This window comes from uncultured Agrobacterium sp. (assembly GCF_913777885.1).
Lineage (GTDB): Bacteria > Pseudomonadota > Alphaproteobacteria > Rhizobiales > Rhizobiaceae > Agrobacterium.
Genome location: NZ_CAJYTV010000011.1, coordinates 1 through 57,056, shown reverse-complemented (window position 1 = coordinate 57,056; position 57,056 = coordinate 1). Strand labels below are relative to the sequence as shown.

At 56.8% G+C, this 57,056-nt stretch carries 55 protein-coding genes and 2 pseudogenes (1 of these 57 running past the window's edge); 33 read left to right on the top strand and 24 right to left on the bottom strand.

Going from position 1 to position 57,056, the window contains the following annotated elements:
• From radA to rarD, 10 genes and pseudogenes are all read left to right on the top strand, one after another.
• A protein-coding gene (gene radA, locus QZ869_RS08775) for a DNA repair protein RadA (RefSeq protein WP_296019439.1) crosses the window boundary here: on the top strand, window positions 1-547 show its final stretch. 860 nt of this gene lie to the left of the window's left edge; the window shows 547 of its 1,407 coding nt (coding positions 861-1,407); its start codon lies off the left edge, out of view; its stop codon occupies window positions 545-547.
• Window positions 548-636: 89 nt separating this feature from the next.
• Window positions 637-1,224, top strand: coding sequence for a CvpA family protein (locus tag QZ869_RS08770; protein WP_296019442.1), 588 nt, complete (start codon window positions 637-639; stop codon window positions 1,222-1,224).
• 138 nt (window positions 1,225-1,362) lie between these two features.
• Entirely contained in the window at window positions 1,363-2,856 is a 1,494-nt protein-coding gene (gene purF / locus QZ869_RS08765) for an amidophosphoribosyltransferase (protein ID WP_296019446.1), read from the top strand.
• A 128-nt stretch (window positions 2,857-2,984) separates the two neighbouring features.
• A complete protein-coding gene (locus tag QZ869_RS08760; protein ID WP_296078362.1) occupies window positions 2,985-3,725 on the top strand; it encodes an SDR family NAD(P)-dependent oxidoreductase in 741 nt (246 codons plus the stop codon).
• A 210-nt stretch (window positions 3,726-3,935) separates the two neighbouring features.
• Window positions 3,936-5,321, top strand: coding sequence for a cysteine--tRNA ligase (gene cysS, locus QZ869_RS08755; RefSeq protein WP_296104062.1), 1,386 nt, complete (start codon window positions 3,936-3,938; stop codon window positions 5,319-5,321).
• Between the two features lie 164 nt (window positions 5,322-5,485).
• A pseudogene (locus tag QZ869_RS21765) lies at window positions 5,486-5,761 on the top strand (hypothetical protein); the annotation flags it as partial.
• Window positions 5,667-6,083, top strand: coding sequence for a GFA family protein (locus QZ869_RS08750; RefSeq protein ID WP_367115328.1), 417 nt, complete (start codon window positions 5,667-5,669; stop codon window positions 6,081-6,083). The pseudogene QZ869_RS21765 and the gene QZ869_RS08750, both read left to right, overlap by 95 nt.
• A complete protein-coding gene (locus tag QZ869_RS08745; RefSeq protein ID WP_296019459.1) occupies window positions 6,080-6,547 on the top strand; it encodes a GFA family protein in 468 nt (155 codons plus the stop codon). The genes QZ869_RS08750 and QZ869_RS08745 overlap by 4 nt, the downstream gene beginning before the upstream one ends.
• 18 nt (window positions 6,548-6,565) lie before the next feature.
• Entirely contained in the window at window positions 6,566-7,522 is a 957-nt protein-coding gene (gene pip / locus QZ869_RS08740; RefSeq protein ID WP_296104056.1) for a prolyl aminopeptidase, read from the top strand.
• Window positions 7,523-7,768: 246 nt separating this feature from the next.
• A complete protein-coding gene (gene rarD, locus QZ869_RS08735) occupies window positions 7,769-8,683 on the top strand; it encodes an EamA family transporter RarD (RefSeq protein WP_296104054.1) in 915 nt (304 codons plus the stop codon).
• A gap of 74 nt (window positions 8,684-8,757) precedes the next feature.
• Here rarD and QZ869_RS08730 read toward each other — a convergent pair whose 3' ends face one another.
• Window positions 8,758-9,378, bottom strand: a complete 621-nt coding sequence (locus tag QZ869_RS08730; RefSeq protein WP_296104052.1) for a TIGR00730 family Rossman fold protein — start codon at window positions 9,376-9,378, stop codon at window positions 8,758-8,760.
• A 155-nt stretch (window positions 9,379-9,533) separates the two neighbouring features.
• Between QZ869_RS08730 and QZ869_RS08725 the strand changes: the two genes are divergently transcribed.
• From QZ869_RS08725 to QZ869_RS08705, 5 genes are all read left to right on the top strand, one after another.
• Window positions 9,534-11,570, top strand: coding sequence for a LysM peptidoglycan-binding domain-containing protein (locus QZ869_RS08725; RefSeq protein WP_296104049.1), 2,037 nt, complete (start codon window positions 9,534-9,536; stop codon window positions 11,568-11,570).
• 118 nt (window positions 11,571-11,688) lie between these two features.
• A complete protein-coding gene (locus QZ869_RS08720) occupies window positions 11,689-13,578 on the top strand; it encodes an ABC transporter ATP-binding protein/permease (RefSeq protein WP_296019469.1) in 1,890 nt (629 codons plus the stop codon).
• 247 nt (window positions 13,579-13,825) lie between these two features.
• Window positions 13,826-14,524: a phosphatidylserine decarboxylase gene (locus tag QZ869_RS08715; protein ID WP_296104044.1), complete on the top strand. Its 699-nt coding sequence runs from the start codon at window positions 13,826-13,828 to the stop codon at window positions 14,522-14,524.
• A gap of 24 nt (window positions 14,525-14,548) precedes the next feature.
• Entirely contained in the window at window positions 14,549-15,409 is an 861-nt protein-coding gene (gene pssA / locus QZ869_RS08710; RefSeq protein ID WP_296081396.1) for a CDP-diacylglycerol--serine O-phosphatidyltransferase, read from the top strand.
• Between the two features lie 203 nt (window positions 15,410-15,612).
• Entirely contained in the window at window positions 15,613-15,747 is a 135-nt protein-coding gene (locus QZ869_RS08705) for a hypothetical protein (protein ID WP_296019477.1), read from the top strand.
• Between the two features lie 114 nt (window positions 15,748-15,861).
• On the opposite strand, the gene QZ869_RS08700 is transcribed toward QZ869_RS08705, so the two are convergent.
• Both QZ869_RS08700 and QZ869_RS08695 read right to left on the bottom strand, forming a co-directional pair.
• A complete protein-coding gene (locus QZ869_RS08700; protein ID WP_296100912.1) occupies window positions 15,862-16,617 on the bottom strand; it encodes an SOS response-associated peptidase in 756 nt (251 codons plus the stop codon).
• Window positions 16,618-16,621: 4 nt separating this feature from the next.
• Complete coding sequence (locus QZ869_RS08695; RefSeq protein WP_296019481.1) at window positions 16,622-16,945, bottom strand: YnfA family protein; 324 nt, start codon at window positions 16,943-16,945, stop codon at window positions 16,622-16,624.
• A 148-nt stretch (window positions 16,946-17,093) separates the two neighbouring features.
• Between QZ869_RS08695 and QZ869_RS08690 the strand changes: the two are divergent.
• The 9 genes and pseudogenes from QZ869_RS08690 to QZ869_RS08650 all read left to right on the top strand — a co-directional run.
• Window positions 17,094-17,621, top strand: a pseudogene (locus QZ869_RS08690) (glutathione S-transferase family protein); the annotation flags it as partial.
• A gap of 185 nt (window positions 17,622-17,806) precedes the next feature.
• A complete protein-coding gene (locus QZ869_RS08685) occupies window positions 17,807-18,229 on the top strand; it encodes an NUDIX domain-containing protein (protein ID WP_296100911.1) in 423 nt (140 codons plus the stop codon).
• Between the two features lie 91 nt (window positions 18,230-18,320).
• On the top strand, window positions 18,321-18,713 hold the full coding sequence (locus tag QZ869_RS08680; protein WP_296019590.1) for a TIGR02301 family protein: 393 nt from the start codon (window positions 18,321-18,323) through the stop codon (window positions 18,711-18,713).
• A 105-nt stretch (window positions 18,714-18,818) separates the two neighbouring features.
• Window positions 18,819-19,076 carry a hypothetical protein gene (locus QZ869_RS08675; protein ID WP_062425653.1) on the top strand — a complete coding sequence of 86 codons (258 nt, stop codon included), beginning with the start codon at window positions 18,819-18,821 and terminating at the stop codon, window positions 19,074-19,076.
• A 14-nt stretch (window positions 19,077-19,090) separates the two neighbouring features.
• Entirely contained in the window at window positions 19,091-19,840 is a 750-nt protein-coding gene (locus QZ869_RS08670) for a hypothetical protein (protein ID WP_296104040.1), read from the top strand.
• Between the two features lie 294 nt (window positions 19,841-20,134).
• Window positions 20,135-20,983, top strand: coding sequence for a folate-binding protein YgfZ (locus tag QZ869_RS08665; protein WP_296104036.1), 849 nt, complete (start codon window positions 20,135-20,137; stop codon window positions 20,981-20,983).
• Between the two features lie 3 nt (window positions 20,984-20,986).
• Entirely contained in the window at window positions 20,987-21,598 is a 612-nt protein-coding gene (locus QZ869_RS08660) for an HD family hydrolase (RefSeq protein ID WP_296104033.1), read from the top strand.
• Window positions 21,595-22,125 (top strand): tyrosine phosphatase family protein, encoded by a 531-nt coding sequence (locus QZ869_RS08655; protein WP_296104031.1) that lies wholly within the window; start codon window positions 21,595-21,597, stop codon window positions 22,123-22,125. Before QZ869_RS08660 ends, QZ869_RS08655 begins: the two co-directional genes overlap by 4 nt.
• Before the next feature lie 65 nt (window positions 22,126-22,190).
• On the top strand, window positions 22,191-23,015 hold the full coding sequence (locus tag QZ869_RS08650; RefSeq protein WP_296019495.1) for a mechanosensitive ion channel family protein: 825 nt from the start codon (window positions 22,191-22,193) through the stop codon (window positions 23,013-23,015).
• 47 nt (window positions 23,016-23,062) lie between these two features.
• Here QZ869_RS08650 and QZ869_RS08645 read toward each other — a convergent pair whose 3' ends face one another.
• The 3 genes from QZ869_RS08645 to QZ869_RS08635 all read right to left on the bottom strand — a co-directional run bounded on the left by QZ869_RS08645 (window position 23,063) and on the right by QZ869_RS08635 (window position 25,852).
• Window positions 23,063-23,881, bottom strand: a complete 819-nt coding sequence (locus tag QZ869_RS08645; RefSeq protein ID WP_296100905.1) for an ABC transporter permease — start codon at window positions 23,879-23,881, stop codon at window positions 23,063-23,065.
• The gene (locus QZ869_RS08640; RefSeq protein ID WP_296039968.1) at window positions 23,878-24,666 is read right to left on the bottom strand and encodes an ABC transporter ATP-binding protein; all 789 of its coding nucleotides are present in this window, start codon (window positions 24,664-24,666) and stop codon (window positions 23,878-23,880) included. Before QZ869_RS08640 ends, QZ869_RS08645 begins: the two co-directional genes overlap by 4 nt.
• Window positions 24,667-24,811: 145 nt before the next feature.
• Entirely contained in the window at window positions 24,812-25,852 is a 1,041-nt protein-coding gene (locus tag QZ869_RS08635) for an ABC transporter substrate-binding protein (RefSeq protein ID WP_296104028.1), read from the bottom strand.
• Between the two features lie 283 nt (window positions 25,853-26,135).
• Between QZ869_RS08635 and QZ869_RS08630 the strand changes: the two genes are divergently transcribed.
• The 5 genes from QZ869_RS08630 to QZ869_RS08610 all read left to right on the top strand — a co-directional run bounded on the left by QZ869_RS08630 (window position 26,136) and on the right by QZ869_RS08610 (window position 33,557).
• Window positions 26,136-27,701: a VOC family protein gene (locus QZ869_RS08630; protein ID WP_296104623.1), complete on the top strand. Its 1,566-nt coding sequence runs from the start codon at window positions 26,136-26,138 to the stop codon at window positions 27,699-27,701.
• Between the two features lie 171 nt (window positions 27,702-27,872).
• Window positions 27,873-30,659: a DUF2339 domain-containing protein gene (locus tag QZ869_RS08625; protein ID WP_296104025.1), complete on the top strand. Its 2,787-nt coding sequence runs from the start codon at window positions 27,873-27,875 to the stop codon at window positions 30,657-30,659.
• A gap of 57 nt (window positions 30,660-30,716) precedes the next feature.
• On the top strand, window positions 30,717-31,358 hold the full coding sequence (locus QZ869_RS08620) for an HD domain-containing protein (protein WP_296039962.1): 642 nt from the start codon (window positions 30,717-30,719) through the stop codon (window positions 31,356-31,358).
• Window positions 31,359-31,369: 11 nt separating this feature from the next.
• Window positions 31,370-32,215 (top strand): MOSC domain-containing protein, encoded by an 846-nt coding sequence (locus QZ869_RS08615; protein ID WP_296104022.1) that lies wholly within the window; start codon window positions 31,370-31,372, stop codon window positions 32,213-32,215.
• Window positions 32,216-32,330: 115 nt separating this feature from the next.
• Complete coding sequence (locus QZ869_RS08610; RefSeq protein ID WP_296104019.1) at window positions 32,331-33,557, top strand: MFS transporter; 1,227 nt, start codon at window positions 32,331-32,333, stop codon at window positions 33,555-33,557.
• A gap of 454 nt (window positions 33,558-34,011) precedes the next feature.
• Here QZ869_RS08610 and recO read toward each other — a convergent pair whose 3' ends face one another.
• Together recO and QZ869_RS08600 are read right to left on the bottom strand one after the other, a co-directional pair.
• The gene (recO, locus tag QZ869_RS08605; protein WP_296104017.1) at window positions 34,012-34,782 is read right to left on the bottom strand and encodes a DNA repair protein RecO; all 771 of its coding nucleotides are present in this window, start codon (window positions 34,780-34,782) and stop codon (window positions 34,012-34,014) included.
• Window positions 34,783-34,872: 90 nt separating this feature from the next.
• Window positions 34,873-35,226, bottom strand: coding sequence for a response regulator (locus tag QZ869_RS08600; RefSeq protein WP_296104014.1), 354 nt, complete (start codon window positions 35,224-35,226; stop codon window positions 34,873-34,875).
• Between the two features lie 172 nt (window positions 35,227-35,398).
• On the opposite strand from QZ869_RS08600, the gene QZ869_RS21760 reads away from it, so the two are divergent.
• Window positions 35,399-35,578, top strand: a complete 180-nt coding sequence (locus tag QZ869_RS21760; protein ID WP_367115324.1) for a hypothetical protein — start codon at window positions 35,399-35,401, stop codon at window positions 35,576-35,578.
• A gap of 605 nt (window positions 35,579-36,183) precedes the next feature.
• Here QZ869_RS21760 and QZ869_RS08590 read toward each other — a convergent pair.
• The 9 genes from QZ869_RS08590 to rpoZ all read right to left on the bottom strand — a co-directional run bounded on the left by QZ869_RS08590 (window position 36,184) and on the right by rpoZ (window position 44,004).
• Window positions 36,184-36,936 (bottom strand): Crp/Fnr family transcriptional regulator, encoded by a 753-nt coding sequence (locus tag QZ869_RS08590; RefSeq protein ID WP_296019524.1) that lies wholly within the window; start codon window positions 36,934-36,936, stop codon window positions 36,184-36,186.
• A 194-nt stretch (window positions 36,937-37,130) separates the two neighbouring features.
• Window positions 37,131-38,090 carry a GTPase Era gene (gene era, locus QZ869_RS08585; protein WP_296019526.1) on the bottom strand — a complete coding sequence of 320 codons (960 nt, stop codon included), beginning with the start codon at window positions 38,088-38,090 and terminating at the stop codon, window positions 37,131-37,133.
• A 10-nt stretch (window positions 38,091-38,100) separates the two neighbouring features.
• A complete protein-coding gene (gene rnc / locus QZ869_RS08580; RefSeq protein WP_296019529.1) occupies window positions 38,101-38,820 on the bottom strand; it encodes a ribonuclease III in 720 nt (239 codons plus the stop codon).
• Entirely contained in the window at window positions 38,817-39,563 is a 747-nt protein-coding gene (gene lepB / locus QZ869_RS08575; RefSeq protein WP_296019531.1) for a signal peptidase I, read from the bottom strand. Before lepB ends, rnc begins: the two co-directional genes overlap by 4 nt.
• Window positions 39,564-39,694: 131 nt before the next feature.
• On the bottom strand, window positions 39,695-40,099 hold the full coding sequence (gene acpS / locus QZ869_RS08570; protein ID WP_296019534.1) for a holo-ACP synthase: 405 nt from the start codon (window positions 40,097-40,099) through the stop codon (window positions 39,695-39,697).
• Window positions 40,096-40,674, bottom strand: coding sequence for a DUF2062 domain-containing protein (locus tag QZ869_RS08565; RefSeq protein ID WP_296019536.1), 579 nt, complete (start codon window positions 40,672-40,674; stop codon window positions 40,096-40,098). Before QZ869_RS08565 ends, acpS begins: the two co-directional genes overlap by 4 nt.
• Window positions 40,675-40,793: 119 nt before the next feature.
• Complete coding sequence (locus tag QZ869_RS08560) at window positions 40,794-40,940, bottom strand: DUF3563 domain-containing protein (RefSeq protein WP_296019594.1); 147 nt, start codon at window positions 40,938-40,940, stop codon at window positions 40,794-40,796.
• A gap of 190 nt (window positions 40,941-41,130) precedes the next feature.
• Window positions 41,131-43,365: a bifunctional (p)ppGpp synthetase/guanosine-3',5'-bis(diphosphate) 3'-pyrophosphohydrolase gene (locus tag QZ869_RS08555; RefSeq protein WP_296104011.1), complete on the bottom strand. Its 2,235-nt coding sequence runs from the start codon at window positions 43,363-43,365 to the stop codon at window positions 41,131-41,133.
• Between the two features lie 246 nt (window positions 43,366-43,611).
• The gene (rpoZ, locus tag QZ869_RS08550; protein WP_296019543.1) at window positions 43,612-44,004 is read right to left on the bottom strand and encodes a DNA-directed RNA polymerase subunit omega; all 393 of its coding nucleotides are present in this window, start codon (window positions 44,002-44,004) and stop codon (window positions 43,612-43,614) included.
• A gap of 279 nt (window positions 44,005-44,283) precedes the next feature.
• On the opposite strand from rpoZ, the gene QZ869_RS08545 reads away from it, so the two are divergent.
• Together QZ869_RS08545 and QZ869_RS08540 are read left to right on the top strand one after the other, a co-directional pair.
• Window positions 44,284-44,856 (top strand): NYN domain-containing protein, encoded by a 573-nt coding sequence (locus tag QZ869_RS08545; protein ID WP_296019545.1) that lies wholly within the window; start codon window positions 44,284-44,286, stop codon window positions 44,854-44,856.
• Window positions 44,857-45,024: 168 nt separating this feature from the next.
• Window positions 45,025-46,518 carry a methyl-accepting chemotaxis protein gene (locus QZ869_RS08540; RefSeq protein ID WP_296100889.1) on the top strand — a complete coding sequence of 498 codons (1,494 nt, stop codon included), beginning with the start codon at window positions 45,025-45,027 and terminating at the stop codon, window positions 46,516-46,518.
• 130 nt (window positions 46,519-46,648) lie between these two features.
• On the opposite strand, the gene QZ869_RS08535 is transcribed toward QZ869_RS08540, so the two are convergent.
• From QZ869_RS08535 to dapA, 5 genes are all read right to left on the bottom strand, one after another.
• Window positions 46,649-47,344 (bottom strand): FkbM family methyltransferase, encoded by a 696-nt coding sequence (locus QZ869_RS08535; RefSeq protein ID WP_296104008.1) that lies wholly within the window; start codon window positions 47,342-47,344, stop codon window positions 46,649-46,651.
• Between the two features lie 173 nt (window positions 47,345-47,517).
• A complete protein-coding gene (locus tag QZ869_RS08530) occupies window positions 47,518-49,452 on the bottom strand; it encodes an EAL domain-containing protein (protein ID WP_296104006.1) in 1,935 nt (644 codons plus the stop codon).
• A 9-nt stretch (window positions 49,453-49,461) separates the two neighbouring features.
• Complete coding sequence (locus tag QZ869_RS08525; RefSeq protein ID WP_296039937.1) at window positions 49,462-49,965, bottom strand: oxidoreductase; 504 nt, start codon at window positions 49,963-49,965, stop codon at window positions 49,462-49,464.
• Between the two features lie 560 nt (window positions 49,966-50,525).
• Window positions 50,526-51,005, bottom strand: coding sequence for an SsrA-binding protein SmpB (gene smpB, locus QZ869_RS08520; RefSeq protein WP_296019557.1), 480 nt, complete (start codon window positions 51,003-51,005; stop codon window positions 50,526-50,528).
• A 140-nt stretch (window positions 51,006-51,145) separates the two neighbouring features.
• Window positions 51,146-52,030 carry a 4-hydroxy-tetrahydrodipicolinate synthase gene (dapA, locus tag QZ869_RS08515; protein WP_296100882.1) on the bottom strand — a complete coding sequence of 295 codons (885 nt, stop codon included), beginning with the start codon at window positions 52,028-52,030 and terminating at the stop codon, window positions 51,146-51,148.
• Between the two features lie 384 nt (window positions 52,031-52,414).
• On the opposite strand from dapA, the gene QZ869_RS08510 reads away from it, so the two are divergent.
• Window positions 52,415-54,490 (top strand): lytic transglycosylase domain-containing protein, encoded by a 2,076-nt coding sequence (locus QZ869_RS08510; RefSeq protein ID WP_296104003.1) that lies wholly within the window; start codon window positions 52,415-52,417, stop codon window positions 54,488-54,490.
• Window positions 54,491-54,640: 150 nt separating this feature from the next.
• Here QZ869_RS08510 and QZ869_RS08505 read toward each other — a convergent pair whose 3' ends face one another.
• Together QZ869_RS08505 and QZ869_RS08500 are read right to left on the bottom strand one after the other, a co-directional pair.
• The gene (locus QZ869_RS08505) at window positions 54,641-55,708 is read right to left on the bottom strand and encodes a porin (protein ID WP_296104002.1); all 1,068 of its coding nucleotides are present in this window, start codon (window positions 55,706-55,708) and stop codon (window positions 54,641-54,643) included.
• A gap of 288 nt (window positions 55,709-55,996) precedes the next feature.
• Window positions 55,997-57,056 (bottom strand): porin (locus QZ869_RS08500; RefSeq protein WP_296103999.1); only part of this gene is annotated, 1,060 nt, incomplete at its 5' end.

The following is a 57,056-nucleotide window of genomic DNA, read 5'->3' as shown; positions in this document are numbered from 1 at the left end:
CAATGAAAAATCTCCGGGTGCTGCGGTTTTCGCCGGCATGGAAGGCACGCGTCCTGTGCTGGTCGAGGTTCAGGCGCTGGTGGCGGCTACTTCACTCGGCACGCCGAGACGTGCGGTCGTCGGCTGGGACTCGTCGCGCCTTGCCATGATTCTTGCCGTGCTCGAAGCCCACTGCGGCGTAAAGCTCGGTCAGCACGACGTCTACCTCAACATTGCCGGTGGCTATCGTATCTCCGAACCGGCAGCGGACATGGCGATTGCTTCTGCACTGGTTTCCTCGCTTGCCGGTCTTGCCCTGCCTGCCGATTGCGTCTATTTCGGCGAAATCAGCCTTTCGGGCGCAGTGCGGCCGGTGTCCCAGACAGCGCAGCGGTTGAAGGAAGCCGAGAAGCTTGGCTTTTCTGCTGCATTTCTCCCCTCCGCATCGGCAGAATTGCCGAAAGGCTCAAAGGGGCGCTGGACGGAGATCGAAAGCCTGCCTGATCTCGTGGCGCGCATTGCCGGTTCAGGCAACCGCTTCAGACAGGCTGAGGAAGAAGAATATTGATCCTTTCGCTGCTTACCCGGCTAGTGTAAGAGGATCGCAAACTGGCACAGCGGTTCTCTTCCGGGAGCCGCGACCTCCGGAGTTGGTAAATGCCCATAACGATTTTCGACGGTATCGTTCTTGCCGTTGTGCTTTTCTCCGCCGTTCTCGCCATGGTGCGCGGGTTCTCGCGTGAAATTCTCTCCATCGCAAGTTGGGTCGGCTCCGTTGCGGCTGCTTACTACATCTACCCGCTGCTACTTCCCTACGCGCGCAACTATACCGATGACGAGAAGATCGCTATTGCCGGTTCTGCCGGTCTGGTTTTCCTCATCGCGCTCATCATCATTTCCTTCATCACCTCGCGCATTGCCGATTTCATCATCGACAGCCGCATCGGCGCGCTGGACCGCACACTGGGCTTTCTGTTCGGTGCGGCGCGCGGCCTTCTTCTTCTCGTCGTTGCCGTTGCCTTCTGGAATTGGCTGGTCGATGTGAAAACGCAGCCCGAATGGGTGACGCAGGCCAAGTCCAAGCCGTTCCTGGACGGTCTGGTCGGCAAGTTGGAAGCGGTTCTGCCGGATGATATCGAGCCGCAAATCCGGGCTCGCATCCTTGGCAAGAAGACCGAGACGACGCCTGAGCAGGCGCCAGCAGAAGATGCACCAGCCACAACGGCGCCGGTGCCCGCGAATTGATCGGATAGCGCGCCTTGCAATAGATGCAAGGCGCGCTATTTGTGCTAGATACTTCGACATAGGCAGCAGACAGGCCAAACCGGCAGAGCAATTCTCCGGGGCGGTTTTTGTTTTTGGCACTGAGCAAAGGCAAGCCAGATGAATGAGCCGCTTTCGCATTCCACCTTCAATGACATTATCGATGGCGATACGCTGCATGAAGAATGCGGTGTGTTCGGCATCCTCGGTCACGCGGATGCGGCGGCCCTGACGGCGCTTGGCCTGCATGCTCTCCAGCATCGCGGGCAGGAAGCTGCCGGTATCGTTTCGTTCGATGGCAAGCGCTTCCATCAGGAACGGCATATGGGTCTGGTGGGCGACCATTATACCAACCCCATGACGCTGGCTCGCCTGCCGGGCTCGATCTCCATCGGTCATACGCGCTATTCGACCACAGGCGAAGTTGCGATGCGCAACGTGCAGCCGCTGTTTGCCGAACTGGAAGAAGGCGGCATCGCCATTGCCCACAACGGCAACTTTACCAACGGCCTGACGCTTCGCCGCCAGATCATCGCCACCGGCGCAATCTGCCAGTCCACCTCCGATACCGAAGTGGTGCTGCACCTCATTGCGCGCTCGCGCCACTCTTCCACGGCTGACCGTTTCATCGATGCGATCCGCCAGATGGAAGGCGGCTACTCGATGCTCGCCATGACCCGTACGAAGCTGATTGCAGCGCGCGACCCCACGGGTATTCGTCCCCTTGTCATGGGCGATCTCGACGGCAAGCCGATCTTCTGTTCCGAGACCTGTGCGCTTGACATTATCGGCGCGAAATTCGTACGCGACGTGGAAAACGGCGAAGTCATCATCTGCGAGATCCAGCCGGATGGTTCGATCAGCATCGATGCCCGCAAGCCTAACAAGCCGCAGCCGGAACGTCTCTGCCTGTTCGAATATGTCTATTTCGCTCGCCCGGACTCCGTCGTTGGCGGCCGCAACGTCTATACGACGCGCAAGAATATGGGCATGAACCTTGCCAAGGAAGCTCCGCTCGAGGCCGATGTCGTCGTGCCGGTGCCGGATGGCGGCACGCCTGCCGCACTCGGTTTTGCCCAGGAAAGCGGTATTCCCTTCGAATACGGCATCATCCGCAACCATTATGTCGGGCGCACCTTCATCGAGCCGACTCAGCAGATCCGCGCGTTCGGCGTGAAGCTGAAGCATTCGGCCAACCGGGCGATGATCGAAGGCAAGCGTGTCGTTCTAGTGGATGATTCCATCGTTCGCGGTACGACCTCGGTAAAAATCGTACAGATGATCCGCGAGGCTGGCGCCAAGGAAGTTCACATACGCGTAGCGAGCCCAATGATTTTCCACCCGGACTTCTACGGCATCGACACGCCGGAGGCCGACAAGCTGCTCGCCAATCAATACGCAGATGTCGACGCCATGGCGAAATATATCGGCGCAGATTCGCTGGCCTTCCTGTCGATCAACGGGCTTTACCGCGCCGTAGGCGGGGAGGATCGTAACCCTGCACGTCCGCAATTCACCGATCATTATTTCACCGGTGAATATCCGACCCGCCTCCTCGACAAGAATGGCGAGTCCATGGGCAGCAAGATTTCCATGCTGGCCAGCAACGGCTGACCTTCTTCAAGCCCGCATCGAACGTGCGGGCTTCTCTTTGCGACCCACTCAGACCTTGAAGCCGCTTGCAGGACATGTCCTGCCTCGTTTAGAGATTGCGGACGATCGAAAGATATTCAGGGGGGACCATGACCATCGACCTTAAAGGCCGGATCGCACTTGTGACCGGAGCCTCACGCGGCATCGGCTATTTCACAGCGGTCGAATTGGCAAAAGCTGGCGCCCATGTGATTGCCTGTGCGCGCACCGTCGGTGGGCTTGAAGATCTGGATGATGCCATCAAGGCAGTTGGTGGAACGGCAACGCTGGTCCCTTTCGATCTCGCCGACATGAAAGCCATCGATGCGCTGGGCGCATCGATCCATGAACGTTGGGGAAAGCTCGATATTCTCGTCGCCAATGCGGGTGTACTTGGCGTCATCTCTCCGGTGGGGCACATCGAGGCGAAGGTGTTCGAAAAGGTGATGAACATCAACGTCACCGCAACGTGGCGCCTGATCCGTTCGGTCGAACCGCTTCTGTTGAAGTCGGATGCCGGACGCGCATTGATTCTATCTTCCGGCGCTGCACATTCCTGCCGTCCGTTCTGGGGCGTCTATTCCACCTCCAAGGCAGCGGTCGAGGCACTGGCACGCACCTGGGCTGCCGAAACCGAACGGACCCATCTGCGCGTCAACAGCATCAATCCCGGCGCAACGCGTACGGCAATGCGGGCTCAAGCGATGCCCGGCGAAGATCCGGACACCCTGCCCCACCCTTCCGAAGTGGCACAAGCCATCATTCCGCTTGCCTCGCCGGATCTGACAGAGACCGGCAAGATCTATGTGGTCCGCGACAGGAAGTTCGTGAGCTATCGCACGCCGGAGTGACTGAGCCGTCGGCCATGAATATCGAAGCGAAGCCCTTGACCGACAACGGGCATCGTTTCATAAAGCAAGTTATGAAAATAACGATCTGCCGCTGCTGCTGAGTTGAATTTTGCTGGTTTAACACCCGGCCAGATCGTTTTCGTCTCCTGAAAGGTCAACGTAGACAAACGCTCCGGTGGGGTCAATCTCCGATACCCGAAGGAAATACGCATGTCCTTGCGCTTGAAGCTCTACAACACGCTGACCCGCGAAAAATCGGAATTTCAGCCGATCGATGCGAACAATGTCCGCATGTATGTCTGCGGCCCGACGGTCTATGACTACGCTCATATCGGCAACGCCCGCCCGGTCATTGTCTTCGACGTGCTATATCGCCTGCTGCGCCATGCCTATGGCGAGAATGGCGTGACTTATGCCCGCAACATCACCGATGTGGACGACAAGATCAACGCGCGTGCGCTTCGCGACTATCCGAACCTGCCGCTGAACGACGCGATCCACGCCGTCACGGAAAAGACCGCCAACCAGTTTCATCAGGATGTCGCAGCGCTTGGTTGCCTTGAGCCGACTGTAGAGCCCCGTGCAACCGACAATATCGCGCAGATGGTAGAGATCATCGAGAAGCTCATTGCTCGTGGTCACGCTTATGTGGCGGCAGGCGAAGTGCTTTTCGATACCAAATCCATGAGCGATTACGGCCAACTGTCAAAACGACCGCTGGATGAGCAGCAGGCCGGCGCACGCATCGCGGTCGATGCGCACAAGAAAAACCCGGGAGACTTCGTGCTGTGGAAGCTTTCAAGCCACAATGAACCGGGCTGGGAGAGCCCTTGGGGGCGTGGCCGTCCGGGTTGGCATATCGAGTGCTCGGCTATGTCCGGTCGTTATCTCGGCGAAGTTTTCGATATTCACGGCGGCGGTCTCGATCTGATCTTTCCGCATCACGAAAACGAAATCGCCCAATCCCGCTGCGCGCACGGTACGCATGTCATGGCCAATGTCTGGATGCATAACGGCTTCGTGCAGGTCGAAGGCCGCAAGATGTCCAAGTCCGACGGCAACTTCGTGACGATCTACGACCTGCTCCACACCGAATCCTTCGGGGGGCGTAAATGGCCGGGAGACGTGTTGCGGCTGGCAATGCTGATGACCCACTACCGAGAGCCGATCGACTTTTCGGTGAAGCGTCTGGAAGAGGCAGAACGGCTACTGGCGAAGTGGCCTGCCGCGGACGCGGGTGATGCCAAGGTTGATCAGAGCGTGCTCGATGCACTGGCCGACGATCTCAACACCGTTGCAGCCGTGCAGGCACTACATGCGCTGGCTCAGGCTGCGAATGCCGATCCAGAAAAGCTTCCGGTGTTTGCGTCAAGTGCAGCACTTCTCGGCGTGCTGCCGCAGAGAGCGGAAGTGGATGCCGCGATTGCGGCAGCGGTGGATTCGCTCGTTGCCATGCGCTTGGAGATGCTGAAGGCGAAGAATTTTGCCGAGGCGGATCGGATCCGGGATGAATTGTCGGCCAAGGGTATTCAGTTGAAGGACGGCAAGGATAAGGAGACGGGCGAGAGGGTGACGATCTGGGAGTTAAAGCGGTAGGCAGGACCTACCGCCGTCCTTCTGGCTCACGGACCCGACGATTTGCTTTAGGATACAACTGCCCATTTTCGGTCACATCGTCGATTTCGTCTGAAATCAGCATAAGCCCTTCATCGAGATAGACGAATTCGACAAGCAACCGACGTTCGACAAACGGCAATCGTCAAAGGACTGGAACCCTCCAGCAAATTGGCTGGACAGTCATTCGCTTCTGGATTGACGATGTGCTCCTTCGTTTGCACGACATCTGTCTCTACATCCTAAACTCGATCCCAAGGAGCAACCATGACCATCCACACCGGCGGATGCCAATGCGGCGCAATACGGTTTCGCGTAGAGGGCGACTTGAAGGACAGCTCGATCTGCCACTGCCGCATGTGCCAGAAGGCTTTTGGGGCTTATTATGCGCCTCTGGTTTCCGTGCGAGGCGCCACGTTTGAATGGACCCGTGGCGAACCTAAGCGGTTTCGGTCTTCCAACCACGTGAAGCGTGGGTTTTGTGGTGACTGTGGTACTCCACTCACCTATGAGGCACCAGATGGTATGGCGATCGCGTCGGGCGCCTTTGACGATCCCTCCGTCCTGCCGCCGGTGATCCAGTGGGGCATCGAAAACAAGATCGTCTTTGTCGATCATCTTCACTCCCTGCCGAAAGAAGAAACCGAGGCCGATCAGACGTCGGCAAGTTACATTGCCGACCTTGTTTCCTATCAGCATCTGGACCACGATACGTCCGAATGGCCACAAGAGAGGCATAGATGAGCGAGTCGGGATATTCAGGTGGGTGCCAGTGCGGCGCGGTGCGCTTTCATGCAGGCAAGCTCGGACGCCCGTCAATTTGCCATTGTCGCATGTGCCAGAAGCAGTTCGGCAATTTCTTCGGTGCGCTTGTCACGGCAGATCAAGCGCATCTGACATGGACACGCGGACAACCGACGCTGTTCCGCTCATCGGCTAAAATTCATCGCGGCTTTTGCAACAAATGCGGCACGCCTCTGAGCTATCATCATCCAGGCGGGGTGGAGATCGCCATCGGCGCCTTCGATCATCCGCAGGACATCGAGCCGCAGGTTCAGGTCAACGCACATCTCCGGATGCCTTGGATCAAGACTTTGTTCGAAAAGCCAGAGGTACAGCAGGGCGTGGATGAAAGTACCATCACGACCTATCAGCATCCAGACCACGACACCATGGTGTGGCCGCCTGCAAATGACACAAACGACTAAGACCAAGGACCTTATACCATGACTGAAATACTGCGCGGCCTCTATCCAGAGATCGAACCCTACGAAACCGGCTTTCTGGATGTGGGTGACGGCCACACGATCTATTGGGAGCGCGTCGGCACCAAGGGCGGTAAACCGGCGGTGTTTCTGCATGGCGGTCCGGGCGGCGGCGTCAACCCGACACAGCGGCGCGTATTCGATCCCGCGCTCTACGACGTGGTCCTGTTCGACCAGCGCGGTTGCGGCCGATCTACCCCGCATGCCAGCCTGGACGCCAACACGACATGGCATCTGGTCGCGGATATCGAAAAGCTTCGCCAGAAATTCGGCTACGACAAGTGGCAGGTCTTCGGCGGCTCCTGGGGTTCCACGCTGGCGCTTGCCTATGCCGAAACCCATCCGGAGCATGTCAGCGAACTCATCGTTCGCGGCGTCTATCTGCTGACGAAACGTGAGCTCGATTGGTATTATCAATTCGGCGTCTCGGAAATGTATCCTGAGCGCTGGGAGACCTTCGTCGCGCCGATACCTGAGGCGGAGCGCGGTCAAATGATGGCGAGCTATTATCGCTACCTCACTGGCACGGACGAGAAGAAAAAGTTGGAATGCGCCAAGACCTGGAGTCAATGGGAGGGTGCGACGATCTCGCTCGTCACCGATCCGTCCCGTGTCGACGCATTCGGTGAAGATCAATACGCCATAGCCTTTGCCCGGATCGAAACGCATTTCTTCGTCAATGGCGGATGGCTTGAAGACGGACAGTTGCTGCGGGATGCTCACAAGTTGGAGGATATTCCGGGCGTTATCGTTCACGGACGTTACGACATGCCCTGCCCGGCAAAAACAGCGTGGGATTTATCCAAGGCTTGGCCGAAAGCCGATCTGCACATCATCGAAGCCGCGGGCCACGCGATGACCGAGCCTGGCATTCTCGATCAGTTGATCCGCGCAACGGACCGTTTCGCCGGAAAGTAAAGCCGGAACTCTGCGCGTTACGTTCAGCGTTACACCAAGGATGGCCCGCCGGCCTCGCTGGCGGGCCTCGTTATTTTCATGAGTCTTGCCGGGCATTTACGTCGCGCGGCTCAGATCTTGATTCATTCGAACGATCAATATCCCGGCAATATGGCATGCGTGATCCAAGCTTCACGGAAATGAATTGGTGCATCACGCCAAAGGGGAATACTGCGAAGAAAATCCGATCATTCTGGTTGTAGTCTCATGGCAATGAACCCCTCCATTCAAGCTCCTCAGTCGGGCGATAGCCTCCGTGGCTTCGTCTATGCGCTGACGGCCTATCTTCTGTGGGGTTTCCTGCCTCTTTACATGAAGGCCGTGGCACATATTTCGCCGCTGGAGGTCATCGTTCATCGGGTCGTCTGGTCCGTGCCGATTGCAGCCATCGTGCTCATCGTGCTCGGCCGAACCGCCGAAATCCGCCAGGCGCTGACCACGCCCCGCATGCTTGCCATGGCCTGCCTCACGGCTTCACTGATCAGCCTCAACTGGGGCATTTACATCTGGGCCATCGGATCGGGTCACGCGCTGGATGCAGCACTCGGTTATTTCATCAATCCGCTGTTCAGCATTCTTCTCGGCGCCGTGATCCTGAAAGAAAAGCTCAGTCGCATACAGATCGCAGCCATCTCGCTGGTCGCGATGGCTGTGGCGCTGCTGACGTGGAATGCCGGCGGTCTGCCTTGGGTGGCTCTCGCACTGACCGTGACCTGGGGCTTTTACGCATTCTTCCGCAAGACGCTTCCCATCGGCCCGACGCAGGGTTTCCTGTTGGAGGTTCTGCTGTTGACCCCACCAGCTCTCGCCTTCATCGTCTATCTGACAGTCACCGGGCGCGGACATTTCTTTGCAGGAACTGCCGCCGACACGTGGCTCCTGGCAGCAAGCGGCCTCGTTACTGCCGTCCCGCTGATCTTCTACGGCAATGGCGCGAAACTTCTGAAGCTCTCCACGATCGGCATCATGCAATACATCGCGCCGTCGATCATCTTCGTCATCGCGGTCTTCATCTTCAGAGAACCGTTCGATACGGTTCGGCTGATTGCATTTCTGATGATCTGGTCAGCACTTGCGGTTTACACATTACCAAGCCTGATGAAAGGCAAGGGCACCCGTTAACCGGCGGCGCTTGGAGCGCCGCGTTCTATTGAATGCAAAAGGCGCTCTCAAACGTTAAACAGACGCATTGCGGCTCAAAGCTGCGCGATGACCGACGCGTCGCCTTCGGGGTTTTGCTGAGCTGCCGCACGCTCGATGATTGCCGGCACGATGTCGCCGATCTGGTCGATCACCAGCGGGTTCAACAAATGCGCGCGATGGATAAAGCCCTGATCGCGCATGTGACGGATCAGTTCGAGCATCGGATCCCAGAAGCCGTTGATGTTGGCGAAAACCATGGGCTTTGCATGACGGCCAAGCTGTGCCCAGGTCATGATCTCGACGATCTCCTCCACCGTGCCGATACCGCCCGGCAATGTGACGAAAGCATCGGCACGCTCGAACATCATGTGCTTGCGCTCATGCATGTCCTTGGTGATCACAAGTTCGTTCAATTGCCCGAGAGAATGGCGTGTCGCTTCCATATCCACGAGAAACTCGGGTATGATCCCCGTCACTTCGCCGCCGTTTGAAAGAACGCCGCTTGCGACCGCACCCATGATGCCCTTGGTGCCGCCGCCATAGACGAGGCGAATGCCGTTTTCGGCAAAGGATTTTCCAAGGTTGCGGCCAGCTTCCATATAGGCGGGATCGCGACCCGGCTGGGAGCCGCAATAGACGCAGATGGATCGAATCGGATGTTTTTCATATGTCATGACCTGCACCGAACTACGCAGGGTCGATCCCGTCAAGAATTTTTGGGGGAAGATGCGGCAAAGGCAGCGCTTCAGCCATGCCAGTGCTTGTATGGAAAGCGCTAAAACGCTAGCAATTCGCGATAATCTTGCGAAGAATGACCTGGAGACTCATGATGAAAAATAAGAGAGCTGCATTGTTGGCGCTTGTCGTGCTCGGCATTGCCACGCTGCTCATGGTCTTCTTCGTCCTGCCCCGTATGTCCGGTGACGACAAACCGATCGGTGACGCTATCAACGAAGCCAGCAACGCTGTCAAAAACAGCGTGGAAATGGGCAGCGAAAAGGCGGGCGATCTTTTGTCCGATGCAGCTGGAGAGACCACCAATGTTGCCGACAAGGTCGGCCGCCTGGCGGAATCCGCCACGAAGTCCATCAAGGACATGAGTAACCTGTTCTCCGACAACAAGGTGCCTTCGAACGAAGACTTCGCCGCGGCCCGCAAAAAGGTGGAAGAGTCCCTTCGCGAACTGGACACGATCGATATTCCGGAATCGCTTGACGAAACGACCTCACGCCTGATCACCACGGCGCGCTCTGCCGCTGAGCGGACACTCGCATATTTGCGCGGGCTACCGGACGATGCATCTGCCGCTGCCGCCCAGGTTCGTCGCCTTGCGGGCGTGTTCGCCGGTACCGATGATGGAGCACCAAGGCAGGAACCGCCTGCTGCGCCGGCACCTGCCGCACCGGCACCTGCGCAAGAACCTGCGCAGCCGGCAGCACGGACTGAAAGCGCCCCAGCCAACGATGCTGCAGCGCAGCTTCCGAGCTTCGACGTTCTGCGCGTCGAACCCGATGGCTCTGCTGTCATTGCCGGCAAGGCGCAGCCGGGTTCCCAGCTTGAAATCGTCAACAAAGGTCAGGTCATTGCCAAGACGCCAGTCGAAAGCAGTGGGGATTTCGCAGCCGTCCTCGACAATCCGCTACCGCCAGGCGACCACGAGTTGGTGCTACGGGCAACCGGCAAGAATGGCAAGGTATCGCAGTCGCAGGAAGTGGCGACAGTCTCCGTTCCTGCACAGAAGGGGGGCGATCTTCTCGCCATGGTCACCACGCCTGGCAAAGCGAGCCGCGTTTTGACCATGCCGGAAACCGCTCCAGCCGAGCTTCAGCCGCAGGCCACGGGCAATGCCCAAGCGCCCGCCACCAATGCGCGGGTCGGTACCGTACCGGAAACTGCATCGGTGCGCGTGACCGCCGTGGAGTTCGATGGATCGAAGATCTATATCGCCGGCTCTGCGCCAGCCGGAACCCCGATACGTGCTCTGGTGGACGAGACGCGCGTTGGCGACACCAAGACCGAAGCTTCCGGCAGTTTCGTCATCGAAGGCGATATCCAGCTCACCGTCGGCAATCACGTCATTACAGCGGAAGCACTCGACGAATCTGGCAAGGTGACCGTGCGGGTACGCGTGCCCTTCTCGCGTCCTGAGGCAGATCAGGGGACGGTCGCCATGCAGCCATCGGGTGCCGTAACCGCATCTCAAAGCGCTCCGACATCGAGTGATCGCCCCGCTGCGGTCAGCGATCAGGCCGCTTTCGAGGCACTTCGCACGGAAGTGGCCAAAGCCTTCGGTATTCTCTCAGGCCTCTACAAGGACGGTAAGACACCCACTCTTGACGAGGTGGCAGCTGCGAAATCCGCAACAGCCATTGCGTTGCGTTCGCTTTCGGAATTCCGCACCGCTGCCTCGGCGGATCCAGCCTTTACGAATTTCGTTGCCGAGATCGCTCGCGAGGCGCGCTCCTTGCTTTCGCTCGTGGACGCGTTGCCGAACGATGTTGCAGCCGTTGGCAAAGCTATTGCAGGTTTGACAGATCGGTTTGCCGCGTTAAATGCGAAGGGTCCCGCAACGCCAGCGCCAGCAAACACCGGGGAGCCCGCCACCGATTCATCCGGCACGAAGACCTTCGAGCAGGCACCGCTCGCACATAGTGACAGCACCGTCATCATTCGGCGCGGTGATACTTTGTGGCAAATTTCCCGTCGGGTCTATGGCCAGGGCGTGCGCTACACCACGATCTACCTTGCCAATCAACAGCAGATCCAAAACCCCGACCTCATCGAACCGGGGCAGATTTTCGACGTGCCGGAAAAGGCCCTACCAAATGCGGAGGAAATCCACCGCAACCGGTTGAAGACACGCTGAGAATGGTCTTCGGGGGGCATTGTAAAAACCCGATCTAGACATTATCTAAATTAGACGACGGCGGCCTATCAAAGCCGCCGTCTTGCTGTCTGCATCCCGGCAGACGCCGGAGCAGAGCATGGCCAACAACAAGAAGAAGACGATCTCAGCGGATTCCAGCAATCCGATGCAGACACTCATCAACCTATGGCCCTATATGTGGCCAGATGGCAGGCGGGACCTTAAGATGCGGGTGGTATGGGCCACCATCTTCCTGCTTGTTGCGAAGCTGGTGTTGATCTCCGTTCCCTATTTCTTCAAATGGGCGACTGATGCGCTGAACGGCAAAGTGGACATGGCGGGAGTGCTTCCCCTATTCCTGCTCGGCGCCGTTTCACTCGTCATCGCCTATAATCTGACGCGCGTCATTCAGATTGGCTTCAATCAGTTACGGGACTCGCTTTTCGCCAGCGTCGGGCAGCATGCGGTTCGTCAACTGGCCTATAAGACATTCGTGCATATGCACCAGCTTTCACTGCGCTTTCATCTGGAGCGCAAGACAGGTGGCTTGTCGCGCATCATCGAGCGCGGCACGAAGGGTATAGAAACGATCGTTCGTTTCACCATCCTCAACACCGCGCCGACATTCATCGAATTCCTGCTGACGGCCGCCATCTTCTGGGTGTCCTACGGCTTCTGGTATGTCTTCGTGACCGTCGTCACGGTCTGGGCTTATATCTGGTTCACGGTCAAGGCCAGCAACTGGCGCATATCCATTCGCAGGTCGATGAATGACAGCGACACCGATGCCAATACGAAGGCCATCGACTCGCTGTTGAACTTCGAAACAGTCAAGTATTTCGGCAATGAGGACATGGAAGCCCGCCGCTTCGACGCGGCGATGGCGCGCTACGAAAAATCGGCCGTCGCCATCTGGACGTCGCTCGGTTGGCTAAACTTCGGCCAGGGAGTCATATTCGGTCTGGGCTCCCTCGTCATGATGGTCATGTCTGCGCTTGCGGTGCAGCGCGGAGAGCAGACCATCGGCGACTTCGTCTTCATTAACGCGCTACTTCTGCAGCTTTCCGTGCCGCTGAACTTCATCGGCTTCGTATATCGCGAAATCCGCCAGGGTTTGACCGATATCGAACAGATGTTCGATCTGTTGGAAGTGGAAGCGGAAGTTGTGGATTCACCAGGCGCCAAGCCGCTTCACATTGGTTCAGGCGCTGTCAGCTTCCGCGACGTTCAGTTTGCCTACGATCCCGAGCGGCCAATTCTGAAGGGCATCTCCTTCGATGTGCCCGCTGGCAAAACGATCGCGATCGTCGGACCCTCGGGAGCCGGAAAGTCAACGATCTCCAGGCTGCTCTATCGATTCTATGACATTCAAAGTGGATCGATCACCATCGACGGCCAGGATATCCGCTCGGTCACGCAAAAGAGCCTGCGCGCCGTGGTCGGCATGGTGCCGCAGGATACGGTGCTGTTTAACGATACACTGGCCTATAACATTCGCTATGGTCGGCCAGATGCCCCGGAAGCCGATGTCACGGCTGCGGCGAATGCCGCGCAGATCAGCGGATTCATCAGCAAGTTGCCCGATGGTTTCCAGACCATGGTCGGCGAGCGGGGATTGAAGCTTTCGGGTGGAGAGAAGCAGCGCGTTGCCATTGCCCGCACCATTCTCAAGGCACCACCCATCCTCATTCTCGACGAGGCCACATCTGCGCTCGACACCCACACCGAACAGGAGATTCAAAGCGCGCTGGACGTGGTTTCACAAAATCGCACGACGCTCGTCATCGCACATCGCTTGTCCACCGTGATCGGAGCGGACGAAATCATCGTCCTCAAGGACGGCACCATCGCGGAACGGGGAACCCATTCATCGCTCATGCTGGCCGGTGGGCTTTATGCCTCGATGTGGAGCCGTCAGCGCGAGGCGATTCAGGCCGAGGAGCGGTTGCGCGAAGTCCGCGAAAAAGACGATCTCGGGGTGGTGGATCGCGGCGAACCAGCGCGTTGAGCCTGGGTATAAACCGGTCTTGTGGCTGCGCACCATTGCCCGTGGCGCGGTTTGCCTGTAGTCACCTATGCGTGTTTTGTCGCCTTGAGACGTGAATATGGTCGCGAAACGACTATATCATGCGTGTCACGCAGGAACCTTAAGACGCTCTGCGATGGGGCATACAGACAAATCGAGGCCTGAGCGAGCAGCAGCCGAGAGGCGCATCGTCAGGACTGGAAACGAAAATTTCGGAGAAGAACGACCAATGAACCTGTTCGATACCATTCGCAACACCCTGGTACCGATTCACAAGGAAGGCTACATTTTCATCGCGGCTTTCTTCGTTGCATCGCTGGTGCTCGGCTGGATCGCCACGCCCCTCTTCTGGATCGGTATGGTTCTGACAGCGTGGTGCGCCTACTTCTTCCGCGACCCCCAACGCGTGACGCCACAGGATGACGATCTGATCATCAGCCCTGCAGATGGCACCGTGTCCGCCATCCAGACCGTCGTTCCTCCGCTGGAGCTCGAACTCGGCAAGGAGCCAATGGTGCGTGTTTCGGTGTTCATGAATGTGTTCAACTGCCACGTTAACCGCTCGCCGGTGCGTGGCCGCGTCGTGAATGTCGCCTACCGCCCAGGCCTATTCCTCAATGCCGATCTCGACAAGGCTTCGGAAGACAACGAACGCAACGGTCTTGTGATCGAAACGGCGCATGGCCGGGTCGGCGTCGTACAGATTGCGGGCATGGTCGCTCGTCGAATTGTCTGCTGGGTTAAGCCGAACGAACCCGTTGATGCCGGCGAGCGCTTCGGCCTTATCCGCTTTGGCTCTCGCCTCGACATCTTCCTGCCCGAAGGCTTCGCACCGCGCGTTTCCGTCGGACAGACGGCTATTGCTGGCGAAACCGTTCTTGCCGAATTCGGCTCGGCCAAGGGGGCCGTTCTCAGCCGCCGCGCCTGATGATACGACAGGGAGCCACGATCGATGGAAGAACAAGCGCCGCAGCCGAATATTAACGGCAAGCCCGAGGTCAGCACAGATAGCGGACGAGGCCCGAGGCTTCGCGAAATTCCGCTTCGTCTGGTCGTCCCCAATCTCGTCACGGTGCTTGCCATCTGCGCGGGTCTTAGTGGCGTTCGCCTCGCCTTCGAGGGGCGCTTCGAGCTGGCGGTCGCCATGGTTCTGGTGGCAGCATTCCTCGACGGGATCGATGGGCGCCTGGCACGGATGATGAAGGCAACGTCCAAATTCGGCGCGCAGATGGATTCGCTTGCCGACATCGTCAATTTCGGCGTTGCCCCTGCCCTCGTCGTATATGCCTATCTCCTAGATCAAGCACGGTCGCTGGGTTGGATCGCTGCCCTCATCTATGTCATTGCTGCTGGACTTCGCCTGGCGCGCTTCAATGTCATGGTCGAGCGGGAAGTGAAGGCGCCCTGGCAGAACGAATTCTTTGTTGGCGTTCCCGCTCCGATGGGCGCGATGCTGGTATTGCTTCCCGTTTATGTCGGATTTATCGGCGTCGAGCCGAGCCGCACGTTTGCCCACATTGCCGCTGCCTATACAGTATTGATCGGCTACCTTCTGATCAGCCGCCTTCCGGTATGGTCGGGAAAGTCTGAAAGCCGCATCCGACGCGATCTCGTTCTTCCAGCGATTTTGATCGTCGTGCTCTATGTCGCGCTCCTGATGAGCTTCACCTGGGAAGTTCTGATCCTGACCGTTCTGGCCTATCTCACCTTTCTGCCCTTCAGCGCACGGATCTGGCATAAACGTTACGGCACGCTGACCATCGAAGACCATGATCACGGCGACAGCGGCGACGGCCTAGACCGAGGCATTTGACCTCAGCGGGACTGAAAGCGTTTCGCGGCAACAATGACTGGTTTCAGCGGTGGGCAGTTCCAGGGTGGGGGCGAACACGAAATGTCGCAGACTGCAATTTTCAATTGATTGAATCCGCCTCGAATTCGTCACGATTGACCCCGAGAGAGCTTGTCAGGAAGGCCCGCGAATCAAGGCCGGACAAGCAATCTGCGGAGGGTGGAATGACTGAGACAACGAAAATCGAAACGCCAGCAAAACCGGATCTGAAGGCGCATTACCAGCCGCTCGGCCTCAAGGCCGTTGCAGCCGCCGCCATGATGGTGGCGCGCAAGCCGAAGCAGGCAAAGACTGCCTGATCTCTTTCAAGTTTAGCAGGCAGTGTGGTGCCCGCGAGCTTTGCAAGTGGCGCTTTCGAGCGCCATTTTCATTTTCTACGTAGAGACACGATCGGCAAGAAGCCGATTCCTCGTCTAAAATAGCGCGAGTTGCTCGCTCTTCTCTTTCACCGGAGCAAGTGGTGCGGTTTCCTCCACCGGCTCGATAAGATCAGGCCCGACATTGGCGACCTTGTTCACCCTGTCCGAAACCGGGATCATCTCGAAGAAATCCTCATCCGCTGCCGTCATCAAGCTCGAGACCTCGCGTGGCTCCTGCGTCTTACAATCCAGCCAACGGCTGAAATCCTGCGGAGCGATCACCACCGGCATCCGGTCGTGGATGCGTGACATAGAGGCGTTGGCAGCGGTGGTGAGGATCGCGCCGGTATCGACTTCCGATCCATCTGCAGAGGACCATGTTTCCATCAATCCGGCGAAGGCAACGATACCGCCGTGCTTTGGCCTGATGTAGTATGCCTGAAGCTTGCCGCAATCATCTTTGGCTGGTCTTTTCCACTCGTAAAAACCGCTCGCCGGGATGAGGATGCGGCGATGACGCATGGCAGCGCGGAACGACGCCTTGCCGATGGCGGTTTCTGCGCGCGCATTGATCAGAAGCGGAAAGGTCTTGGGGTCTTTTACCCAACCCGGCATGAAGCCCCAGCGCACGAGCATGGCCTGCCGGTTTGGCAGGTTGCTTCCCACTTCCTGCCGCTCACCCTCCACAATAATCAGGATCGGCTGGGTCGGCGCGATGTTGAAACGCGGCGGGAAATCCTCAACGCCGATCAGATCGAGATGATCGGCAATCTCTTCCGGCGTTGCTTTCAGTACGAAGCGACCGCACATGGACCTATCCTCTCGGCGCAAACAGAATGAGCGAAGCGCCGGCAAGGCAAACCGCGCCGCCCGCCAGATCCCAGCGATCGGGCGCATGACGCTCCACGCCCCAAAGCCACAGCAAAGAAGCGACGATGTAAATGCCTCCATAGGCCGCATAGGCCCGTCCGGCAGCCTCGGTCGGCACCAGCGTCAAAAGCCAGGCAAAGATTGCAAGCGACACCATCCCGGGCACCAACCAAACCACCGATCTGCCCATGCGCAGCCACGCCCAAAAGGCAAAGCATCCAGCTATTTCGGCAAGCGCTGCGGCTGCATAGACGAGGGTAATTTTCATGCCTATTTCCTGCTCCTGTTTCCGCCGCAGGCAAGGTGGACTGTTCGGGGCCTTGAGCGCATCATAGCGAAAACCATCTCTTTCGTGCAGTCTCGTCGAGACCGCCAAGCATTCAGCCACGGTCTATGTCACACCCCGGAGCGGTTACATGACCCTTAAGCTCTATATGCACCCGCTTTCGTCATTCTGCCACAAGGTGCTCGTGGCACTTTATGAAAACGGCACATCTTTTGAACCGGTTATCGTCGATTTCTCCAATCCTGATTCAAGGGCGGCGTTCGTTGAAAGATCACCGAGGGGAAAGATGCTGGCGCTGCATGATATCGAAGCCAACGTAGCGCTGCCGGAAAGCATCATCATCGAATATATTCATACCCATTATCAAGGTCCGGCCGAACTGCTGCCGAAAGGCGTGGAGGAGCAGCTTGAGGTGCGGCTATGGGATCGGTTCTTTGATCTCTACATCCACCAGTCTATGCAGCGCATTGCCGCGGAACGTTTGCGTCCTAAAGATGCTCCCGATCCTCATGGTTTATCCGAGGCTCATGCGACCATCGAAAAGGCCTATGGCGTCCTGGAGCAGCACTTACCAAGTCGTGAGTGGGTCGCAGGCAAGGAGTTTTCGATGGCGCATTGCTCTACGGTTCCGGCGTTCTTTTATGGGTCGATCGTTCATCCGTTCAGTGGCGACTTTAAAAACACCAGCGAGTATTTCGAACGATTGGTTTCAAGACCTTCGGTGAAGCGAGTGATTGAAGAGGCGAGCCCCTATTTTCAGTATTTCCCTACAAGGAAAAGATGCCGCCACGTTTCCTGCAAGGTTGACTGCATAATAAGAAGCAGATTCTTGAAGGAAACCGCATGCCTCTTCCCCACCCAGCATCTTCCGCCATCGTCCGGCGTGGCGACCGTCTGCTGTTGGTGCGGCGAATCAATCCGCCATCGAAGGACATGTTCGCCTTTCCCGGTGGGCGCGGCGAGCCTGGCGAGACACCGGCGCAGACAGCACTTCGCGAATTGCTGGAAGAGACAGGCATCAAGGCGCGCGATCCACAGCTTTTCGCGACCTACGATCTGCCTTCGTATGACGTTGCGGGACGGCTGACCAGTCATTTTCTACTGTCGGTGTTTCTTGTGGACGCGGACGAGCAGACCGCGGCTCTTGCAGCAGATGACGCGGCAGATGCCGGATGGTTCACGCTCGAGGAGATACGCCGTCTCCCCGCACCGGAAAGTGTTCTGGAATGCGCCGAGCGCGTTTTAGGCCAGTTGCATGAACACTAGAATCACAGCTATCTGGAAGAAGTTTGTCACGAGTCGATGTTGGGTTGCGCGTAAAGTCATGGGTCAAAGGGTTTGTTTTTTGTCGGCATTGTTGGTGAGTGTGGCTCTGCCCGTCGCCTTGCACGCTGCAAGCCCGAAACCACCTCAGCCGACAGCGCCACCACCGCAAGAAAGCAAGCCAGCACCCTATGACGACAAGCTGGCGCGCCTGTCGGAAATCCTTGGCGCCGTGCAATATCTGCGCACGCTCTGCCCGGCGACGGGTCCGCAGGAGTGGCGCAAAGCCATGAGCGATATTCTGGCAGCGGATACTGCAAACGAGCCGCAGCGAAAGCAGCGTATGACCGCCGCATTCAACCGCGGATACCGGACCTTTGCGGCTGTCCATACGAGTTGCACCTCCGCCGCGCTCTTGGCGGAACAGAAATACCGTGCCGAAGGCGCAACACTCGCACAAGAAATCACGTCGAGATTCGGAAATTAGAGGATTGTTAACCTCTTTTCGCCGCAGGGCGTGCCGTTTTGATAAAAGACTGTTAGAGTTGTTAACAGGGTGGTAACGACTTGGACGCCCTGTCGAGGATGAAAGATGCAAACGAGCCGTAACGAAATCCACGATATGATCGCGCATGAAAAGATGCAGGTCGCTCTGGAACATCAAAACGAAGCCTGGGCTGATGGTATGGCCGATGGCATCGAACCGGAGATCATCGCAGATGCCGCTATAGCCTTGGCCATGCGCGAAACCATTCGCATGCATGGCGAAGCCGGCGCAGAGGCCATGCTCGAATCATTGCGTCAGCGCATGCTTGCTGGCGAATTTTCCCCGCAGCGGATCATTCAGTAAGCGGGAGCCTATCCATGCTGTTTTTCGGTCATAAAGTCGCGCGGTCGTCTGCCGCGCTTGCCGCCGTTATTTCACTAACCCTTTCTGCCACCGCACTACCGCATGCGGCCTATGCTCTGTCTGAGCTGAAGCCTGGTCCAGGCGGCGAGACCGAGCAGGCCCAGGCATCCGAGGCTCCCAAGTCGTCGCAGCCGGCGCCGGTCAAAGAGGGTTCCGATGGCATTCCCATGCCAGATCCGCTGGTGAACCGCCAGGGCGGACAACAGGAGGCAGCGCCTGAACAAAACGATGCGCCGCAAGTTTCCGCACAAATCGAGCATGATATCAGCAAGGCACCGGAGCCTGTGCGTCGCCTGCGTCAATTGATCATCGACGCGGCCTCCAGTGGCGATATCGAAAAGCTGCGTCCACTGATCAATGCCGGCCCGAACCAGACGCGTATAGACGCCGAAGGAACCGATCCTATCGCTGCGCTGAAAAGCTTCTCCGGCGACCCGGAAGGCCTGGAAGTGCTGGCCATTATCCTCGATCTGCTTTCTACCGGTTATGCCCGCGTGGATGCCGGAACGCCGGATGAAATGTATGTCTTCCCCTACTTTGCCGGAAAGTCGCTCAACACACTGACCAAGCCCGAGAAAGTAGATCTCCTGCGTATCATCACGGCTGGCGATCTGGCCGACATGCAGGAATATGGCAATTACAGCTTTTACCGTATCGGCATCTCGCCAGATGGACAGTGGAAGTTCTTTGGCGCAGGCGACTGATCAGGCCGCTTGACGCATGGCCCGCGCCAATTTTCGGCAATACTGACATGCGGTGAGGCAAAGAGATCAAGCGTCAGAGCGATTGTTGAAGACCGTGATGGACTCCGGCCTCAATTGCCCCTTCCGGCTTGCCCTCGCGCGCCTGAAACCCTAACTCTAAAGCACCGTGCGTTTTCTTGGACGCACAAAGGACGCTCTATCTTTTTTGTCTCTACGCCTCGGGCTTTTTTCGAAATCCGATTTTGATATTCGGGCCGAGGCCGTAGGGAAAAAATCCAGCTGAATGGTAACGCCATGTCATCCGCCTTCTTGCCGAACCGTCGTTTCATCCGCATTGGTGGCGAAGCGGCTTCCGATTTCCTGCAAAACCTGATCACCACGGATCTGGATGCGCTGCCGGATACGGAAGCGCGTGCAGGCGCGCTACTGACGCCGCAGGGCAAGATCCTGTTTGATTTTCTGATCGCACGCGACGGCGCTGCGTACCGTTTGGAGACAGACAAGGATCAACAGGAGGCGTTGCTGCGCCGCTTGACCATGTACAAATTGCGCGCGGCTGTCGATCTGCAAGCCGAAGAGACGGAAGGCGTCAGCGTCCATTGGGACGATTCTGTCCCGCAACACAGCGTCAAAGACGGACGCTTCGCCAAAGCGAGGGTGGTGCTTTATCGCGTTCCGGGTCACCACGTGAGCGGCGATTCGTCCAGTTACGACCTGCTGCGGATAGCATCTGGGGTTGCCGAATCGGGTCGCGATTACGCGCTACAGGATGCGTTCCCCCATGACGTGTTGATGGATGTAAATGACGGCGTGTCCTTCAAGAAGGGTTGCTTCGTCGGTCAGGAAGTCGTCTCGCGCATGAAGCATCGCGGCACGGCACGTCGGCGGGTCGTCATCGTTTCTGGCGAACACATCCTTCCGGCAACTGGCACCGAGATCATGGCAGGTGGTAAGCCGATTGGGACACTTGGCACGGTCAGCGCAGACAAGGGCCTCGCGATAGTGCGCACCGATCGGGCCGCGGACGCGATGTCGTCGAACGTTGCGATGATGGCAGGGGATGTCACCGTGTCAGTGTCTCTGCCGGAGTGGACTGGGTTGAGCTTTCCCTCAACCGATCCGCTTGCAAGCACAGAGGACTAAGCGGTGGCAATATCAAAGGCCCCGCGCGCATGGCAACGCATGCTTTCCGGCAGGCGGCTCGATCTTCTCGATCCCTCACCGCTGGATGTAGAGCTTGCCGATATCGCCCACGGCTTGGCGCGTGTGGCGCGTTGGAACGGTCAAACGCGCGGCGACCACGCCTTTTCGGTTGCGCAGCACAGTCTCATCGTCGAGGCGATTTTTTGCCGTTTGAATCCATCGGCTTCCCCGAATGATATGCTGATGGCGCTGCTGCATGATGCACCGGAATATGTGATCGGCGATATGATCTCTCCGTTTAAATCCGTCGTTGGTGGGGGCTACAAAAGTGTCGAAAGCCGACTGGAAGCCGCCATTCATCGGCGTTTCTCCTTGCCGCCACATCCCACACGCGAACTAAAAGACCGCATCAAGAAAGCCGACACGGTTGCTGCCTTTTTCGAAGCCACTGAGCTTGCAGGCTTTTCGCTTGCGGAGGCGCAAAAATTCTTCGGCCTTCCGCGCGGCATCAGTCGCGACATGATCGCCATCGATCCCGTTCCCGCAACGGAGGCACAGCGCCGTTTCATCGCACGCTTCGAAGTGATCGAAGCATTACGCAAGGCCCCAGCATGACCGCAATTGTCGTCTCGCCACTTTCCCGCATCGGAGAAATGGCCGTGCGCCACAAGGCGCGTGAAATGATTACCTTGATCGCCAAGGAGCAGGCCTTTCACCGCCCTGCCGTGATTTCTGCAGAGCGGCATCTGACACTGCAAATGAACGATATCGCCTTTAAGGGGAACGACGCTCTCATCGCGCCGGACGATGCCCATGTTCTGCGGCTGATCGATTTTGCCAGTGAATGGGATCAATCCGCGCCGCTCTTGATCCATTGCTGGATGGGTGTTTCCCGTTCGCCAGCCGCAGCGATCGTCGCCGCACTGGCTCTCTATCCGGATCAGGATGAAACAGCGCTAGCACGCCGGCTAAGAACAGTATCCCCATATGCGACACCGAATGCCCGTATCATTGAAATCGGCGACAGGCTCCTTGACCGCAAGGGTCGATTGGTGAGCGCAATCAAGGCGATCGGCCGCGGTGCGGACACCGATGGCAACGTCCCCTTCGTGCTGCCGCTTAGCGATTCGGTCCCGCTTTAACGGGAACCCCAGCCGAAACCTATCGTTACCAACCCTGAACACCGAAAGATCATCAAGGACGATCCATGGAACAACAGGCAACGGATATCATCGTGGCATCGCAGGCCGCGCTCCGGCAAGCGAGCGCGTTGGCGGTTCAATATTCCTTCTCCGTCATCGGCGCGCTTCTTCTTCTCATCATCGGCTGGCTTGCCGCGACTTTCCTCCAGCGTTGGGCATTCCAGGGACTGTCACGCATTCGCGGTTTCGACGCAACCCTTGCAGGCTTCTTTGCCGGCGCTATCCGCTATGTCGTGCTCATCCTCGTCATGGTGATGGTGCTTGGCCAGTTCGGTGTGCAGACCGCATCCATTCTCGCTGCACTCGGTGCCGCAGGTCTTGCCATCGGTCTGGCTCTCCAAGGTACGCTACAGAACATTGCAGCTGGTATCATGCTTCTGGTCCTTCGCCCGTTTCGAGTTGGGGAATATATCGAGACGAGTGCAGTCTCCGGCACCATCATTGAAATCGGCCTTTTCGCCACCGAACTCAAGACGAGCGATGGACTGTATCGACTTGCGCCAAATTCTACCCTGTGGAACGTACCGATCACCAACCACAGCCGCTTTCCATCGCGTCGCCACGAGCTGAGCGTTACGGTGCCGAAGGGCGAAAGTATTGCCGAGACACAGGATATGTTGATGCAGATCGCGCGCAATGAAAGCCGTGTGCTGCTCGACCCTGCTCCGACCACATTCGTCGATGCCGCCAGCGCCGACAGCGCAACCGTCAAGCTGCGCTACTGGGTGCGCAGCGCAAACTGGTTTGCAACGACACGCGACATCACGAAGGCGCTGAAGCTTGCTTTCGAGGAACGCGAGGCTAAGGTTGAGGACACGCCGTCGGAATGACGAAAGGCCGGGTGAACCGGCTTTTCTCTTTGCATTAGCGCTTAACTTCATTGCCCCATGGTCGAGCGATGTGCCCATCCCGTCATGCGCTTCTCTACCCAGGCCATGATGGCGTACATGACGATACCTTCGACCGCGAGCATCAGCAGCCCGGCAAACACCAGTGGCACGTTGAACTGGCTTTGAGCCGAACTCATCATGTTGCCCAGTCCGTTATTGGAGGCGACGGTTTCCGATACAACGGATCCCACGAAGGCGAGCGTGATGGCAATTTTCAAGGAACCGAAGAAATAGGGCATGCAGCGCGGGATGCCCACTTTCAGCATGATATCCATCTTCTTGGCGCCCAGCGCCCGCAACACATCTTCGGTGTCCGGTTCGATCGTGGCGAGGCCGGTGGCAACGTTGACGACGATGGGAAAGAAGGAAATCAGGAACGCCGTCAGCACCGCAGGCACGGTTCCGATGCCGAACCAGATGACGAGAACCGGCACCAGTGCCACCTTGGGGATCGCGTTGAAGCCGATCATCAGCGGATAAAGCCCGGCATAGATCGTCTTCGACCAGCCGATGAAGAGACCTATGCCGAGACCGGCGACGACGGCAATCGCAAAGCCGAGTGTCGTGGTGTAAAGCGTTTGTAGCGAGTTCTTCCAGATCGGCGACCAGTATTGCACCACGGCCTGGGCCACGCGCGTGGGCGATGGCAGCACCGTCTGCGGCATCTTAAGCGCAAAGACGAGCAGTTCCCAGGCGGCGAAAAGAGCGAGCGTGTAGAGCCAGGGCGCAGCCTTGACCCAGTTGATGCGCTCAACGAGCGGCTTTCTTTGGGCAGTCGCAAGCTGGCCTTCGACAACCGCACTCATGCCGCCACCCTCGCCTGGGCGATCTCTCCATGCAGTTCCTGAACCATGTCATTGAAACCCCTTTCGTACATCAGCGACAACTGGCGCGGCCGCTCGAATGGCACGCGGTGCTCCGCAAGCACCCTACCCGGCCTGGCGCTCATGACGAAAATCTTGTCGGCCAGGAATACCGCCTCGCGCAGATCATGGGTGACCAGAATGATCGTCACGCGCTGGACAGCGTGAAGATCACGGATGACGCACCACAATTCCTCACGGGTGAAGGCGTCCAGGGCGCCGAAAGGCTCATCCAGCATCAGCAGTTGCGGCTCGTGAATGAGAGCACGACAAAGATTGGCGCGTTGCTGCATGCCGCCGGAAAGCTGCCAGGGAAACTTCGATCCGAAGCCTTTGAGGCCGACAATTTCCAGCAGTCGCTCGGCTTTTGCCACATACTCCGCCTTGTTGGCGCGCAGGCGGCGGCGATGTCTTTCAACGATCTCCAGCGGCAGCAAGATGTTTTCAAGTGTCGTGCGCCACGGCAGCATTGTGGGGTTCTGAAACGCCATGCCTACGATGGAAACCGGTTCTGTCACCTGCTTGCCGCCGACAATGACATTACCACTTTGGGGAATGTGCAGGCCTGTGACGAGCTTCATCAGCGTCGACTTTCCGCAGCCGGACGGCCCGACAACGGCTGCAAACTCCCCTCTGTCTACCGTGAGCTTTAGGTTCGAGACGGCGAGCGTACCCGACGCACCTCCATAGCGCATATCGACCCCGTCGATTTCCACCAGATGAGACATATCGTGAGTTCCTGTTATCTTCCAAAAGATACGTTACGGTCGCCTACGCAAGGACCAAACGCCATGAAGCGATCTTCTCCATGGATGGATGCTCGGGTCGAGCCCGAGCATGACAATCTATCGGGCTTGTCGCTCCAGGCCACCATCAGGGAAGCATACGCTCTTCCTTTGGCGGCAGATAACTTGCGTCGAAAACCTGCTCGGCCTTCACGTTCCCCTTAAGGCCAATAGAAATCTTCAGCGTTTCCATGGAAGCGGCAAGGCGCAAGGGATCGACCCCACCCATGCCGTTTTCGGTCACGTAGGGCGTCTTGATGTTCATCGAGTTTGCCATAGTCAGTCGCTGCAATTCGATGTCGGGATTGAGCGTTTCGTTACGCTTTAATACTGCCGCAACGCCCTCTTCCGGGTTCTTGACCGCATCGGCAAAACCCTTTGCAAGTGCTTTAAGGAAACCCTTAACGGCCTGCGGATTTTTTGCCGCAAAATCAGTATTTACGAGAACGGCGTTGCCATAAAGATTCAAGCCGTGTTCGGCCATCAGGATGGTCGCGATATCGTCATCAGCAATGCCCTGGGCCTTGAGGTTGAGAATCACCGAGAAGGCAAAGCCGAAAACGGCATCGACATCGCCTTTCGCCAGCATCGGCTCGCGAACAGGAAAACCGATCGACTGGATGGTAATCTTGCTGTCATCGATCTTGGCGACTTGCTTGAAGGCGTTCCACTGCGCGAAGGCGCCATCTGGCGGCGGGGCGCCGAGCTTCTTGCCTTGCAGAGACTTCGGGTCTTCGGTCACGCCTAGGGACTTGCGGCCAACAACCGCGAATGTGGGGCGTTCGTAGACCATATAAACGGCCGTCACCTTTTGGGATGGGTCTTCATCGAGAAACTTCATGACGGAATTGATGTCACCGAAGCCCATTTGATATGCGCCGGTTGCAACACGAGGAATGGCCTCGACTGACCCGTTACCGCTATCGATGGTAACATCCAGGCCTTCGGCCTTGAAATATCCTTTGTCGAGCGCAAGAAGAAATCCAGCAGACGGGCCTTCGAATTTCCAGTCGAGTGTGAATTTGATTGGCGTATCGGCCAAGGCTGCAAGTGGTGCGATGGATACACCGGCGAGCATGGAAATTGCGGCCAAAGCCGCTGCTTTTGAAAACAGCCTTCGCGTCAACATTCAGAAATTTCCCTCTGGAGGTTTTTATGTCGTTGTCGCCATACAAACCAATTTCATTCTGCATGGCAAGAACTAATAGCCCATAAAATACGCAAAAGAATTTTTGCTTATATTTTGACCTATTCACGCGCTAACGAAGGCATGGAGAGCGATTTTTAGGCTGAAAACTATCGTGGTGAGGGTGATACTCGAAGATATGAACACATCGTTCTGCCCATCATGGATTGCGAAACGGCCAAAGAGGATCAAGATGACAGAACCAACCGGCATTCTGGAGACAAGCATGACACCGGCCCTCGGCATCCACCACATCACCATGATCACCCGAAAGGTTCAGGCAAATGTGGATTTTTACGCCGGCTTCCTGGGACTTCGGCTGGTCAAACGGACCGCCGGCTTCGAAGACGCCATGCAGCTTCATCTTTTTTACGGTGACTACGCCGCCTCCCCAGGCTCGCTGATGACCTTTCTCGTCTGGGAAGATGGTGGACAGGGCCGCGTCGGCTACGGCCAGACGCTCGATGTTTCTCTTGCCATAGACCCCGCCAGCATCGGCTTCTGGCTGACGCGCGCCTTGCAGGCGGGCGTTCGAACCGAGGGACCTATGGAGGAGTTTGGCGAACCCGTCATCCGGCTTAAAGATCCTGACGGCATCATCGTCAAGCTCGTCGGCACCTCTGCTTTTCCAGAGGCTCAACCACACGAGGTGCCAGGAATACCCCTCGGACATGCCATCCGTCGTATTCGCGGCGCGACCGTTCTCAGTGAAGTGCCGGAAGAAACGGAGAGTTTCTTGTCCAAACATTTCGGCTACGCCCATCACGGCAAACAGGGCGCTGTCCGCCGCATGTCTTCCGCTTCCGGCGATGTTGTCGATGTCAGAGATGCTTTGGGCTTCTGGTCAAGCGCGCCAGGGACGGGCACGGTCGATCATATCGCCTTTCGCGCCCGTGATATGGATGAGCTGGAAGAGACGCTCACCCACCTGAAGTCCTTGAACTCTTCCACGACCAACGCCCACGATCGGAAATATTTCCACTCTCTTTACGTGCGCGAACCGGGCGGTGTGCTGATCGAAATGGCAAGCGACGCACCGGGCATGACCGTCGACGAGCCCCTGGAAAGGCTCGGCGAAGAGTTGTTCATTCCGACCCTCTTCATGCGCGATGAAGAGGATGTTCGCGTAGCGTTGCCTCAATTTTCCACTCCCGGAGAGGAGCGCGTAATCTATCGGGAGCTTCCCTTCGTCCACCGTTTCTACACGCCGGCGGAGCCTGATGGCAGCGTCATCGTTCTGCTCCATGGCTCCGGCGGCAGCGAGACAAGCCTCATGGCACTGGCGCACCGGGCAAACCCTGCGGCCACCCTTCTGGGTGTTCGCGGACGCAGCACCGAAGAGGACATGGCACGCTGGTTTCGCCGCTTCGGCGATCTCAACTTCGACCAGAAGGACATCGCCGCCGAAGCGGAGGCCTTTGCGGCATTCATGGAAGGCGCGGTCCAGTCTTACGGGATCGACCGAAACACTGTGAGCTTCATTGGCCATTCCAATGGCGCCAACTTCCTCGCTGCTTTCTTCGCTCTTCACCCGGAATGGATGGCCGATGCCCTTTTGTTGCGCCCCATGCCGGTTCTGGAACACTGGCCCGCGGTCGATTTTTCATCGCGAAGCCTCATGATCGCAGCAGGCGAAACAGACCGACATCGTGACAAGGCAGAAGAGCTTGCGGGGCTACTGAAGGACCGCGGCGCCGATGTGGAGGTGCGGGTTTTGCCGAACAATCACGACATCGGGTTCGACGATGTCGAACTGGCAAAGGAGTGGGTTGCGGCCCGCTCAGCCAGCTAAAGCATCGTTAAAGAAAATCGAGCGTTGCCCGTCCGACAGGACGCACAACGCTCGAGGGTCAGAACCGAAGCTGAAGGAGAGACTGGCCAATCAGTCATCAAACTAAGGCGATACGGCTTGCAGATACCGCAATAAAAGGCTTTAAAAAACAGAGCTATACGCGGAGTGCTTATGACGTCTTTCCTGTTGCTTCTATTGATCGGCTATGTCGTTGCGTTTTTCTATACGCTGAATGCCAGCATCAAGAACTCAAGACGCCTGGCAGAGCTTGAACAGGAAGTGTCGAGCCTGAAGGCGAAGATGACGGCAGGCGTTCTGTCCACGGCTGATGCCGGAGCGGTTGCTCGCGCACCCGAGGAAGATGCAAAACCTGCCGAGGAGCTCACGCCATCAGAACCGCTCGCCGCACCAGCGGAGGCGGATAGACAGGTTGTCCCGCCACCGCTTCCCGTCAGACCAACCGTTGAACAGGTGACGGAAGAGAGTACGGTCTCCGGCCAGGCCGCGGCGTTTGAAGCCGCGCCGAAAGAAAGTTTCGAAAGCAGGCTCGGTGCGCGTTGGGCCGTCTGGCTTGGCGGCATCACGCTTGGGCTCGGTGGCATATTGCTGGTCAAATACTCCATCGAAAATGGTCTTCTCAGCCCTGCCGTGCGCCTTGCCATGGCGGCACTCTTCGGCATGCTGCTGGCCGCGGCTGGCGAAGCGATTCGCCGCAAAGCCGTACCCGGCATCCAGGCAGCTTACTCCAACGCGATGATCCCAGGTGTGTTGACGGCCGCGGCCTCACTGACGCTCTTCGGAGTCGTCTTCGCAGCTTACGGCGTTTACGAATATATCGGGCCGACGGCAGCATTCATCCTTCTTGCGCTCGTGGCTTTTGCCACATTGGGCCTGTCGCTGCTCCACGGCCAGGCTCTTGCTGGGCTGGGGCTCTTCGGCTCCATGATCACACCTGCTCTCATCGTGACGGAGACACCCAATATATGGGCGCTCTTCGGCTTCCTCACGGTTTCGTGGACCGCGACGACGCTAGCGGCACGGTACCAGAGGTGGCTGATCGTGCCAGCGCTCGCCAATATCGGCCTCGGACTATGGGGTGTTGGCTACACGATGGCGTCGGATCCCGTTCTTGCAGAGCCTGTCACGTTCGCAATGCTCGCAATGGTGGCGGGCTCCATCTGGATCTGGCCCGGTAAGGCTTTCGAACATACGCAGGATAACGAGGCGGCTTTGAGTACCGAGGCCACGGGAAAACCCGCCAAGCGGTTTGTTGCCATTCTCACAAGAGCGCCGCTCACTATCAATCTGACGGTTTCCCTTTCCATCGTTCTGACAGCGCTGGCCATGCTTGCCAGCGGCTCCGGCATCAGCATGCACCCCGCCTTCGTTGTCGCAGTTCTGATTATCGGCCTTGCTGCGCTCGGTGCAGGACGCGTGAATGCGGTTTGGCCCGCAATATTCTCCTCGCTCGCGGCGCTCGGTTGCGCCAATCTTCTGGCCCAAAACAGCTTGGAGTTTCTTAACGGCTTCAATTCCGGCACGGCACCGGCAACATTGGCAGTGGATCACAGCCTTCAGGCGTCCATCACCCGGATCATGGGCATTGTCTTCCTGCTCTTTGCTGTGGAAGCCACACGCCGGAGAAGCGCGAAGGATCCAGCGTTCGGCACTCTTTGGGCCGCCATCGGGTCCATCGTTCCGCTTGGGCTCGGCATCATCAGCTTTGTAGATTACGGCAATCTGACGCGCGACTGGCTGCACGCAGCTTACGGTCTGTCGATCGGCCTTGTCCTATTGGGCGCCGCCTATCGGTTCGACAAGCGGGCCAAGCCAGCCTTTCAGCTGCCGGTCAACATCATGCTGGTCGGTTCGTTTCTCGCCTTCGTGTTGACCATCCACGCACTGACGAGTGGTCTTTTCACCACGCTCCTCATCCCGCTCCTCGGCTTTGTCTATGTTTTAGCGACGAAGTACCGCAATTGGCCTGCCCTTGCATGGGTCATGGCTCTGGCGCTTCTCTTCGTTCTCGGCCGCATCGCCTGGGAGCCGACCATCGTCGGTCCGCAGAACCTCGGCACGACCCCGGTCTTCAACGCGCTTCTTCTGGGCTATGGCGTTCCTGCGCTGCTTGCGGTGCTTTCCGCGTGGCTCCTGCGTCACTCGCCGGATCTACGCGTCCGAAACTTCCTTCAGGCGCTTGCAAGTCTCATGGTGCTGCTGACGCTGGCCATACTCACCCGTCATGCAATGAATGGCGGGGTTTTGAACGAGGCGGTTCCGACACTCGGGGAGCAATCCATCTACACGCTGCTGACCATTGGCATGTCCGGGGTGTTGATGACGCTGGATATGAAAAGCCCCAGCCCGGTTTTCCGTTACGGTTCGATGGTTACCGGCTGCCTTGCCATGGTCAACGTGCTGGCCGCTCATTTCCTGGCGCTCAATCCTTACTTCACCGGGGAGAATACCGGGCGTTGGCCGTTCTTCAATCTATTGCTGATTGGCTATCTTCTGCCAGGCCTTGCCTATGCTGGCCTTGCCTTTTACGCCCAGGGAAAACGGCCTCGGCTTTACGTCACGCTGCTGGCGCTTGCGGGCGCAACCTTGGGCTTCGCCTGGGCAACGCTTTCCGTGCGCCGTTTCTGGCAAGGGGAAAACATTGCCGACTGGAAGGGATTCCTGCAGGGCGAAACCTACAGCTATTCCGTCGTCTGGCTTGCCATCGGGGTGCTTATGCTGGCGCTTGGCTCCCGCTTTGATGCCAAGAGCCTTCGGCTTGCTTCCGCCGGGCTCGTGCTTCTGGCCGTCGCCAAAGCCTTCCTCATCGATATGAGTAATCTGGAAGGTGTGCTGCGTGCCCTCTCCTTCATCGGGCTCGGCGTGGTACTGATTGGGATCGGGCTTTTCTACCAAAAGATTTTGACCACAAAACCCAAGGACGCAAAGGTCGAGGAATGATTGCGCCGACGCCTTGGCCACTTTAAAACGCGGTTTTATCGAACTGAGGAATCGCGAATGCATGCGGACTCTTTTGCGCCTTTTGAGGCACTGGCCGAAACTCTGATTCCGCATGCTGCGCAAGGTGATGACGGTTCGCATGATCTCGCGCATATCCACCGCGTTTTCCGCAATGCCACGCGTATTCACGCGCAGGAAGGTGGAAACGGACCGGTTCTCGTCGCAAGCGTTCTTCTGCATGATTGCGTATCGGTCGAAAAGAACTCGCCTCTGCGGTCACAGGCATCACGCCTTGCAGCAGAAAAGGCACGAGGCATTTTATCGGATCTCGGCTGGAGCGCAGCGGACGTAGACGCCGTTGCGCATGCCATATTGACGCACAGTTTTTCAGCCAATCTTGTGCCGGAAACGCTTGAGGCAAAGATCCTCCAGGATGCCGACAGGCTCGATGCGATCGGCATGGTGGGGGCGGCCCGCTGCTTCTACATCGCCGGGCGCATGGGTTCGGCCCTCTACGATCCGGTCGATCCGCTGGCAAAAAACCGCCCGCTGGACGACCGGCGCTTTGCGATCGATCACTTCGAAAACAAGCTGTTCAAACTCGCCGATGGCTTTCAGACGAAAGCCGGGCGGCAGCTGGCTATAGAGCGACATCAGCGCCTCAAGCAGGTGCTGGATATGTTTCTGGACGAAATCTGAGGGGAATAGCGATGCAGATCAGGCAACTGAATATCTATCCTGTCAAAAGCGCGCGCGGTATTTCTCTGTCTGAGAGCATCATTTCCGCCGAAGGCCTGCGGGGTGACCGCCGTGCCATGATCGTCGATGCCGCTGGCCAGTTCATCACCCAGCGCGAAATGCCTGCACTCGCGACTCTGAACGTGGCCCCTGAGCAGGGTGGCTATCGCTTGTCCATGGAAGGCAAAGGCGAGGTGCTTGCCCTGCCCTCTTCTGCGCGTCTCGATGTCACGGTCTGGAAGTCTAGCGTCAATGCGGCCGTCGCTATCGATGAGGCCAATGCGGCGCTATCGAACTGGCTGGGCCAGGAGATGAAGCTCGCCTTCTTTGACGGACAATCGAAGCGCCTTGCCAATGTCGAATGGACCGGCGAGGAAACACCCGTGACCTTCGCCGACGGCTATCAGATCCTGGTCGCAACCACGGCCTCGCTCGAAGCTCTCAATGCGGACATGGCGGCGAATGGCGAAGGCAGCGTGGGCATGGAGCGCTTTCGCCCCAACATGGTGCTGGACACGGATGAGCCGTGGGCGGAAGACCGGTGGGCTGCCATCGACATCAACGGCATTCGCTTCGATCTCGTCAAACCCTGCACGCGCTGCATCATGACCACGCAGGACCAGATGACCGGATCGCGTGACGTGCCCTCTCCGATGAAGGCCATGGGCCGCATCCGCATGTCCGCCGACAGGCGGGTTCCTGGCGTATTGTTCGGCTGGAACCTGACCCCACGCGGAGAAGGTTTAGTCCGACTGGGCAACGTAGCGAAGGTAGTGGAGTGGCGCGACGAGGCATGGCCACTAAAACGGCGTCGTTGAAGTCTCCAGAGATCTGTCGCCATTGCATCAATGGCAGTGATGCTGCTGTCAAGAAAAGTCGCTGGTGCCTGACAGTAGGGATGACTAATACTCATCTCCTATCCGGAGGAAAACCATGACGACCATACCCAGCGTAGCCACCAGAAGGCCCATGCCCTGGCTAATCATCCTCGCCGGATCGCTGATTGCCGTCCTGACCTTCGGGCCTCGCTCGGCCATGGGTTTCTTTCAGTTACCGATGCTGGCAGACACCGGTTGGGACCGCTCGACTTTTGGCCTTGCGATGGCTTTTCAAAACCTTTTCTGGGGCCTGGGACAACCCTTCTTCGGGGCTTTGGCAGACAAGTTCGGCACAGGTCGCGTGCTCATCCTCTCAGGCCTTCTCTATGCGACAGGACTGCTTTGCATGTCGCTCGGCACCTCTCCGTTCTGGCTGCATTTCGGTGGTGGCGTTCTGGTCGGGCTTGGAATAGCTGCCGGCTCGTTTAGCGTCATCCTGTCCGCCTTCGCGCGCCATGTCACGCCTGAGCAGCGGTCTATGGCCTTCGGCATCGGCACGGCAGCGGGATCTGCCGGAATGTTCATCTTCGCGCCGATTAGTCAGGGGCTAATTTCCAACTATGGGTGGTCCGACAGCCTGGTTTTCCTCAGCGCCATGATGCTGCTGGTACCGCTCCTGGCATGGCCGCTGCGTGGCAACTCGTCTTCCGGGTCGCAATCGCAGGTGCAATTTCAACAGACCATCGGTGCTGCGCTGAAAGAAGCGCTCGGACATAAGAGCTATCTCCTCCTGACCACGGGCTTTTTCGTCTGCGGTTTCCAGGTGGCTTTCATTACGGCCCATTTCCCCGCATATCTCGGCGATATCGGTATCGAGCCCCGCTATGCCGTTATCGCCATGGCACTCATCGGGTTCTTCAATATTGGCGGATCGCTCGCTGCAGGCGTCATCGGCCAGCGCTATTCGAAGCCGCATTTTCTGGCGTATATTTACATCGGTCGTTCCATTGCTGTGACCGCATTTCTGCTTCTTCCGCAAACACCGGTATCTGTCATTATCTTTGCCGCGGTCATGGGCGTGTTATGGCTTTCAACAGTGCCGCCAACGAACGGGCTCGTCGCTATCATGTTCGGCACCCGTCACCTCGGTATGCTCGGCGGCGTGGTGTTCCTGTCGCATCAGGTCGGTTCGTTTCTTGGCGTCTGGCTCGGCGGCTTTCTCTACGACAAGCTCGGCTCCTACGATCTCGTCTGGTGGCTCGGCGTCGCCATGGGAATTTTTGCAGCAGTCGTCCATTGGCCGATCGAAGAGAAACCGGTTATGCGCCCTGCCATGGCATAGCACTGGTTGGTCTGCTCGTCTGCCAGACCAAGTGCGCCTATCGTTGGTTTATAAAGACAACCGAAACAGAGAATAAACGTGCGTTGTCTACAGCCAAATCATGCTTTGGGTCGTTGGCCTTCCTCTTACGATAGGCGTGGCACCGCTTGCGAGGTCGCTACTACCCAACGACGCGATCCTGGGCACGCTCAGTCCCGGCCGCCTGCGCTAGAGTTAGAAGTGGCTTCGCGGCCTGACCGTTGCACTTATGGATTGAGTATCTGATCTTGCGTGCTGGTGCACAGGTTACGGTCGTTAGCCTCGGCGCAGCCACCTTAATGACCCAGGAAACGCGCGCGGACTTTCTCAAGCGGTCCGACGCAGCGCTCTATACGGCAGAGCACTCGAGCCGCACCCGTATGCATATCCGCCGTGGCCTTATCCTCGGGCGAGAATCTAAAAATGCCCCTCTGGATCAAGCCGGTTTCGGGACCTCTTGATGATGCTCTTTCATCTTTCGTTCCAACGCCTTCAACGCCGCCTGGATAAAACCGTCGCGGGCGGCATTTTCTTGAATCCCTCTCGGCTCATAGACATGTCTGTTGAGAAAATGATTCGTCAGAAGAAAGGCTGCTGAGAGGCTCTGGCAATCCGCAGACGGCGCTTCGCCGCCCTGGAGAAACGGCGGAAGCGCCAGCATCCGGTCCGCATAGGGAGCACCTGCCACACGGCAAACCGCCCGGCCCGTCTTTGGAGAGACATAGATAAGATCGCTGCGAAGCCCGGTTGCAGCGCATTCGCTAAGGTCGAGACCAAAGCCGAGATCGTTCAGTACGGCTAATTCGAAGCGGACGAACAGTTCACCCGCATCAGCCGGATCGGATAAATTATCAAGAATGACATCGAGCGAACGATAAAGATGCGGGTGCGGATCACGCTCCGGCAGAAGCCGCAGCAATGCGCCCATAGCCTGGACGCCATAGACGGCCGTCGCGGTTTCCATCAACTGAGCGGCACGCAACTGAAGCGGCTCAATCCGGTACTCGCCAAGGTGATCATCAAGACGGGCACGCCACGTGACATCGACACGATTACCTGCCTGGAGCACCGGCTGCATTGTTCTGGACCGACCGCCGCGCACAAGGCCGAGGTGACGCCCACGGGCGCGCGTCATAACCTCCGCTATGACGCTCGTTTCGCCATGGCGCTTGACGCCAAGAATGATTGCCTCGTCCTGCCACTGCATGAAAATCTTGCCCAGTGTCTCAACACAAACGGAACAGATCGTCGCGTCGTCAAGCCTTTATAGCCCGTGCAGGCGCTTCGGGTCCAATGATTACGCCATAAGCCGCGTGACGAAAGCCTTCAACTCCGGCTCTGCGAAAGGCTTGTCCAGAAGCGGCGTATCGGCAAAATCCGCCGGAAAGCCGCTTGTATCACCATAGCCGCTGACGAAACCAAACGGAACGGCGTGCTCTTTCAATCGTCTTGCAAGTTCATAGCTCATGCCGTCAGAAAGACTGACATCCAACAGAACGCAATCCGGCCTGGATCTCTCAAGCGCTTCCTGCGCTTGAGCAAGCGTTGTCACGATCTCTACGGTGTCCACCCCCATGGACTGTAGACACGCCTCGGCGTCCATCGCAACCAGATACTCGTCCTCGATAATGAGAACACGTTGAGGCACCATAATTATTATCTTCTCCGGGCCGGACCCAATTGAAGGCCATCTTAATTAAAAAAATGCATGTCAGGCTGTCACATCGCAGATCAAGCCATCCACGTCATTTAAAAAAGACATATCTGGATACCGTTGCCACCCGAAGAAGTTGCAACTCAGAAGCTAGGGTGAAGCTCGGACGATGGCTATTGAAACGAAAATCACGCCTCTCAGGGTGATTGAAGACTACGTGGTGATCGTCAACAATCACATGGACGCCATTGCCACCTCCGCTCAGGAACAGTCGGTCGGACTGTCAGAGGTCAACTCGGCGGTAAACCAGATGGACCCGACGACCCCAGCAAAACGCCGCCATAGTTGAGGAGGAGAGCGCCTCTAGCACGTCGCTTGCCAGCGAAGCAGAGAAGTTGCGGCAGCTTGTCGCCAAGTTCGAACTTGCCTCGAAACGTCACTTATGCATCGCTGGCAGACCTCAGTTGGTCTCGAACGCCACAAAGCCCCTCACCTCCCCTGCCTGAAGGATGATGGCAAAGGTTGCCGGAGCCATAGGAGACCTAGCCTCAGGGAACTGGGCGGGATTCTGACGCTGGTCAGTTGCGGCGAGCTGTCGCGTCTTGAAGCGATGCGCCGCCAATCGTTGAACCGGCAGAACATTCTCTCGACAATGTTTCTAACCTTCAGACGCGCTTGCTGAAAGGATGAAGGCTGTGTGGTGGGTGGCAGCGTGCACCTTGGGTGAGGAACTGGCGCAATCCATACTGACCGCAGCGGGCGTTGACTCCAGAGCGGCCCGGCATCGGCGAGAATGGTGGCCTCGGATTTCACGATCCGCTCCCGAAGAGGATGGCCTCCTACCTGCCGCCTTTAATCTCATGAAGAAGCCCGGAAATCATAAAATGAGCATCTCCGGCGGCGTCTTTGCCGCATGATCCGGCGCCGAAGCCATTACGTTCTGGCGCAAAATACCTAGATAAACGGCCGTTTGTCGCGCGATTCGCTGTCCCAACCCGCGATCTGCGCAAGCCCCTCTTCATCCAAGACGAGACAGCCCTTGTCGATCCAGCGGATAAAATTGCGCTCGGCCAGTTTTTTCAGCGTCTTGTTAGTATGGACGATGGAAAGGCCGAGCGTATCGGCCACGTGCTGTTGCGTCACCGGGATCGGCCAGCCTTTCTGCAGCAGGCCGACGCGGATCGCTCTTTGATGCAGGAATGCCAGAAGATAGGCTGCCCTCTCGATTGCTGTGCGTCTGCCTACACTCAGTAAGTGGCTGTCGAGCATCCTCTCCTCGCTTGCGGCAATCCAGGTCAGGTCGAAGGCCAGTGAAGGGTGATCAGTGAACAGGCTTTGAAGTCTGCCCCGCTCGAAGACGCAAAGCGTCACGGGCGACAGGGCTTCCACCGAGTGTTGCATCTCGCCCATCACGGTTCCTTGCAAACCGATGAGATCGCCCGGCATCACATAGTTCAGGATCTGGCGTCGCCCGTCTTCCAGTGCCTTATAGCGAAAGCCCCAGCCTTCCAAAACGGTGAAGAGATGGGCGCTATGAGAACCTTCCATCAGGATCAGCGCTCCGCTCTCGACGGAAAGTTCACCGGTCTTGAACCGCGAAACGAAACTCAGTTCAGACGGCGAAAAGTCACGAAAATGGGGAATATCCCGAAGCGGGCACTGTTCACAGGGCGTGGTAGAAGCACCGCTTGGCTTTTTCGGCGACATAATGATCCGTGGGAGGCGAGAAAAAGTTTAATGCATCACAGCTATCACGAAACCCCTTTCCGCTTCCTTGAAAAAGGTTCCCTTACGGGAGGAAAATGCAAAAAAACATGAGGTCTTTTTAAATGCGCCGCGCTTCAGATCCTTGCTTTGCCAAAATGCTTGGCAGCAAAACCTGAAGCGTTTGCGCAACCCGTTCAGTTTCTCGGGAATTCGAGTCCCATCTCGCGAAAACGCTCAGGATCGTCGCCCCAGTTTTCCCTCACCTTGACGAAGAGGAACAGGTGAACCGGCTGTTCGAGAATTTCGGACAGCTCCTTGCGCGATGCGGACGAAATGGCCTTGATCGCCTCTCCGCCTTTGCCGAGAGCAATCTTCTTCTGGCTATCGCGCTCGACATAGATGACTTGTTCGATGCGAACCGAGCCGTCCTTTCGTTCTTCCCACTTCTCCGTCTCGACATGAGACGCGTATGGCAATTCCTGGTGGAGACGCAGGAATAGCTTCTCACGGGTGATTTCGGCCGCAAGCTGACGCATTGGCAAGTCGGAAATCTGATCCTCCGGATAGTACCAGGGACCTTGCGGTAGTTCACTCGACAGGTAATTCATCAGGTCGTCACAGCCGGAACCGTTGGTAGCGGAGATCATGAAGGTGCGATCAAAGGCTACGATTTCATTGGCCGCCGCGGCGAGCTTCAGCAGGTCTTCGCGCTTAACCTGATCAATCTTGTTAAGGCAAAGAATTTTCTTCTGGCGGACGTCTTTCAAGCCTTCCAGAATGGTTTGCGCATCACCCTTCAGACCACGCTCGCTGTCGATCAGCAGCAGGATGACATCCGCATCTTTTGCTCCGCCCCATGCGGACGTGACCATGGCGCGGTCCAGCCTGCGGCGCGGCTTGAAGATACCGGGCGTATCCATGAAGACGATCTGCGCATTGTCATGAATGGCGATGCCACGCATTACCGCGCGCGTCGTCTGCACCTTGTGGCTGACGATCGAAACCTTGGCGCCCACCAGTCGATTAACCAGCGTCGACTTGCCGGCATTGGTCGGCCCGATCAGCGCAACGAAACCGGACCGCGTCGGGACGGCGGCCTTGGCATCATCATCATTGCCCTCACCGGGCGCTGCGGCGAAATCATTCTCGGTCATGAATATCCAATCAGTTTGCGGCAGATGATTTCTGCCAGACGCCTTCGCGTTCCAATAGTTTCGTCGCGGCGACCTGTTCTGCGGCGCGCTTGGAGCGGTCGACGCCGGTTTCCGGCGCAACGCCTGGAATTTCCACAGTTACCGTGAAGCGTGGATCGTGATCCGGTCCGGAGCGATCGTCAACCCGGTAGTTGGGGGTAGCAGCGAACTTCGCATGCGCCCACTCCTGCAACTCGGTCTTCGCATCCCGGCGACCTGCATCCGCGCCGTTGGCTCGGCCTTGCCAGTATTTCAGGATGAAGCTGCGTGCAGCTTCCAAGCCGCCGTCGAGATAGATCGTGGCGATCAGGCTTTCCACGACATCGGCACGCACGTTCAGCATGGCCTTGCCCGTCAATTTCTTGACGTCGGAGCCTGTGCGAATAAAGAGATGCAGACCCATTTCATCGGCAATCGCCGCACAGGAATCAGCACTGACGAGCTGATTCAAACGAACAGAAAGCTCGCCTTCGGTCGCGTTTCTGAAAGTTGAAAACAGCAGTTCCGCCACACATAAGCCCAGAACGCGGTCGCCCAAAAACTCCAGCCGCTCATAATTGCCAGCCTTCGCCGAGCGGGCGCTTGCATGTGTCAAGGCCCGGTCAAGCCGGGCCTTTTCCTTGAATTCATATCCGATCAGCGCTTCAAGACGGGAGATCTCATCCGTCTGCAGCGGTTTGGCCTTACTCATCGAACAACCTTGAAGATGCGATCCCAGCGCATGTTTGCCGGCCATTCCCAGATGTGGCTGAATGGCGTGTCATTGCCAAGAGAGAAGAAGATGACGCTGGCGCGACCAACCAGATTTTCAGCCGGAACGAAGCCTACGTCGAAGCGGCTGTCCAGAGAGTTGTCGCGGTTGTCGCCCATCATGAAATAATGGCCCTCAGGAACGATGAACTCACGCGTGTTATCACCGCGGCTGTCTGGCGATTGATCGAGCGTGTCGTATGTCACGCCATTGTCGAGCTTCTCGCGGAAGACCGGCACGTTGGTGCCAGGATCTGCACGGTAATCCGACGTGAAGACGCCGTCCGGCTCTTTTGGAACGGGATTGCCGTTGATGTAGAGAACGCCGTTGGTCACCTGAATGCGGTCACCAGGCAGGCCGACGAGGCGCTTGATATAGTCCACTTCCGGGTTTGGCGGCAGACGGAAGACAACCACATCGCCGCGCTTTGGCTCACTGAACTCAAGAATGCGGCCTGAGAACAGGTTAGGCGAAAACGGCAGAGAGTACTTGGAATAGCCATAGGAGAACTTGTTGACGAACAGATAGTCACCAACCAGCAGCGTCGGCATCATGGAGCCGGACGGAATGGTGAACGGCTGAAACAACACGGTTCGAATAACCATCGCCAGCAGCAGAGCCTGAACGATGACCTTGACGTTTTCCCAGAGGGCGCTCTGCTTCTTTTCTGCTTTTTCGGACACTTAAGAGACCTGTCTGCTCGTTCATCGCCATTGTCATAAAACCGCTCTGCGGTCCTTTTTGATGCTTTAGTGCCTTTCAGGACCAAAGGAAAGCTTTTCTGTACGCCAGGCCACAGGCTCAGCCTGCTCGCTCACCGCTGAACCGGAAGTGCTTCAATGATAACGAAGGCTTGGGCATAGGGAAAATCATCTGTGATCGTAAGATGGATCACCGCTTCATGGCCTGCGGGCATCAGCGCCTCAAGGCGCTCGGCAGCACCGTTGGTCAACAGCATTGTCGGTTTGCCGCTTGGCAGATTGATAACGCCCATATCCTTCCAGAAAACCCCTTGCGCCAAGCCTGTGCCAAGTGCCTTGGAGCAGGCTTCTTTCGCAGCGAAGCGTTTGGCATAAGAGGCTGCACGGTTCTTGCGGCGGTCGGACTTCTCTCGTTCGACATCGGTAAAGCAGCGATGCGTGAACCTGTCGCCAAAACGCTCGATAGATGCCTCAACCCGGCGGATGTCGATAAGATCACTTCCCAGTCCAACAATCATTCAACCATATCCAGAAGCGCGTTGCGGTTTGCGGCGCGGGCAGCGATCTGCTGATGCTTGCGCTGCCGGAAGCCTCGAATGACGACATAGACCGCCGAATAGGTCAACACAGCGGATATGGCTGCCGGGACAAGCGAGCCGACCGCCATCGGCTCCAAAACCGGCTTCCACAATTGCAGGAAATTCATATGGGAGAAAATGGTGACGAAATCCACGTGGGCGGCGGTCTCATCGCCGCTGCGCCCCAGCATCAGATGCCCTAGCTCCCAGGTCGAAGCCCAGATAAGCGGAAATGTCAGGGGGTTAGCGAAGGTGGTTCCGAGTGCTGCTGCAACGAGATTTGCTCGCAGGATAAAACCGATCATCATGGCGATCAGGATATGGATACCGAGAAACGGGGTCCAGGCGACACCGACGCCGATCGCCGCACCCGCCGCCACCGCGTAAGGCGAGGCCGACAAACGAACGAGCTTCAGCTTCATGTAGCGGAACGATCGCCGAAGCCCCATTCGGGGCCAGAGTGCGGCAAGCAGGCGCTCCGAAAGCGCTAAAGGACGACGACGGCGAAAGGGCATGAGAGGACTTTATGTCATCGCCCGCATTCCGCCAAGTGGCGAAAAGGGCGCCGTAGCGTCACGGGACCATTAAAGCGCCCCATTTAAGCACGGCGGCATGTCCGCCATGCATTTTTGCATTATCTCCGGAACATGCCACGATCAACTTCGCGCTGGCGAAGCTCGAGATCGACATTCGAGACCGAACCACTGAGGTAGTCGAACTCACGTTCTTGTACAGACTTGCCACGGACAGCGCGGGCGATCTTACGAAGCGGTGCAAACATCTTCATTTCCTTTCCAGACTTGAGGCCACATCGTCAACGGCTTGATGTGCCGGAAGGCCTCTGTTGCTCTTGATTTCTGGAGTGAAGATAGTCCCCATCCGTGCTCATGACTACGGATAAGACAAGGCCGCTGCCATGCATTTAACGCATAGCATCGGCATGAAAGTCATTTTATTAGGCACCTGGTGCATTAATCGAAGGCACGCTTGACCGTAGAAACGCAATCGAGATCTTTCAACTGGGACAGAAGCTGGTTGAGCTGTCGAAGATCCCAGACCTCTACATCCAGTGAAAGCTCGGAGAAATCGGTGCCGATCCGAACCATGCTGAGCGCTCCAATGTTCACATCAAGCGTCGCGATGGACTGCGCCACCGAGGCTAGCGTCCCCGGCTCATTCAGCGCGTTGATCAAGAGCCGTGCCATGAAGCGGGACTTGTTCGCCTCGTCGAGATCCCAGCGCACATCGATCCAGCGTTCCGGCTCATCGTCAAACCGTTGCAGTGCAGGAGACTGGATCGGGTAGATGGTGATGCCCTTCCCCTTCTCCATTATGCCCACGATGCGATCGCCAGGTACGGCTCCAGTCGCGCCGAAATGGACCTCGACATTGTCAGATAGGCCGCGGATCGGCATGGGGTCAGGCCCATCCAGCAGCTCGGCTGCGCCGTCATCTTCCAAAGCGGAGCGTGATTTGCCAGGAATCTTGAAGATCATCCCGGATGCGCTGCGCATATTGAACCAGCCGTCATCGCCGGTCATCTTCACGGTCACACGCTCATCCTGATAATCGGGGAAGACCGCCCGCAGAACATCGAGCGACGACACCTCCCCTCGGCCGACAGCTGCAATCGCGTCTTCCACGTCCTTTTGGGCAAGACGATGCAGCACGGGCTTCAATGCCTCCCGCGAAAAGGTCTTGCCCGCACGCTCGAATGTTCGTTCAAGGATGCGGTAGCCCAGACCCGCATATTGCTTGCGGATCGCCATACGGGTCGCGCGGCGGATGGCAGAGCGCGCCTTGCCGGTGACAACCACCTCTTCCCATGCGGCAGGCGGCACCTGGACGCCGGATCTAATGATTTCAACCTCGTCGCCGTTGTTGAGCCGCGTAACGAGCGGCATGATACGACCGTTGATCTTGGCGCCTACCGTCGTGTCGCCGATATTGGTGTGAACCGCATAGGCGAAGTCGATGGGCGTTGCACCACGCGGAAGTGCGATAAGCTTCCCCTTCGGGGTAAAGCAGAAGACCTGATCCTGAAACAGTTCGAGCTTGGTGTGCTCAAGAAATTCTTCGGGATTATCACCTTCGGCCAGCGACTCGATTGTGTGACGCAGCCAGGAATAGGCATTGGTTTCGGTGGAAAGCTGCTCCGTATCGCCCGTTTCGCCATCCTTGTAGAGCGAATGCGCGGCGATACCGAATTCAGCTATCTCGTGCATGCGTCGAGTGCGGATTTGCAGTTCGATACGTTGTCTCGAAGGACCGACGATCGTGGTGTGGATTGAACGATAGTCATTCTGCTTTGGAGTGGAAATATAGTCCTTGAAGCGACCGGGTACCACGCGCCAGCGCGTATGGACGATGCCGAGCGCACGGTAGCACGACGGAATATCTTGCACGAGAATGCGAAAGCCGTAGACGTCCGACAGTTGCTCAAAGGAGAGCGACTTGGACTGCATCTTGCGGAAAACCGAATACGGCTTCTTCTGCCGTCCCTTAACCATGGCGCCCTCGACACCATTGGAGATGAGTAGTTCTCGCAACTCGTCCTCGATCTTTTTGATCAGGCCTTCATTGCGCTCTTCAAGCTCATAGAGACGCTTCGTGACAGTTTCGAATGCTTCGGGATTAAGATAGCGGAACGAGAGATTTTCAAGCTCGTCGCGCATATCCTGCATACCCATGCGCCCTGCGAGCGGCGCATAGATTTCCATCGTCTCTTCGGAAATGCGGCTACGCTTGTCTGCCGGCATATGCTCCATGGTGCGCATATTGTGCAGACGGTCGGCAAGCTTGACGAGCAGTACGCGAACGTCGTCGGAAATGGCCAGCAACAGCTTGCGAAGGTTCTCGGCCTGCTTGGCTTTCTTGCTGACGAGATCGAGTTTCTTGAGCTTAGTCAGCCCTTCGACCAACCGGCCGATATCCTCGCCGAACATCTCGTCGATTTCAGCGCGTGTGGCGCTGGTATCCTCGATCGTGTCATGCAGAAGAGCGACCGCGATGGTCGATTCATCCAGGTGCATTTCGGTGAGGATTGCGGCGACTTCCAGCGGGTGGGAGATGTATGGATCGCCATTGGCCCGCTTTTGCTGGCCATGCTTCTGCATCGCGTAAACATAGGCCTTGTTCAACAAGGCTTCGTTCACGTCAGGTTTGTACGCCTGAACCCGTTCCACGAGTTCGTATTGTCGCATCATGAATGGGATGCCCCGAAAAAGAAAGCGCGCCAATGGACGGGAGATACCCCGCCAGATTGGCGCACGATGCTACATAATCCAGGATAAGATTATGACGACAATCATTTACAGAGGGTAACCGGACCGTAGCCGATACCACCTGCGGAGTTAACGCGTAACGCGATCATTGAGATACGCGCTGACGCCTGACCTGCCTCATGTGTCGTCACGGCAAACCCGCGCAAAACGTTTGCGCGACAAGCTCTATTAATAGTCGTCGTTCTTTTCCGGCGGAACAAGGCCTTCGATGCCGGCCAGAAGCTCCTCTTCCGACATCTGATCGAAGGTTACAGTTTCCGGCGCGTCGTCGTCTTCGTTCTCGCTGGTCGCGTTGGCAGCGAGCGTTACCGGATCGGGTTCTGGCTCATCGACTTCGACATGCTTCTGCAGCGAATGGATGAGATCTTCCTTCAGGTCGTCGGGAGACAGCGTCTCGTCGGCAATTTCGCGTAGAGCGACGACGGGGTTCTTGTCGTTATCGCGGTCAACCGTGATCTGCGAACCTTGCGAAATCTGCCGCGCACGGTGGCTTGCCAGAAGGACGAGCTCGAAGCGGTTGTCTACTTTGTCAATGCAATCTTCTACTGTGACACGGGCCATTGCCTGTCCTTTACGAGTCTTGATTTCGCTGATTAATGGTCCCGATACAGACATTGTCCGTCAATTTCAAGTTTTTCCTTATTTTCCGTCGTTTGTCTCCCCCGCGGATGCAACCAACCATACCCTTAAAAGTTAGTGCCAATTGTAGCCCAGGGTATGGACTGTTATGTAAACAAGCTTATATGAATGCTTAATAATGTATAATAGACGCAGTGTTATCCAAGCCCGGCACCGCGTTGATATTGGCGGCAGAGAGTCGCTTTGGAGGACCTCCTATATATGTTCGACCCACGTGAGAAAATTGCACTCTTTATCGACGGGGCAAACCTCTACGCAGCTTCGAAAAGTCTCGGTTTCGATATCGATTATCGCAAATTGCTGAAAGCTTTCCAGAAGCGCGGGTATCTGTTGCGCGCTTATTATTATACTGCGCTGATCGAAGATCAGGAGTACTCTTCCATCCGCCCGCTTATCGATTGGCTCGATTATAACGGCTACAAAGTAGTGACCAAGCCAGCCAAGGAATTCACCGACGCGATGGGTCGTCGCAAGATCAAGGGTAATATGGACATCGAACTCGCGGTCGATGCCATGGAGCAATCCGAGACCGTGGACCATCTTGTGCTTTTTTCCGGCGATGGCGACTTCACAACCCTGGTGGACGCCCTGCAACGAAAAGGCAGGAAGGTCTCTGTCATCTCCACCATGTCGACCCAGCCTCCCATGATAGCGGATGACCTGCGCCGTCAGGCAGACCATTTCATCGACCTGTTGTCGCTCAAGGCCGAGATTGGCCGCGATCCCAGCGAGCGCGCTCCACGCCCCTCCGAAGCGGTTGAGACGGTGGACTGAGGCCACTTTACAAGCTTTCGGCAGGCGCCCCGGTCTCAACTGGCGCGCGCCTGTTTCAACGCAATAGTATAATTTAGATATTTAGCAAATATTTAAGCATATCAAGCCATTCTTCCTGAGAATTCTTCGGTGCGAGTTGGGACACGCACAATATCAGGGGCTTTATTTATGACCGTGCCACGCGACAATTTGCAACTCGATGAAAGACTAAACTTTCTTGGCCTAGACAAAGAACAGAGACAATATCTTGCGGGCCTAAAGTCTACCATCACAGGCACACTCAGCGATTCCCTCGATACATTCTACAAAAAAGCCAAAGCTGTTCCCGATACGGCGAAGTTCTTTTCCAGCGAAGCACATATTCAGCACGCTAAAAGTATGCAGATCGGACACTGGACGCGCATCGCCTCTGGCGTATTCGATTCAGATTACACCAAAGCTGTGGGCGCTATCGGCCGTACCCATGCGCGCCTGGGTCTGGAGCCGCGCTGGTACATTGGCGGTTATGCCCTCATTCTTGAAGGCATCATCAAAGCCATCGTGGAGTCCGAACTGAAGGGCTTTCTCGTCGAAAAGAAAGGCAAGAAAGTTACCAAGGGCATCAGTGCGACGATCAAGGCCGCGTTGCTTGACATGGACTACTCGATTTCCGTTTATCTCGACGTGCTTGCTGATGAGCGTGCAAAGGTTGAGGCAGAACAGAAACGCATGAAGGAAGAGCAGGACCACATTCTGTCGCTGCTGAACAGCGCGCTCGATCGGATGGCGCAAGGCGATCTGACTTCGCGTATCGACGGTGTGGTGCCGTCGGAGTTCGGTGGATTGAAGGAGAACTTCAACAAAGCTCTCGGCCGTCTTTCCGAAGCCTTTACCGAAATCGTCGACGAGTCGCACAAGATCGCCAACAACACCCGCGAATTGACATCGGCGACCGACGATATGGCGCGACGCACCGAGCAACAGGCTGCATCGCTCGAAGAGACCGCTGCAGCGATCGATCAGATCACCAACATTTCGAAACAATCCGCGACACGGACCGAGCAAGCACAAGCGATCGTCAAGAGCTCCGCAGAAGAAGCAGAACGATCACGCCACGTGGTCAGCGAAGCTGTCGAAGCCATGAGCGCAATCGAGGGGTCGTCACAGAAGATTACCCAGATCATCAGCGTCATCGACGAGATTTCTTTCCAGACCAACCTGCTGGCGCTGAATGCGGGCGTTGAAGCAGCACGTGCCGGAGAGGCTGGCAAAGGCTTCGCCGTCGTCGCGCAAGAGGTACGGGAACTGGCTCAGCGTTCGGCTTCCGCAGCAAAGGAAATCCGCAGCCTGATCGACAAGTCGTCGCAGGACGTGGCGCATGGCGTATCGCTGGTAAACCGTACTGGCGAAGCGTTGAACTCCATCGGTGAGAAGGTCGACGATATTCATGAGCATATCGGCGCAATCACTCAAGCGGTGCGTGAGCAGGCTGTCGGCATCCAGGAAATCAACACGGCTATCACCAGCATGGATCAACTGACCCAGCAAAATGCTGCCATGGTAGAAGAAACCAATGCATCGACCCATGGGTTGAGCGACATCAGCAACAGCTTGGCCGACCTGATCTCTCGTTTCAACGTGGCAAAGACTGTGCCCCATCAGAAGCACTATCGCGCCGCTTAGCGAACTGGCTGGGCTTCAGCAAGGCCCAGCCTTCGCCAGCCGAGCACCATATGCTTGACGCGAGGTTTTAAACTTCTGCCTCGCTTTGCGAGCGTGGCCGGACCGACGACGCCATTGGCGCTGACAATCCTTAATCGACGTCCGGGTCGTAGTCGCGGGGCTCATCACCCTTGGTGAATAGCACACAGGGACCACGCGAACCGCGCGGATCATAGGCAAAGCCCTTCAGCGCCAGAGCCTGCATGATATCACGCACGCCCGAGAGGCCATAGAGGTGATCGTGTAGCTCGACGAAAATCCGCTCGACGCCAGCCAGGGTGGCGTCATTCAGCAAATCGCGCTCAGCACCCTCGATGTCCATGACCAGCACATTGATGCAATGACGGTCAATGAACTCGTCAATATTCTCCGAACCGATTTCTATTCGATGCTCATAGGGGCCCTGATTTTCATCCATGGATGACATCCACAGGTCGCGCCGAACATAGAATGTGTGGCTCTCAGGCTCCCCCGCAGTCAGAAGGCCCTGGGAAAACCGGACATTGTTTGCACAATTGGCCTCAAGAACACGTTCGGCCAGGCGAGCGGTGGAGGGATTGGCCTCGAAAGCCCAGACGGAAACGCCCGGGATACGGGCAATAACCGAGGTAATGACACCTATACCCGAACCAAGTTCCAGGACACGGTCTCCATCCCTGATCGCTCGCGCAACGCTTCGGGCTTCCTTCGCCTCGTAGCTGCCGTCTTTCAGCGCCTGCCAGATAATCGGCGACACCTCATCGGGAGACAATGGCAGCAGGACACCATGTACCTTAAAAGCTTCCACGTTGTGTCCTTTCAAATTACATCTGCGTCGCGGCAAGCCGCATGTCCCGGTTTCAAGCGCTGGCGATCTGCTACATCGGCCGTCATTCCCGGGAATGCTTCGGCTCCGAGCGAGTGATCCTTACCACGCTATCGGAAAATCAACGTGCGTTTCGGCACCAATTGAAAAAGCATTTACGCATAAACGCCAAGGTCCGCAAGCTTGACGACTGGCATCGGCTTGCCGACGAGATAGCCTTGGACTTGATCGCACCCAAGTTGGCGCATGACGGCATATTGCTGCTCTGTCTCGACGCCCTCGGCGATCATCGTCATGCCCAGTTTGCGACCAAGACCTACGACAAACTCGACAATGGCCAGCGCCTGCTTGTCGGTGACGATATCACCCAGGAAAGATTGATCGATCTTGAGCTTTGCGAAGGGAACGTGGCGCAGGTTGCTCAGCGAAGAATAGCCCGTTCCGAAATCGTCCATGGCCATCGTGATCCCAACGGTTTTGAGACTATCGAGGATGGCGAGCGTCTGGTCGCTGTTGCCAAGAAGAACAGATTCCGTGATTTCCAATTCCAGGCGTCCGGGGGAAAGGTTGCTTCTTTCCAGCGCACCTACAACGTTCTGAATGAGATTAGCGCTGTGAAGCTGAACAGGGGAAAGGTTGATGGCAATCTTGATATCCGGACGCCACCGCACGGCTTCTTTACAGGCAGTCTCCAGGACCCATTTACCGAGCGTGTTGATGAAACCTGTTCTTTCTGCAATGGGAATGAATTCGCTTGGAGGGACTTGTCCGCGCACCGGATGCGTCCAGCGCAGAAGCGCTTCAAAGCCACAAATATCCCGGCTCTGCGTGGAAACCTGCGGCTGATAGAACACTTCCATCTCGTTATTCAGCAGCGAGGATTGAAGGTCCGCTTCGAAAGAGCGCTTCTCGGAGAGCTGGCTCTGCATATAGTCTCTATAAACCGCAATCTTCCCCGCTCCCTGCCGTTTGGCGTCATAAAGGGAGAGGTCGGCATGTTTCAGCAAATCGTCTGCATCGACCTTTTCTTGTGAGATGGCAATGCCAACGCAGGTGCCGATCTTTATTTCCATGTCGCCAATATTGTAAGGGCTGGCGATACGCTCAATGAGACATTGAGCAACATCGAGGGCTTCCGCCTCCCCCAAGTTGTCCGTCACCAACGCAAACTCGTCACCGCCAAGCCTGCAGATCAGCTCGTTGCTCTGTCCAAGCGGGACTATACGTGCGGCCACGGCTTTAAGAAGCGCGTCTCCCACGTCGTGACCGAGGGTGTCGTTGATCTCCTTAAAGCCATCGAGATCAAGCAGGAGCAGAGCGACCCTGTCAATACGCGATTCGGGATTAAGCCGACGCACAAGCTCCTTGCGGAAAAGTGTGCGATTTGGGAGGGCCGTCAACGTGTCGTGATGTGCGTCATATTCAAGTCGAAGATTGTTTGACTGCAACTCTAACGTTGCAGTCTGCAATTCTTCGGTCAAAAGGGTCAGTTTTTTCTGCGCACGGTTGAGCAGCTGGTTGTGACGCAGTAGCAACACGATCAGCGCCATACCGCACAGTATGAGCCCTGCAGCGAGCGCCGTGTAGATGATGTGCAGCTTGCGCACCTCGGCGTGTGCCGCATCGATCATCTCGACATCATTTGCTACAGACGCGGCAGCAATAGCAGTGAGTTGCGGAACGAGCCCGCTCATTTCGGGCAGAAGCGCGCGTGCTTCGGCTGGCGACAACTCATCCAGTTGGTTGTCGACCCTCTCCAGTATCTTGTCGAGTTCGCCGACGGCCTGACGCATCTCCGGCTTTGAAGCCATAAAAGCGGTTAAACTTCCCTGCTGAAAAGAGATCATTCTGCCGAGCACGATATCGAGGCGAAGGCGTAATTCTTCCTTGCCGACACCGTCAATTCCGAGGGCATATTCGGCGAGCAGGGTCTCGAACCGGACATATTCCCCTACTGCCTGGCTAACCGCCCAGGAGTCGTTGTATCTCGCAAATTTTTGGAGCGCGTTTTGACGCTCAGCTATCACGTAAGCGATGTAGCCGGTGGCAAGTATGAAGCAGCAAACAACGACTGCCAGCGCCTTTCGCAAATGTCACCTTTATTCGACTATGAGTTTGGCCACTTGCCAAGCGGAGCGCGTGTAGTAAGTCTGCGATTGAAGTTCCGGCGTGCTGTCGTAAGGGTATATGACGAAAAGCGGTCCCTTGTCCCTTACCTGCATATATTCGCCATCGCGCTTCATAGCAAGAATGACGTTGAACGCGGTAAAATCCTTCACAGGAATTGTGCTGACATAATCGTTCAGTGCGACTGCCGTGACTGTCGTTCCCTGCGCTCCGACAAAGTCCATGAGTTTGGCCATTGAGACACCTTCGAAACGGGTGCGCGATTCATACCAAGGCGTCTTGGTTTCCACCGTCACCAATCCCATTTTCTCTAGCATCTCCCGGTCGAATTGCGCCGTGCCGTTGACATTGGTCTTGGTGATCTTCCCCGAAACAATCAGAATCGGCTTGCCCGCCGGCGCAGGGAAATCTTGCGAATATGCGGTTTCCAATGGCAGAAAAAATAACACGCAAAGGATCAAGCGAATGATATTCATGACACACATCCTCCCGGGCTTGCTCTCGGCAGACACGGGCCGCCCGCAGCTCCGCTTCAAGACTAATCTATATTAGAAAATATTAAACTAATGTCTTAAAGTTTCGATCCATTTGCGCAAAGCGAAGCTTTAATATGACGCATGTTAGCCGTCTTTGAGCCACTTAAAAACCTGGAAAAGATTCATCTAAAGCGAGCGTTTACCGAAGGTTCTCCTCAAGCGTTTTCTTTTCAGATTTAGCAACGAAATTCTGCAATTAGCTTTAAGAAACCCGGGAAATGAATAATATCGCGTCAAGACGATAACCCGCACCTAACCTGCACGCACCATCTTAAGTAGAAGTAAGCTTATCTAGCAAAGAGACATAGAATAGATCAATACAGATCTTATCGAATCATCAGTAAGATCTGTTGTATTTCGTTGTGATTACTTGAGAGGAAGCCTCTACTCCGTAGACCGTGATTCAATTCCGCAAACGAAAGCTGTGAAGCCTACGCTCAGGACCGGTGTCACTCCGACCTCCCACAGAATAAAGAGCAAGAATCTACCGGCTTAGTGCTTCAGCCATTTCCTTTGAGCAGCCTGGATTTCTGCCTGTTCCAGTCGCGTTCTTTCTCAGTCTCACGCTTATCGTGAAGTTTTTTACCCTTCGCCAAGGCCAACTCAAGCTTTGCCCTGCCCTTGTCATTGAAGTAGATCTTCAGCGGAACAAGCGTCATACCTTCGCGATTGATGCCAGCGCGCAGACGATTGATCTCCCGCTTGTTGAGCAGCAATTTGCGACGTCGGCGCGGCTCATGATTGAAGCGGTTCGCCTGAAGATACTCGGGTAGATGCGAGTTGATCAGCCATATCTCGTCGCCTTCGTCGGACGCATAGGATTCAGCAATATTGGCCTTACCGTCGCGCAATGACTTCACCTCGGTGCCAGTCAGCACGATTCCCGCCTCGTAGGTGTCGAGGATTTCATAATTGAAGCGTGCCTTGCGGTTTTCGGCTACAACCTTGTTGACGATGCGCTGGCTGCCTTTGGGGGCCATATCCTATTCCATTTCCATCTGTCCGCACATGAGGGGACGCGCGACTTTCAGCGCTTATGTAATCAATGCAAGCGAGAAAGTGAAGATGCGCGGCGGGCGCGCATCTCTGCATCTACTCGGGTGACGAATTCCGGTTGGAATCAGTTTAAAAGGCCCGCGTGTATGAGTGCTGCATCGATAGCGGCCTCAGTTGCTGGCTCGAGCGTATCCATCAGTGGTGACCGCACCTTTCGGCTACCCTTGCGCGTGCGGGAAATCGCATATTTGGTGCCACAGACGCCAGGCTCCATGAAGATGGCCTTGTGGAGCGGCATCAGGCGATCCTGATAATCGAGCGCAAGTGCATAGTCTCCTGCAGCCATCGCAGCCTGAAATTCCGCACAGAGACGCGGTGCGACATTCGCGGTGACGGAAATGCAGCCAACGCCGCCATGAGCGTTGAAGCCCAGTGCCGTACCGTCTTCACCCGACAACTGAACAAAGTCCTTACCGCAGTGAATGCGCTGCTCGGAGACACGGTCGAGCTTGCCAGTAGCATCTTTGACGCCGACGATATTCTTGTGCGCCTTGACGAGTGCGCCCATCGTCTCCGGCATCATATCGATGACCGATCGAGGCGGAATATTGTAGATGATGATCGGCAGGCTCACCGCTTCTGCAACCGCGGAAAAATGTGCAAACAAACCCTTCTGCGTGGGCTTGTTATAATATGGCGTCACCACGAGAAGAGCGTCAGCTCCAACTTCCTGTGCGTGGAGTGCCAACTCGATCGCTTCGCTGGTGTTGTTGGAACCTGCGCCAGCAATGACCGGGACCCGCTTGCCCGCAGCCTCTACGCACAGCTCGATGACCCGTTTATGCTCGTCATGCGACAGGGTTGGCGATTCCCCTGTCGTACCGACGGGCACGAGGCCGCTGCTGCCTTCGGCAATCTGCCACTCCACATGGGCGGCAAAAGCCGTTTCGTCCACCTCGCCTTGCTCAGTGAACGGCGTAATCAGGGCGGGAATAGATCCCTTGAACATGCAAAACTCCTTGCGGTGAGCCAGTTCATGCTTCAGCCGCATTCCGTGGTTAAAACGGTTGTCACATTAGTGTGGACCCTGTCGGCCCACAAGCGTTTAAGCTCGGCTTTCGTCCTGGACACGCAAATAGTTTGGCGCTCCCCGCGCGGGACCCGCTTAAGGGACGGTAATCGACTTGCGAACGGCGACTTCAGCCGGATGTTACCGAAATTGATCGAATGCGCGCCTTTCGATTAGAGTTTCGTTAAGGCTAACGATCACTAATGGAAGCGAGGCGACAGCGCTCACATTCGCGCTGCACACAGGCTACTAGCAATCGCTGGATCGCCTTCCCTCAAGGTTTTCGCCGTTCGTTTTGGTTGTCGTTGGGCTGGTGAGTAAGGGATGAAGAAAACAGCACTTTTGGGCTTGGTGGCGACAGGGATAGCTGCGACTATATGGAGCGCGTGGGCTGGGCCTGCCCGGGACGATATCGTGCCGCTGCCTTTCGCCCGACCCAACACGCCAGCCGTTCCGGCGTTCATGCCTGCATCGCCGGAAGTAACGGGGTCCATCGTCCGCCCGCAAAAACCTATCGACGTCTCAAGGTTGAAAGTTGGTCTCGACGCTCTTTCAAACAGGGATGCAAAAGGGGCGATCGCCGTCCGTGACAGCCTCGTCGAAGACAGTCTCGACCGCCACATCTTGACTTGGGCAATCGCCATATCCGGGCAGAAGGACGTATCATCCACTGAGATTGCCGGGGCGCTCAAGGAGCTCAACGGTTGGCCGGGCCTCTCGACGCTGAGGGCGAATTCGGAACGTGCTGTCCTGCGGGAAGACCTCCCCCCCGCACGCGTAGTTGCGATGTTCAGCACGTCGCGACCGGAAACGCCGGAGGGAACAATTGCGCTTGCACATGCCCTGACCTCTTCCGGAAACACCGCCCGCGCTCAGCAACTCATCCGCCAATTGTGGGTGACTGAGGGCATGGACACCGATCTGGAAGATCGCGTGATGGCCGAGTTTGCCGGTCTGCTTTCGCCTGCCGATCACAAGGCGCGGATGGATTACCTGATGTATCGCAGTCGCGTCAGCCAAGCCCAACGATTCGGCGATCTCGGCAGCGCGCAATCGCTTTACAAGGCTTGGGCCGCGGTTCTTCAACGCACAAAAAATGCGCCCGGGCTCCTGAACGCAGTTGGGTCCGCCTGGAGAAACGACCCTGTTTATCTTTTTGCTCAGATTGAAAACCTGAGACATCAACAAAAGTATGCGGACGCAGCAAAGCTTCTAGAGCGGGCACCCAAAGAGAGCAGCAAACTCGTCAATCCAGGCGAATGGTGGAATGAACGCCGAATCGTTGCCCGCGGCTTGGCAGATCTTGGTGATTTCCATGGCGCGTATCGTGTCGCTGCCAATCATTCGGCAACCTCACCCGTAGACGTGGCGGATGCAGAGTTCCATGCGGGCTGGTACGCGCTTCGCGCCCTGCATGAGCCGTCCTTGGCATCAAAACATTTCAATGCCCTTCTCGCCGCCTCCAACCGGCCGCTTTCCGCCTCCCGCGCCTATTACTGGCTCGGACGTGCGGCAGAAGCTGGCGCGCCCGGCAGTGCCCGCGACTATTTCGCCAAAGCCGCCTCCCATCCCGGAACGTTCTATGGACAACTCGCTGCCGCGCGTATCGGGGTCACGACGCTCAACGTCACCTATCCATCACCTACAGATGAAGACCGGACTAGGTTTGCCGAACGCGAAGCAGTACGCGCTATTGAGCGCCTTGAGGCCGCCGGGTATAGCTGGCGTGCGGACGGCATATACCGTGCATTGGCGGATCAGATCGACAGTCCTGGTGAGCTGGCGATCCTGGCGACACGCGCCGAACGGAACAACAACCACCAGGTATCGCTACAGATTGGCAAGACCGCCTTCAGCCGAGGTATAGACGCAGCTGCCCTCGCCTATCCGATTGGTGTTATTCCCCTCAGTGCGAACATATCCGGCTCCGGCAAAGCGCTTGCGTACGCCATCGCCAGACAGGAAAGCGCCTTTAATCCTTCTGCCGTCTCGCCCGCCAATGCACGCGGCCTTCTACAGCTGCTTCCGGGAACGGCAAAGGGCGTCGCAAGCCGTCACGGTATGGCCTACACACAAGCAAAGCTGACCACTGACGCGGGATACAATGCGACGCTGGGCGCTCACTATCTTGGCGAACAGATTGACAGCTTCGGCGGTTCCTACATCCTGACCTTCATCGCCTACAATGCCGGACCGAAACGGGTGCCTGAATGGATCGCTCGATACGGCGACCCAAGGGGTAAGTCCATTGACGAGGTTGTAGACTGGATAGAGCGAATTCCCTTTCCCGAAACGCGCAACTACGTTCAGAGGGTTATGGAAAACTACCAGGTGTATAAGACCAGACTTGGTCAACAGGCGGATATTGTCAGCGATCTGCGGAACGGTCGCGCCGGTTGAGTCAGGTGGTTCGCTGTTTTCCAAGCCTACCACTATCGGTTCGAGCTTTTGTTCCGCCCATCGCTGCCGTAACACCGGCGCTGGTCACGCTAGTGTTGTGTAGAAGTTGCCGTGGCTCGCAACCCGCTTCACGCCGTTGCGAGCAAGTTTTTAGAAGTCACGCTGCAAACGAACAAAGCCCGACCAGAACTCCGGACGATTATCCTCGTCATAGTAGTTGGCAGTGATCTTGGCCGCGAAATCTTCCGTGAACTTGTAATCGACCGTCAGACCGGCCGTCCAAGCATCATTGCTGGACCAATTGGCATTGATGATATCGAAGGACGCATCTTTCCTGGCTACATTACCCAGCCACTGCACACCTGGCGTGAGCGTCAGTCTGTCCGTAGCCTTATACGCATATTCGGCAACGACGGCCCATTCGGAGAGTGCGTAATAAGCGTTTACACCCGACGCATAGACACCGGCAAAACTGAATGAGCCCGGCCCCACATCTACAGAGCCGATCAAACGTAGCGCACCATCTTCGCGATCAGTATCATAGCCCCCAATGAGCGAAAGGCTTGCGGAGCCGAATTTGCCTGCGAGGCTACCGGCAATACCGACGTTGTTATTGCCCTCACGTGCCGAATCTCCAACAAAGGCAACGCCCTCGAGCTCATCTACGGAGGCTGCTGCGGAGAATGCGCCGGTGTCATAGGTATAGCGGATCGAATTGAAAAGCGTGTTGGAAGAAAGAAGATCCGTCTCGCCAGAGAGATCGTCATCCCACCAGCTATAGAACTTACCAATCTTCAGGCCGGCAACTTCAATGAAGGCCTGATCAACGAACACACCGGAGCCCAGGTTGCCGGACGTTCCGGCCGTCGCACCACCCACGCCGGAGTCTGCATTGCCACGGAAGCCGATAAAGCCACGCAGGGCGCCAAGCTCGGTGTCGGAGCGTAAATCGGCCTCGAACTGAGCGCGGGTGAAACTATTCCAATCGGAAGAGCCGGAAAGATTGGGACCAAAGTCTGTCTCAAACCGGATGTAGCCACCGAACTTCATGCATGTCTCGGTTCCCGGAATATAGAAAAAGCCTTTTCCAAAAGCGTCACAGACTCGAACATAATCCAGGGGCTCAGCCTCGGCTGCAACGATGGCATCGGCGGCATTGGCGCCTGACACCGTTGCAAGTACCGCAGCGGCGCCAAATAAAACGCTTCTGATATGCATGTCGTTCTCCAATCGGACTCGGATAACAGCGGACAATCGCGCTCGTGCGCCGCTCCGTCACGGCGATTAGAGACAAAGAAAAGTTAGCGGGCAATGGACATGAATTAATTTGGAGACCTTACGATTATCTTCCTCTCACAGTGTGACATCGCCAACACAAAAAACAACCGCGTTGACGTCCTCATCAAACGCGCTGCGGCCTCAGCAACTAGAGCCGGAGATAAAGAAAGAAAAAACCCGGCTCGAAAGCCGGGTTCTCAAAAACTTTTAACCTCAAATCAGATGAGATTAGAACGAACGCTGAAGGCGAACAAAACCGGTCCAGAAGTCAGGACGGTTGTCTTCGTCGTAGTAGTTGGCCGTAACCTTGGTAGCAAGGCCTTCGGTGATCTTGTAATCAACCGTCACACCAGCTGTCCAGGCATCGCGGTTGGACCAATCGTTGGATACGATGGCAGTCGAGCCGCTGAATGCACCTGTGGAGTCGAGCAGAGCAACGCGGTCAGCGACGTTACCGAGGTACTGCGCACCGGGCGTGATCGTGAGGCGGTCAGTTGCCTTGATCGCGTATTCAGCAGCAACAGCCCATTCAGACAGCGCGTAGTAAGCGTTGGTGCCGGAAGCCCATACGCCAGCCAGTCCGAGCGTGCCGGGACCGACATCAGCGGTTGCGATCAGACGAACAGCGCCTTCTTCCTGGTCGGTGTCATAACCACCAATTAACTGGAGCGTTGCGCCGCCGAGCTTTGCACCGACGCCAGCGGAGATACCGACATTGTTGTCTGCTTCAGCGCGAACATTAAACGTCTGCACGCCGCCTACAACTGGACCGAGGCCAGTGATTGTGCGGAACTGATCGTTCGTGCCCTGTAGTTCGTCAACCGAGATACCGGCCCAGAAGGAGCCAGCGTCGTAGGTGTAACGAATAGAGTTGAACAATGTGTTGGAAGAAAGGAGATCGGTTTCGCCAGAGAGATCGTCATCCCACCAGTTGTAGAACTTACCGACCTTCAGGCCGCCGAGCTCAATGAAGGCCTGGTCAACGAAAACAGACGACGAAGCCGACGAGCCATTTTCAGCGTTGCCGCGGAAACCAATGAAGCCACGGAGCGTACCTAGCTCGGTATCGGTCTTGGTGTCTACTTCGAACTGGGCGCGTGTGAACGAATTCCAGTCAGATGTACCGGAAAGATCACGACCGAAGTCGGTCTGAAAACGAATGTAACCGCCGAACTTGAGGCAGGTTTCGGTGCCAGGAATGTAGAAGAAGCCAGTGCCGAAAGCGTCGCAAACGCGAACGTATTCCAGGGGCTCAGGCTCAGCAGCGACGATAGCGTCAGCGGCCTTT

What these genes read in the sequence shown, in the direction of transcription:
- QZ869_RS08770 (WP_296019442.1), top strand. Translation starts at nt 637, where the DNA reads ATGCCCATAACGATTTTCGACGGTATCGTTCTTGCCGTTGTGCTTTTC.
- purF (WP_296019446.1), top strand. Translation starts at nt 1,363, where the DNA reads ATGAATGAGCCGCTTTCGCATTCCACCTTCAATGACATTATCGATGGC.
- QZ869_RS08760 (WP_296078362.1), top strand. Translation starts at nt 2,985, where the DNA reads ATGACCATCGACCTTAAAGGCCGGATCGCACTTGTGACCGGAGCCTCA.
- cysS (WP_296104062.1), top strand. Translation starts at nt 3,936, where the DNA reads ATGTCCTTGCGCTTGAAGCTCTACAACACGCTGACCCGCGAAAAATCG.
- QZ869_RS08745 (WP_296019459.1), top strand. Translation starts at nt 6,080, where the DNA reads ATGAGCGAGTCGGGATATTCAGGTGGGTGCCAGTGCGGCGCGGTGCGC.
- pip (WP_296104056.1), top strand. Translation starts at nt 6,566, where the DNA reads ATGACTGAAATACTGCGCGGCCTCTATCCAGAGATCGAACCCTACGAA.
- rarD (WP_296104054.1), top strand. Translation starts at nt 7,769, where the DNA reads ATGGCAATGAACCCCTCCATTCAAGCTCCTCAGTCGGGCGATAGCCTC.
- QZ869_RS08730 (WP_296104052.1), bottom strand. Translation starts at nt 9,378, where the DNA reads ATGACATATGAAAAACATCCGATTCGATCCATCTGCGTCTATTGCGGC.
- QZ869_RS08725 (WP_296104049.1), top strand. Translation starts at nt 9,534, where the DNA reads ATGAAAAATAAGAGAGCTGCATTGTTGGCGCTTGTCGTGCTCGGCATT.
- QZ869_RS08720 (WP_296019469.1), top strand. Translation starts at nt 11,689, where the DNA reads ATGGCCAACAACAAGAAGAAGACGATCTCAGCGGATTCCAGCAATCCG.
- QZ869_RS08715 (WP_296104044.1), top strand. Translation starts at nt 13,826, where the DNA reads ATGAACCTGTTCGATACCATTCGCAACACCCTGGTACCGATTCACAAG.
- pssA (WP_296081396.1), top strand. Translation starts at nt 14,549, where the DNA reads ATGGAAGAACAAGCGCCGCAGCCGAATATTAACGGCAAGCCCGAGGTC.
- QZ869_RS08705 (WP_296019477.1), top strand. Translation starts at nt 15,613, where the DNA reads ATGACTGAGACAACGAAAATCGAAACGCCAGCAAAACCGGATCTGAAG.
- QZ869_RS08700 (WP_296100912.1), bottom strand. Translation starts at nt 16,617, where the DNA reads ATGTGCGGTCGCTTCGTACTGAAAGCAACGCCGGAAGAGATTGCCGAT.
- QZ869_RS08695 (WP_296019481.1), bottom strand. Translation starts at nt 16,945, where the DNA reads ATGAAAATTACCCTCGTCTATGCAGCCGCAGCGCTTGCCGAAATAGCT.
- QZ869_RS08685 (WP_296100911.1), top strand. Translation starts at nt 17,807, where the DNA reads ATGCCTCTTCCCCACCCAGCATCTTCCGCCATCGTCCGGCGTGGCGAC.
- QZ869_RS08675 (WP_062425653.1), top strand. Translation starts at nt 18,819, where the DNA reads ATGCAAACGAGCCGTAACGAAATCCACGATATGATCGCGCATGAAAAG.
- QZ869_RS08670 (WP_296104040.1), top strand. Translation starts at nt 19,091, where the DNA reads ATGCTGTTTTTCGGTCATAAAGTCGCGCGGTCGTCTGCCGCGCTTGCC.
- QZ869_RS08665 (WP_296104036.1), top strand. Translation starts at nt 20,135, where the DNA reads ATGTCATCCGCCTTCTTGCCGAACCGTCGTTTCATCCGCATTGGTGGC.
- QZ869_RS08655 (WP_296104031.1), top strand. Translation starts at nt 21,595, where the DNA reads ATGACCGCAATTGTCGTCTCGCCACTTTCCCGCATCGGAGAAATGGCC.
- QZ869_RS08650 (WP_296019495.1), top strand. Translation starts at nt 22,191, where the DNA reads ATGGAACAACAGGCAACGGATATCATCGTGGCATCGCAGGCCGCGCTC.
- QZ869_RS08645 (WP_296100905.1), bottom strand. Translation starts at nt 23,881, where the DNA reads ATGAGTGCGGTTGTCGAAGGCCAGCTTGCGACTGCCCAAAGAAAGCCG.
- QZ869_RS08640 (WP_296039968.1), bottom strand. Translation starts at nt 24,666, where the DNA reads ATGTCTCATCTGGTGGAAATCGACGGGGTCGATATGCGCTATGGAGGT.
- QZ869_RS08635 (WP_296104028.1), bottom strand. Translation starts at nt 25,852, where the DNA reads ATGTTGACGCGAAGGCTGTTTTCAAAAGCAGCGGCTTTGGCCGCAATT.
- QZ869_RS08630 (WP_296104623.1), top strand. Translation starts at nt 26,136, where the DNA reads ATGACACCGGCCCTCGGCATCCACCACATCACCATGATCACCCGAAAG.
- QZ869_RS08625 (WP_296104025.1), top strand. Translation starts at nt 27,873, where the DNA reads ATGACGTCTTTCCTGTTGCTTCTATTGATCGGCTATGTCGTTGCGTTT.
- QZ869_RS08620 (WP_296039962.1), top strand. Translation starts at nt 30,717, where the DNA reads ATGCATGCGGACTCTTTTGCGCCTTTTGAGGCACTGGCCGAAACTCTG.
- QZ869_RS08615 (WP_296104022.1), top strand. Translation starts at nt 31,370, where the DNA reads ATGCAGATCAGGCAACTGAATATCTATCCTGTCAAAAGCGCGCGCGGT.
- QZ869_RS08610 (WP_296104019.1), top strand. Translation starts at nt 32,331, where the DNA reads ATGACGACCATACCCAGCGTAGCCACCAGAAGGCCCATGCCCTGGCTA.
- recO (WP_296104017.1), bottom strand. Translation starts at nt 34,782, where the DNA reads ATGCAGTGGCAGGACGAGGCAATCATTCTTGGCGTCAAGCGCCATGGC.
- QZ869_RS08600 (WP_296104014.1), bottom strand. Translation starts at nt 35,226, where the DNA reads ATGGTGCCTCAACGTGTTCTCATTATCGAGGACGAGTATCTGGTTGCG.
- QZ869_RS21760 (WP_367115324.1), top strand. Translation starts at nt 35,399, where the DNA reads ATGGCTATTGAAACGAAAATCACGCCTCTCAGGGTGATTGAAGACTAC.
- QZ869_RS08590 (WP_296019524.1), bottom strand. Translation starts at nt 36,936, where the DNA reads ATGTCGCCGAAAAAGCCAAGCGGTGCTTCTACCACGCCCTGTGAACAG.
- era (WP_296019526.1), bottom strand. Translation starts at nt 38,090, where the DNA reads ATGACCGAGAATGATTTCGCCGCAGCGCCCGGTGAGGGCAATGATGAT.
- rnc (WP_296019529.1), bottom strand. Translation starts at nt 38,820, where the DNA reads ATGAGTAAGGCCAAACCGCTGCAGACGGATGAGATCTCCCGTCTTGAA.
- acpS (WP_296019534.1), bottom strand. Translation starts at nt 40,099, where the DNA reads ATGATTGTTGGACTGGGAAGTGATCTTATCGACATCCGCCGGGTTGAG.
- QZ869_RS08565 (WP_296019536.1), bottom strand. Translation starts at nt 40,674, where the DNA reads ATGCCCTTTCGCCGTCGTCGTCCTTTAGCGCTTTCGGAGCGCCTGCTT.
- QZ869_RS08560 (WP_296019594.1), bottom strand. Translation starts at nt 40,940, where the DNA reads ATGTTTGCACCGCTTCGTAAGATCGCCCGCGCTGTCCGTGGCAAGTCT.
- QZ869_RS08555 (WP_296104011.1), bottom strand. Translation starts at nt 43,365, where the DNA reads ATGATGCGACAATACGAACTCGTGGAACGGGTTCAGGCGTACAAACCT.
- rpoZ (WP_296019543.1), bottom strand. Translation starts at nt 44,004, where the DNA reads ATGGCCCGTGTCACAGTAGAAGATTGCATTGACAAAGTAGACAACCGC.
- QZ869_RS08545 (WP_296019545.1), top strand. Translation starts at nt 44,284, where the DNA reads ATGTTCGACCCACGTGAGAAAATTGCACTCTTTATCGACGGGGCAAAC.
- QZ869_RS08540 (WP_296100889.1), top strand. Translation starts at nt 45,025, where the DNA reads ATGACCGTGCCACGCGACAATTTGCAACTCGATGAAAGACTAAACTTT.
- QZ869_RS08525 (WP_296039937.1), bottom strand. Translation starts at nt 49,965, where the DNA reads ATGAATATCATTCGCTTGATCCTTTGCGTGTTATTTTTTCTGCCATTG.
- smpB (WP_296019557.1), bottom strand. Translation starts at nt 51,005, where the DNA reads ATGGCCCCCAAAGGCAGCCAGCGCATCGTCAACAAGGTTGTAGCCGAA.
- dapA (WP_296100882.1), bottom strand. Translation starts at nt 52,030, where the DNA reads ATGTTCAAGGGATCTATTCCCGCCCTGATTACGCCGTTCACTGAGCAA.
- QZ869_RS08510 (WP_296104003.1), top strand. Translation starts at nt 52,415, where the DNA reads ATGAAGAAAACAGCACTTTTGGGCTTGGTGGCGACAGGGATAGCTGCG.
- QZ869_RS08505 (WP_296104002.1), bottom strand. Translation starts at nt 55,708, where the DNA reads ATGCATATCAGAAGCGTTTTATTTGGCGCCGCTGCGGTACTTGCAACG.